This window comes from Pseudoduganella plicata (genome assembly GCF_004421005.1).
Classification (GTDB): domain Bacteria; phylum Pseudomonadota; class Gammaproteobacteria; order Burkholderiales; family Burkholderiaceae_D; genus Rugamonas; species Rugamonas plicata.
The window spans coordinates 1,609,793-1,665,587 of the sequence record NZ_CP038026.1; the positions used below are offsets into that span (position 1 = coordinate 1,609,793).

The window sequence follows — 55,795 nt, forward strand, 5'->3', positions numbered from 1 at the left end:
ACAAGGTCAGGTCGTAGCCGGCGGCGTCGAGGGCCAGAGCCAGCGCGGCACAGGGCAGCAGCGCGGCGATCTGCGCCAGCAGCGCGCGCACGGCGGGCGGGCGCAACGCGGCGTGCAAACAATGCAAAAGCCGGGACGGCATCATCGACCGGCCCGGCTTGAGAGGGAAACCAAGGGAGGGATGCGGCGCAACGTCAGCCTGCCGCCGCCTTGGGGCCCGTCCCGGCGTCCGCGTTGGCGCTCGCCTCGTCTCTGGCCTTGCGCGTCTTGCCTGCGCGCGACGGCATATGGCACAGGCCGCACTGATAGTCGCCGTTCAGGTCCATGCCATTGACGATGAACTTGCCCTGGCATTTGCTGCAGGTTTTCAGTTCCAGCATCTTGCTGGAAAAGAAGCGCACGAGGGTCCAGGCGCGCGTCAAGGACAGCAGCGGCTCTTCACCTGGCGCGGGCGGCATTTGCTCCAGGTACAGCTTATAGGCCTTCATGACGGCCTGGATGCCGGAAGCGCCCGCGTGCTCGACGAGGAAGTTGTGAATATTGATGAACAGCGACGAATGGATATTCGGCTGCCAGGTGAGGAACCAGTCGGTGGAAAACGGCAGCATGCCTTTCGGCGGCGACACACCCTTCAGCTCCTTGTAGAGCTTCAGCAGGCGCTCGCGCGACAGCGACACCTCCGATTCCAGCAATTGCAGGCGGGCGCCCAGATTGATCAGCTCGATGGCCAGCCCGATTTCCTGCGCTTCGCTCACGACACTTTTCTTGTTCATCATCCGTCCCCTGCACAACCGTTTTTTCTACTATACCGCTTACGCGATTTCTTCGACGCCTTGACCAGCCATCAGGATCGCGGCGTGCGACTGCGCCAGGGAGCGCTCTTTCGTGTGGTTCGTCAGCATGCCCAGGATGGCGCTGTCGTCGAAGCGGAAGCGGGCCAGCATCATGTTGCCACCGGCGAGCTTCAGGATCTGCGCATTGCTCATGCCTTCGATCAGTTCGGCGATATCGGCCGAGATACCCAGGCGGAAGATTGCCGTCACCTTGTCGGCACGGATCATCTGTTGCGCCAGCATCAGGTAGCTCAGGTTTGCGTCGCGGATCTCAGCCATCATGTCGTTTGCGGTCATCATCTTCAAATCTCCTTGTTGTGCAGCAATTGCGTTTCCGTTGAGATACATAGTGCCGTACGGCACCACACGCGGCAAGTTGCGTACGTCTGTATTTGGAGTAGGGATGACGACTGCTCGCCCTGTCGGCGTTTGTCTGACAAACGCAGGGCGATCATAGTGGCGCGCCAGTACTGGCGCGGGTCGGCGGATGATGGTTCCGGACGGAAATGATGCTCGTCGGAACGAAAAAAACTTTGTAAACCGGTGCTCTGATGCAGCAAATTTGCGACATCTGAACAGGGTAACGACACTGCTGAGCAAAACTTTAGGGTGTTCAGCAAAAAATTTTACGTTTTTTTCGCCTCAACCAAAGCACCGAACAGAGGCGGCTTTCTCGACCCTTCCTGCCGCTTCTGAAAACGGTAACGGCAGCGCCGCACGGAACTTTAGGCCTTTTCGCAAAAATGGATGAATTTTCTCCAAAAAGTGCAAAAGGCAGCACGCATGCGGGTTTGCGCCGGGACGCCGATGCCGGCCACATTGCCTTGCTGGCATCTTTCACATGCTACACTGCGGTTTTTCCTTGAAGCCTTAACTACCCGCATAAGGTTTTCCATGACCCTTAGCATCAAGACAACAAGGCAGGACTGCCTGGAACGCGACGCGCGCGACCCGCTGGCGCCGCTGCGCGACCAGTTCGACCTGCCGGCGGGCGTGATTTATCTGGATGGCAACTCTCTGGGTGCCCGGCCCAGGGCGGCACTGGCGCGTGCCACCGATGTGATCGCCCGGGAATGGGGCGCGGACCTGATCCGCAGCTGGAATACGGCAGGCTGGTTCGAGCTGCCGAAACGCCTGGGCGACCGGCTCGCGCCGATCGTGGGTGCCCTGCCCGGCGAAATCGTCGTCACGGACACGACGTCCGTCAACCTGTTCAAGGCGCTGGCGGCGGCGCTGGACCTGCAGCGCCCGCATGCCGAGCGCAAGGTCATCGTCACGGAGCGCAGCAACTTCCCCACGGATATATACATGGCCGAGGGCCTGGCCCGCTGGCTGGACCGGGGCTACCAGGTGCGCCTGATCGAGGATGTGACGGAGCTCGACGCTGCCGTCGGTGCCGACACGGCCGTGCTGATGCTGACGCACGTAAACTACCGCACGGGCCGCCAGCTGGACATGGCGGCGGTATCGGCCATGGCACGCGCCCGCGGTGCCGTCACGGTCTGGGACCTGGCGCATTCGGCTGGCGCCGTCCCGGTCGAACTGAACCGCGACGGTGCCGACTTTGCCGTCGGCTGCACCTATAAATACCTGAACGGCGGTCCCGGCGCGCCTGCCTTCATCTGGGTGCCGCGGCGGCACCAGGAAGCATTCGCCCAGCCCCTGTCCGGCTGGTGGGGCCACGCCGAGCCGTTTGCCATGGCGCCCTCGTTCGCACCGGCGCAGGGCATTGCACGCGCGTTGTGCGGCACGCAGCCGATCGCGTCGCTGGCTCTGGTCGAATGCGGCCTGGACGTGTTCGCGCAAACGAGCATGCCGGCGATTCGCGCCAAATCGCTGGCGCTGACGGACCTGTTCATCGAGCTGGTGGAGACGCAATGCGCCGGCCACCCGCTGGGGCTGGTAACGCCGCGCGAGCAGGCACAGCGCGGCAGCCACGTCAGTTTTACCCATCCGCACGGCTACGCCGTCATGCAGGCGCTGATCGCACGGGGCGTCATCGGCGACTACCGCGAGCCGGCCATCATGCGCTTCGGCTTCACGCCGCTGTACACGAGTTTTACGGACGTGTGGGACGCCGTGGCAATCCTGCGCGCCATCCTGGATGGCCAGGCCTACGATACCCAGGCCGCGCGCAGCGCCGTCACCTGAACGGAATTGGCGATGAACGAAGAAAACAAGCCGCCGCAATGGCATGGCGCCCAGCTCGATTTTTCGACATCCATGAGCTACGGCGACTACCTGGGGCTGGAACAGATCCTCAATGCGCAGCATCCGCTGTCGCCGAACCACAACGAGATGCTGTTCATCGTCCAGCACCAGACCAGCGAGCTGTGGATGAAGCTGATGTTGCACGAGATGCATGCCGTGCGCGCCCACCTGCGCAGCGACGACCTGGCGCCGGCCTTCAAGATGCTGGCCCGGGTGGCCCGTATCATGGACCAGCTGGTGCATGCCTGGGACGTGCTGGCAACCCTGACGCCGCCCGAGTACAGCGCCATTCGCCCATACCTGGGCGCGTCGTCCGGCTTCCAGTCGCACCAGTACCGCGAGATCGAATTCATCCTCGGCAACAAGAACGCCAACCTGCTGACGGTGCACGAGACCCGCCCGGAAACGCATGCGATTCTGCACCGGGCACTGACGGAGCCGTCCGTCTACGACGAAGCCATCCGCGTGCTGGCCCGCAACGGCCTGCCCGTCTCGCCCGAGCGGCTGGCCGTCGACCCCACTTTGGCGACGGTGGCCGACGACTCCGTCAAGGCGGCCTGGCTGGAGGTGTACCGCGATCCGGCGCGGCACTGGGCGCTGTACGAACTGGCCGAAAAGCTGGTGGACCTGGAAACGGCGTTCCGCTTCTGGCGCTTCCGCCACGTGACGACGGTCGAGCGCGTGATCGGCTTCAAGACGGGAACGGGCGGCACGGCCGGCGTGAGCTACCTGAAGAAAATGCTGGACGTGGTGCTGTTCCCCGAGCTGTTCGCGCTGCGCACCGCGCTGTAACGGGGAAACCGGGTCGGCGCCATTGCACTGTCATATTGGGTGACTATAATGGCATCACTTTTATGATAGCACCCACCACATGAAATCGACTCCGACGACCAGAACACTGGTCATGCTGCCGGTCCTGGCAGCCGCGCTGCTGTGCGGCACGGCCGAGGCGCGCAAGAAAACGATCAAAAGCGAGCCGGGCCAGTTCGACTACTACGCCCTCGCGCTGAGCTGGTCACCCCAATACTGCGCCGGCAGCGGCAACCGCGACCCCGACCAGTGCGCCGTGGGACGCCAGCTGGGCTTCGTGCTGCACGGCCTGTGGCCGCAGTTCGAGAAAGGCTATCCGCAGGACTGCTCGAACGAGCCGCTGCCGCATGCCGTGCGTGTCAAATACCAGGGCATCTTTGCCTCGCCGAAGCTGATCGGCCATGAATGGTCGAAACACGGCACCTGCTCCGGCCTGCCGGCGCAAGATTATATGGCCCTGTCGGCGCGCCTGAAGGACGGCCTGGCGATCCCCGCGCCCTACCGCAAGCCGGCCCAGCCGGTACGCGTGACGGCGGCCCAGTTCAAGGAAGAGTTCCGCAAAGCCAACCCGGCGCTGGCCGACAACGGCGTGGTTCCCTTCTGCACAGGCGCCGGGCGCTTCCTGCGCGAAGTCCATGCCTGCTACGACAAGGATGGTCATTCGCGCTCGTGCGCGGTGGAGCAGACGAAGCGGGCCGAAAAGAGCTGCGGCCAGGGATCGTTCCTGGTGCAAAGCGTCAGGTAACGGTGAACTGGCGAAGCCGGGAACGGGCACCCGTCGCCAGCGGTTCCTGAGTTAACGCTAGAATCCTGTCCATGACAAATGCGAGCACAACGTTAGACCTCGGCAGCTGCGACCGAGAACCCATCCGGACGCCGGGCAGCATCCAGCCGCACGGTTTCTTGCTGGCCCTGGACGCTGGCGGCACCGTTGTGCAGGCCAGCGAGAACGTAGAGAGTTATCTCGGCAAGCCTCCCGAGGCAGTGCTGGGATGTACTCTCGCGGACGCCGTCGGCGCCGACGCGGCGGTACAACTGCTGCCTGAACTGGGCCGCGGCCAGGTGCGCGAGCGGCCGGGCTTCGTGGCGACGATACGCCTCGCCACCGGCGGCACGGGCGGCTTCGATGTGCTGGCGCACTACTACGATGAACTCACCATGCTGGAGTTCGAGGCCGTGACGCGCTCCGGTGCGGCCGACTTTCGCCACGTCTTCCCGCTCGTCGGCGATTTTCTGCAGCAGCTCGACGACAACGACACGGTGGAGGACATGAGCCGCACCGCCGCCAGGGAAATCCGCGCGGTCACCGGGTTCGGCCGCGTGCTCGTCTACAAATTCGACAACGACGACCACGGCCACGTGCTGGCCGAAAGCAACGACGGTTCGCTGCCCTCCTATCTCGGCCAGCGTTTCCCCGCCACGGACATTCCGAAGCAGGCCCGCGAGCTGTACGCGTCCAACCGCATCCGCCTGATCAGTGACGCCAATTATCGGCCGGCCCGCCTCGTGCCTGCCGATAACCCCGTGACGAACGCGCCGAACGACCTGTCGTTTGCCGCACTGCGCAGCGTCTCGCCCGTGCATCTGCAGTACATGCGCAATATGGGCACGCTGGCGTCGATGTCGGTGTCGCTGATGGTCAAGGGCCGGCTGTGGGGTCTGATTTCCTGCCACAACGCCGCACCGTGCCACGTCCCGTTCGACAAACGCACGGCCTGCGAACAGCTGGGCCAGATCCTGGCGCTGCGCATCACCAGCCGCGAGGATGCGGACGAGCTGCAGTTCCGCCTGGAAGTGCGGCGCACGATGGTGTCGGTGCTGGCCGGCCTGACGCAGGGTGCCGACTTCGTCGAGAACATGGGCAGCGTGTTCCCGCAACTGCTGCATTTCGCCCGCGCGGGCGGTGCCGCCGTCGTGGTGGACGACAGGGTTGTGACGTTCGGCGACACCCCGGACGAGCCGCAGATTCGCGCGCTGATCGGCTGGCTCGACCAGCACACGCACGGCGACTTGTACCACACGGACCGCCTGGCCGAACAATTCCCGGCCGCACGCGCGTTCCAGGACCGCGCCAGCGGCCTGCTGGCGATGCCGATCTCGCGCATCCACAAACACTATCTGCTGTGGTTTCGCGCGGAATTCGTGCACACGGTCGACTGGGCCGGCAATCCGCACGACAAGGAGACGGTACCGGGGGCACCGCAACAGCTTTCGCCGCGCACCAGCTTCGCCAGTTGGCGCGAAACGATCCACGGCCGCAGCGCGCCATGGCATCCGGGCGAAATCGAAATGGCGCTGGAATTTCGCACGGCGCTGCTGGGCATTGCGCTGGAGCGTGCCGAGCAGATGGCCGAGCTGGCCGAGGAACTGGGCCGCGCCAACAAGGAGCTGGAGGCGTTTTCTTATTCCGTCTCGCACGACCTGCGCGCGCCGCTGCGCCATATCGTCGGTTTCTCCGACCTGCTGCTCGAAGCGGCGGGCAGCGACACGCCGGAAAAGCGTGGCCGCTTCCTCAAGAACATCAAGGAATCGGCCCGGCTGGCCGGCAAGCTGGTCGACGACCTGCTCAGCTTCTCGCAGATGGGTCGTGCGTCGCTGCGGCCCGTGCGGGTAAATATGAACGATCTGGTTCGTTCCTGCGTCGACAAGCTGATGCTCGACACGCAGGGCCGCAATGTGCAGTGGCACGTGGGCTCGTTGCCGGAAATCGTTGCCGACCCGACTTTCATCCAGCTAGCCTTGTATAATCTGCTGTCGAACGCCGTAAAATTCACCGGCCAGAAGGATCCTGCGATCATCCGCGTGGACGGCCGCACGAGTGCTGCCGAGACCGTATTCGAGATCAGCGATAACGGCGTGGGTTTCAATATGGACTACGTCCACAAGCTGTTCGGGGTGTTCCAGCGCTTGCACCGCATGGAGGATTTTCAGGGTACCGGCATTGGCCTGGCCAATGTGCGCCGCATCGTGGAGCGCCATGGCGGCCGCGTCGAAGCCCAGTCCGGTCCCCGCGGCGGCGCCACATTCACGTTTACCATTCCGAACACCTTACCGTCCGTATAGCATGCTGAAACCGATTCTCCTCGTGGAAGACAATCCCCACGACCTCGAACTGACCCTGATCGCGCTGGAAAAGAGCCAGCTTGCCAATGAAGTCATCGTCGTTCGTGACGGCGCCGAGGCGCTCGATTACCTGTACGCCCGCGGCGATTACGCGGCACGCCAGCGGGGCAACCCCGCCGTCGTGCTGCTGGACCTGAAACTGCCGAAAGTGGACGGTCTCGAAGTGCTGCGCGAGATCCGCACGACGCCGGACCTGCGCGCCATGCCGGTGGTGATGCTGACGTCCTCCCGCGAGGAGCAGGACCTGATCCGCAGCTATGAACTGAACGTCAACGCCTACGTGGTCAAGCCCGTCGACTTCAAGGAGTTCGTGCGCGCCATCTCCGACCTGGGCATCTTCTGGGCCGTGCTGAACGAACCGCCACCGGGCTCGCACCGTTACGTGCGCCCGCAGAACTGAGGCGGTCCACCGAGATTTTGTCCCGGCGCCGGTGATGTTCGCAATTGCAACGCCCACGCGCATGGATCGAGCTGGGTGCGCCGAAGACGCTGGACGCGGCGCAGATGGCCAGATTGCAGGCGCTGACCGCGGACCGGCCCAGGCACCGCGCGCTGCGGGTGCCGGCGTCCGGCAAGGCCAGCGTGGCGGTAGCGATGCGCATCAACGACGTGGTGCTGGTGAATGTCCGGCGCGTGCCGTAACGCGCGGTAACTAAGCGGCCTTGCGTCGCCGCAGCAGGTGGCGGATGCGGGCGCTCAGCACGTCCGCGTTGTACGGCTTCTGCAGCAGGCTGACGGTGGGATCGAGCTTGCCTTCGTGGGCCAGCACCCCTTCCGCATAGCCGGAGGTAAACAGGATCTGCGCGTCCGGCCGCTTCTTGCGCACCAGCTCGGCCAGTTCCAGGCTGCTCATCCGGCCCGGCATGATCACGTCGGTAAACAGCAGGTCGACGTGTGCGCCCCCCGCCACCATGCGCGCGGCATGGTCGGCATCGGGCGCCTGCAGCACCTGGTAACCCAGCGCGGACAACAGTTCGGTGGTGGCGTGGCGCACGGCCTCCTCGTCTTCCACCACGAGGATGGTCTCGACGCCGCCGGACAGCGCCGGTGCCGGCACATCGTCCTCCTGCGCCGGCGCGTGGGCGCTGCGGCGCAGGTAGATCCGCACGCTGGTGCCTTCGCCCTGCGCGCTGTTGAGGACGATTTCGCCGCCCGACTGCTTCACGAAGCCATAAGCCATCGACAATCCCAGCCCTGTGCCCTGCCCCGTCGGCTTGGTCGTGAAGAACGGTTCGAACGCGCGCTGCAGGATTTCCGGCGGCATGCCGTTGCCCGTATCGGCCACCTCGATCATCAGGTAGTCGCCGTTGCTCAGTTCGGCCTCGCGCGCCGCGGCACTGTCGATATTGCGGGCGCGGATCGTCAGCGTGCCGCCATCCGGCATCGCGTCGCGCGCGTTGATGGCCAGGTTGAGGATGACGTTGTGCAGCTGGCTGGGGTCGACTGCCGTGCTCCACAGGTTTTCGCCCAGGTCGCTTACGATCGTCGCCTGCGGTCCCAGCACGCGGCGCAGCATCTCCTCCATATCCATGAGCACGACGGCCGGATCGATGACGACGGCCTGCAGCGGCTGGCGCCGCGCAAAGGCCAGCAGGTGCGCCGCCAGCCGCGCGCCCCGTTCGACGCCGGCCAGCGCCGTGTCGATGCGGGTGCGGGCGCTGTCATTGACACCGCCGATCAGTTTCAGCAGCTGCAGGTTGCCGCCGATGATCTGCAACACGTTGTTGAAGTCATGCGCCACGCCACCCGTCAGCTGGCCGATGGCTTCCATTTTCTGCGCCTGGTGCAGTGCCGCCTGGCTCAGGCGCAGTTGTTCCTCGCTGCGCGCCAGCGACGCAAAGGCTTCGTCGCGCTGACGCCGTGCCACGCAGGCGCCGCTGTGATAGCGCAGCCGTGCCACCAGTTCGCGCGGGTCCGGCCATTTGACGAGGTAGTCATTGGCGCCATGGGCAAAGGCCTGCACCTTGATGTCCGGGTCCGGTTCGGAAGACAGCAGCACGATGGGAATGTGCTCTGTGCGCGGATCGGCACGCAGGCTGCGGATGACCGCAAAGCCGTCCGTGCCGGGCATGCGCAGGTCGACGAGAACGACACTGACGGCATGTGCGACGGCCAGATCGACGGCGCGCTCGGCGCAGTGCTCGTAGCACAGCGTGATATCGGCGTGTTGTTCAAGGCTGTGTAACAGGTAGTCCCGCGCCAGCGCTTCGTCGTCAATAAGGAGCACGGAGCAGGTACTGTGTTGCATGATGAGGGTGATCCGGGTTATGTGTGAACAAAAGGCAAGATTACATTCTACTTCATACTTTTCAACGGCGCGTCAAGCGGTTTCAACCGTGCGCAGGCCCGGCATGCTGTAATACGGTTGTCATCCCGCGAGGATATCGTGGCGCTCACGCTTTCCACCTTGCCAACATACATGAAGCCCGACACTGCCAGTGCCTCGCCCCGCTTCGCGCCGCTGCTGACCCGGCATGGGCGGGAGGAAACGCTGCCCTACGCGCCGCCGCCGTGGCAGCTCAAGCGCTGCCTGGAGACGGACATTGTATTTCTTGCCAACCCGCCCGCCTATGGCCAGTACAGCGAACAGTTCGCCTACGAAGTGACGTTTGCCGGCGAATCGGCCGCACGCCGCCGGGCCGAACCCATGCGCTATGCGATCAGCACGGGGTTGAAGCGGTTTCGCGCCAATGTCCTGAAGCGCAACAAGACGCTGCGCATCGTGCGCGCGCTGCTGGCCGGGAGCGCGAGAGGCCAGGTGAACGTGCTTGACGTCGGCTGCGGCTGGGGCTCGTTGCTAGACGAGCTGGGCCGCACGCTGGCGCCGGCCGACCGGGCCCGCTATGTTCCCCATGGAATCGAGATCTCGCGCGAACTGGCGCGCATTTCGGACGCGAAACTGCGGCCGCTGGGCGGCCGTTGCGTGCACGCGCCCGCGCTGGACGGCCTGGCGCAGTTCGGCGGCGGCTGCTTCGACATCGTCGTCATGGCGTCCTACCTGGAACACGAGCTCAACCCCGTGCCCGTGTTGCGCCAGGCCCGCGCCCAACTGAGCGAGGCGGGGTCCATTGTTGTCAAGGTGCCCAATTTCGACTGCTGGAACCGCACGCTGCGGGGTGCGCGCTGGTGCGGCTTCCGCTGGCCCGACCACGTCAATTACTTCACCCCGGCCACGCTGCGCCGCACCGTCGCGGCGGCCGGCCTGCACGTCGTCCGCTTCGACGCGAATCCGCTGAGCGACAATATGTATGCGGTATTGGCAGCCGATCCTGTCGGCCCGCTTTACAGTTCCACGCGGAAAAATAGCCAAGCTGTTGATTTGTAGGGTCGCGCCAGCTCTGGCGTGGCACTTGCTTGCAAGACGGGTCCTACTACGCCATGGAGACCGCAATGACAACTGCCCTGCCTAAATTCCTGACCGCGCTGGCTTTCGCGCTGTGCTCGCTGTCCGCCAGCGCGACCGTCATGATCGCCAGCAGCAATACGTACACCACCGCGCTGAGCGGGACGGCCGAGGCGCCGCCCAACGAATCGCCCGGCACGGGCACCGCGACTGTCGGGTTCGACATCGACACGCATACGCTCGTCATCGACGTCACCTTCTCCGGCCTGATCGGCATGACAACGGCAGCCCACATCCACTGCTGCACGGCCATTCCAGGCGAAGGGACCGCCGGCGTGGCGACACAGGTACCGAATTTCGTCGATTTCCCGCTCGGTGTGACGGCAGGCGTCTACAGCCACGTGTTCGATACGTCACTGGCCGGCACGTGGAACCAGGCCTTCATCAACGCGCACGGCGGTACGACTGCGGGGGCCGAGGCGGCCCTGCTGGCCGGGCTCGACAGCGGCTCGGCCTACTTCAACATCCACAGCACGGCCGCGCCGGGCGGCGAGATCCGCGGCTTCCTGCAGCCGGTGCCGGAACCGGCGACAGTGGCGATGCTGGCGCTGGGCGCGCCACTGATGCTGGCACTAGCGCGGCGGCGCAAACGGCACTGCTGACGTCTTTAGCGCCGAGCACGCGCACCGGCTGCCAACTGCGGACAGAGATGTGACGGTCGGCGACCTGCCGGCGTTCGCCGCCCCCTGAACGCGCTCGATCAGCGGCGGCGCAAGTCGCCGCCGACCGCTTCGTCGACCCGTCGTTCGCAGCGTTCGCCCCAGCCCGGCTCCTCCCGCGCGATGTCGTCCATGCGCATCACGCGCCCCATATGCGCTTCCAGTGCCGCGCGGCGCTCCGGCGTGTCGTCGATCAGGCGGCGCAGGCGCCACAGCGCATCGCCATATGGCGCCAGTATCGGCCCGATCGCCCCCATGCAGTCGCCCACGTGCAGCAGCATCGTCTGCGCTGCCCGCGAGTCGTCGTCGTCCGTCGCCAGGATGCCTTGCTGCGTCGCGATGACGGCGTTGGCGACGGCGCGCCGTACGCGTGGGTCGTCACCGAAGTGCTGCGCGATATGCCGCTCCAGGTCATCGCGCACGCCGTTGTCGTTGACGTCGACGCCGGCCAGCGTGGCGCACCCGGCATCGCCCGGACCGGACGGGAGTTCGGCCGCCAGGTTCGGCCATGCCGGCACCGCGGCGGCCCGCGCGGTGCCGGCCAGCAGGCCGAACGACAGGACGATGGCGGCAACGTAGTGCAGGCGGACGGCGGCGGTGGTCATGTCATTCCCCGGTTGAACAGTGGACGTACAGAATACCGTCAGGAAATTTCCGCCGATTGTAGAAAATCAGTCTGGTTGCACATTCACAAATCGGAGACAGGCTCCCTTCCCAGGCGGGCAGCGCACGGCTGCGAGCCGGCGTGCGAACCTCTTCCAGCGAGGAGAAGCGTACTGCCCTGAAAGTGCGCGCGCATAAAAAACGGCCCGGTCACCCGGGCCGTTCTTGACGAGAACCGCCGCGAATTACTTCAGCAGCATCTCATTGACACGCTTGACGAAAGCGGCCGGATCCGTCAGGGTGCCGCCCTCGGCCAGCAGGGCCTGGTCGAACAGGATATGCGTCCAGTCGGCGAACTTGCCGTCTTCCGCATTCTCGTACTTCAGGCGCGTGACCAGCGGATGGTTCGGGTTGATTTCCAGGATCGGCTTCGACTCGGGCGCGTTCTGGCCGGCGGCCTTCAGCATGCGCAGCAGGTTGCCGGACAGTTCGTGCTCGTCCGCCACCAGGCAGGCCGGCGAGTCGGTCAGGCGGAACGTGACGCGCACGTCCTTGGCCTTCTCGCCCAGCGTTTCCTTCATCTTCGCGACAAGCTCCTTGTATTGGTTCTCGGTTTCCTCATGTTCCTTCTTCTCGGCCTCGTCCTCCAGCTTGCCCAGGTCCAGGCCACCCTTGGCGACCGACACCAGTTCCTTGCCTTCGAACTCGGTCAGGAACGACAGCATCCATTCGTCGACACGGTCCGTCAGCAGCAGCACTTCGACGCCCTTCTTGCGGAAGATCTCCAGGTGCGGGCTGTTCTTCGCGGCCGTGAAGCTGTCGGCCGTGACGTAGTAGATCTTGTCCTGGCCTTCCTTCATGCGGCCCACGTAGTCGGCCAGCGCTACCACCTGGTCGGCCGAATCGGCGTTGGTCGACGCGAAGCGCAGCAGCTTGGCAATGCGGTCCTTGTTCGCCATGTCCTCGCCGATGCCTTCCTTGAGCACCTGGCCGAACTCCGTCCAGAACGTGGCGTACTTGTCCTTCTTCTCCTGCTCCTCGGCGTTCGCCAGTTCCTCCAGCATGCCGATGACGCGCTTGGTCGAGCCTTCGCGGATCGCCTTGACGTCGCGCGACTCCTGCAGGATCTCGCGCGACACGTTCAGCGGCAGGTCGGCCGAATCGATCACGCCCTTGACGAAGCGCAGGTAGGTCGGCATCAGCTGCTCGGCATCGTCCATGATGAAGACGCGCTTGACGTACAGCTTCAGGCCACCGCGCTTGTTGCGGTCCCACAGGTCGAACGGCGCCTTGGCCGGGATGTACAGCAGCTGCGTGTATTCGCTGCGGCCCTCCACGCGGTTGTGCGTATAGGTCAGCGGCGCGGCGAAGTCGTGCGAGACGTGCTTGTAGAACTCCTCGTACTGCTCGGGCGTGATGTCGCTCTTGGAACGGGCCCACAGGGCGCTGGCCTGGTTGATGGTCTCCGGCTCGTCTTTCGTCACCATCTCCTTCTTCTCTTCGTCCCACTCTTCTTTCGCCATCTGGATCGGCAGCGAGATGTGGTCGGAGTATTTGGTGATGATGGATTTGAGCTTCCAGGTGGACAGCAGCTCGTCCTCGCCTTCGCGCAGGTGCAGGATGATGTCGGTGCCGCGGCTGGTCTTCTCGATGGCTTCGACGCTGTAGTCGCCTTCGCCGGCCGATTCCCAGCGCACGGCTTCCGTCGGCTGCAGGCCGGCCCGGCGCGTTTCGACGGTGATCCTGTCGGCCACGATGAAGCCGGAGTAGAAGCCCACGCCGAACTGGCCGATCAGGGCTGCATCCTTCTGCTGATCGCCGGACAGCTTGCCGAAGAATTCCTTGGTGCCGGATTTGGCGATCGTGCCGAGGTGCGAGATGACCTCGTCGCGGCTCATGCCGATGCCGTTGTCCGAAATGGTGATGGTGCGGGCGGCCTTGTCGAAGCTGACCTTGATCTTCAGTTCGTGGTCGCTGCCGTACAGCGCGTCGTTGTTGATCGCTTCGAAGCGCAGTTTGTCGGCCGCGTCGGAAGCGTTCGAGATCAGCTCGCGGAGAAAGATCTCCTTGTTCGAGTAGAGCGAATGGATCATCAGCTGCAGCAGCTGCTTCACTTCCGCCTGGAAGCCCAGAGTTTCTTTGTTATCAGCCATTTCTACCTCAATATATGTTGAGCAGGGTTTCAGGGATTGCCGGAATATCGGGTTGTCATTCTATCTTTCAAGACCTGATCGGCAAAGTTTTCGCCCACCGCCGCGGGGCAAAAACCGGCGAAAACCGGTGACAGGCTCCGTTTTTCGCAGAAAACGGAGCCTGTCACCGGTTTTGGCGCCTGCCACCGCTCTTTCTTCCTACCGCTCCAGCTCACGCTGCAGGAAACGCCAGATGGCCGGGTCCTGCATGGCCGCGACGTTCAGCCGCATGAACGACGACGGCAGCTGGCTGGGCGAGAACAGGCTGCCGGGTGCCAGCAGCAGCCCGGCCGACATGGCCCGCTCGGCCAGCACGTTGGTGTCGCGCCCCGCGTCGGTCCAGACGAACAGCCCGGCCGGGGGCGCCACGTCCACCTTCAGGCCGACCCGTTCCATCTGGCGCACCGTGCGCGCCCGGATGCCGTCCAGGCGCGCGCGCATGCGCTCGGCGTGCTTGCGGTACGAGCCTTCGCACAGGATCCGATGCACGACCCGCTCGCCGATATCGGACGTCGTCAACGTTTGCAGCATCTTGCGGTCGGCCAGCCGCCGCGCAAGTTCGGGCGACGTGGCGATGAAGCCGACGCGCAGGTTGGCGGCCATCGTCTTGGAAAAACCCGACAGGTAGATGACGTTGCGCAGCTGGTCCAGCGCGGCCAGACGCGTGGCGGGCTGCACGGCCACGCCGGGATGCAGGTCGCAATAAATATCGTCCTCGACGACGACGATGCCATGCTGCTCGGCGATGCGCAGCACCTGGAACGCCTTGGCCGCTGACAGCGACGCGGACGTGGGGTTGTGCAGCACCGAGTTGATGACGTACAGCTTCGGCTTGTGCAGCGCCGCCAGCTCGGCCAGGCGCGCCAGGTCCGGGCCGTCCGCCAGCCGCGGCACGCCGATCACGCGGGCGCCGAGCGCGGCAAACGACGCGAACATCAGGAACCAGGCGGGATCGTCGACCAGGATGGTGTCGCCGGGTCGCGTGAACTCGCGCGCCACCATGTCCAGCGCCTGCGTCACGCCGGCCGTCGTCACGATCTGCTCCGGCGTGGCGGCGATCTCGATTTCCGCCAGCTTGTGCTGCAGTTGCTGGCGCAGCGGCAGGAAGCCCTGCGGCACGCCATAGTTCAACAGAATGTCCTGCTGCCGGCGCGCGACACGGCGCAGCGCGCCCGCCACCGCGGCGCCATCGAGCCATTCGGCCGGCAGCACGCCGGTTCCCGGCATCTGCTGGTGCGGCAGCTGGCGGAACATGTTCCGCACCAGCCAGACGACATCGAGCCCCTGCTGCGCCGGTTCGACAGGCGTATCGGTCGAGGTACTGGCCGCCGCCGCGTCGGCGCGCGCGCGGATGAAGAAACCGGCGCCGCGGCGCGACTCGAGGTAGCCGCGCGCTACCAGCTTGTCGTACGCGGCCACCACGGTGAACGGCGAGACGCCTTGGCTGGCGGCGAACGCACGGATCGACGGCATGCGGCTGCCGGCGCGCAGCAGGCGCTCGTCGATGCGGGCGGCGACGCCGCGCACGATCTGGTCGGTCAGCGGCTCGGTGCCGTCGCGGCTGAGCAGCCCGAGCGCCATGGATGTATTGGTCATTTGTCCATTACAGTTATTGATGTGCGTAGGGGAAGTGTACCGGCACTGTACCGGCATAACGGGATACGATACCCTCAATCCAGCCACCTCGCCACCATCATGCCCATCCAGACCATCCGCACGCAGTCGCGCTTTGCCCTTGCCGACGAAACCGTCGGCATGCTGCTCGGCCTGACGGGCGTGGCCATCTTCAGCCTGACGTTGCCATTCACGCGCCTCGCCGTGGCCGGCCTGGATCCGACGTTCGCGGCGATGGCACGCGCCGTCGGCGCGGCGCTGCTGGCCGCTCTGTGGCTGGGCATACGGCGCGCGCCATTGCCGCCCCGCGCGGCGTTGCCGGCGCTGGCTGCGGTCGCCGGCGGCTGCGTGATCGGCTTTCCGCTGCTGACGTCTCTTGCCATGCGCTCGCTGCCGGCGTCGCACGGCGCCGTTCTGGTCGGCATCCTGCCTCTTGCCACCGCGCTGTGCGCCGCGCTGCGCGGCCATGAACGGCCCTCGGCCGCGTTCTGGGCCAGCGCGCTGCTGGGTTCCGGTCTCGTGGCCGGGTTCGCGCTGTATCAGGGCGGCGGCGCGCTGCATGCGGCCGATCTGGCGATCTTCGCGGCCGTACTGGCCGCGGCCTGGGGGTACGCGGAAGGCGGCAGGCTGGCGCGCACGCTGGGCGGCCAGCAGGTCATCAGCTGGGCCCTGCTGCTGTCGCTCCCCGTGGCGCTGCCCATGACGCTCGTGCAGCTGTGGCGTCACGGCGCGGCCATTGGTGCCGCCGGCCTGCCGGCGTGGCTGGGCTTTGCGTACACGTGCGTGTTCTCGATGTTCCTTGGCTTCTTCTTCTGGTATCGCGGCATGGCGCTGGGCGGCGTGGCCCGCGTGGGCCAGGTACAGCTGGTGCAGCCGTTCCTGACGCTGCTGGGCGCCGCGCTGGTACTGGGCGAGCCGCTGCAGGCCGGCCACGTGGCATTCGCGCTGGCGGTGATTGCGGTCGTTGCCGTGGGCCGGCGCACGGCCGTGCAACGGCGCGCGGGATAGCCGGCCGCGCTGCCTGCCGTGCTGCCCGCCTCACTGCCCGCCGTGCTGCCATATTTTGCCAAGGAGCCCGGCAAATGCCGGAGTTAATTCGGCGGCAGGATGTGGGCACCGGCGCCGCCAAGTCGTACAATACCGATCTTTGCAGCCCCTGGCTGCTTCCACAATGGATGCGACATGTCTGAACTGAAGCCGATTTACCAGAAACTGCAATCGCTCGATATCACGCTGGCGCCGCCGGCAGCCCCGGTCGCCGCCTATGTCATGTGGGTCCGCACGGGTAACCTGGTCTTCATCTCCGGCCACATCGCCAAGAAGCCGGACGGCTCCGTGTGGGCCGGCCAGCTGGGCAAGGACATCGACACGCTTGAGGGCCAGCAGGCCGCGCGGGCGATTGCCATCGACCTGATGGGCACCCTGCAGGAAGCGTGCGGCGGCGACCTGAGTACCGTCAAGCGCATCGTCAAGGTGATGAGCCTCGTGAACTCCACGCCCGACTACACCGACCAGCACCTCGTCACCAACGGCTGCTCCGAGCTGCTGGGCGAGGTGTTCGGCGAGGCGGGCGTGCATGCCCGTTCCGCGTTCGGCGTGGCGCAGATTCCCCGCGGCGCCTGCGTCGAGATCGAACTGATTGCCGAAGTAGCGTAAACAGTATGACGGACGGCGCCTACCCGGCGCCGCGCCGCACCGAGGCTGTTTCGCCATGCAGCTCACCAGCCTCATGGCGAAGCGGCCTCCCCCGCAGCCGCCACAAGCGCGCTTGTTCGCCGGGTCAGTCCCGCACATTTATCCGAGAGAGTCGTATGAAAATCGAAAACCCCAACCCGATCCAGTGGCGCTTTTCCGAGCGCGCCAGCCAGCTGCAAAGCTCCTTCATCCGCGAGATCCTGAAGATCACGCAGCAGCCTGAAATCATCTCGTTTGCGGGCGGCCTGCCGTCGCCGCTGACCTTCCCGGTCGACGCGATGAAGAACGCGTTCGACAAGGTACTGTCCACCACCGGCAAGACCGCGCTGCAGTACGGCCCCACCGACGGCTACATGCCGCTGCGCCAGTGGATCGCCGACTCGCTGTCGACGAACGGCGCGAAGATCGTGCCGGAACAGGTGCTGATGGTCTCGGGCTCGCAGCAGGCGCTGGACCTGCTGGGCAAGGTGCTGATCGACGAAGGCAGCCGCGTGCTGGTGGAAACGCCAAGCTACCTGGGTGCCCTGCAGGCGTTTTCCGTCTACCGTCCAGAATTCAAGTCCGTGCTGACCGACGAAGATGGCCTGGTGCCGTCGTCGCTGGACGCCGTCGCGGAAGGCGCGCGCCTGCTGTACGCACTGCCGAACTTCCAGAACCCGACCGGCCGCACGCTGACGACCGCGCGCCGCCTGGAGCTGGTGGAAACCTGCGCCCGCCTCGGCCTGCCGCTGATCGAGGACGATCCGTACGGCGCGCTGTCGTACAAGGGCGACCCGCTGCCGAAGATGGTGGCGATGAACCCCGAAGGCGTCATCTATATGGGCTCCTTCTCGAAAGTGCTGACGCCGGGCATCCGCCTCGGTTACGTCGTCGCCCCGCTGCCGCTGGTGCGCCGCCTCGAACTGGCCAAGCAGGCCGCCGACCTGCACACGGCGCAGCTGACGCAGATGGTCGTGCATGAAGTGATCAAGGACGGCTTCCTCGACCAGCACATCCCGACGATCCGCGCGCTGTACGGCAACCAGTGCCAGGTGATGCTGGACGCGATGGCCGAACACTTCCCGGCCAGCGCCACGTGGACGAAGCCCGAAGGCGGCATGTTCATCTGGGTCACGCTGCCGAAGCACATCAACGCGATGGCGCTGCTGGACGAAGCCATCAAGGAAAAGGTTGCCTTCGTGCCGGGCTCCCCGTTCTACGCGAACGAACCGGAAACGAACACGCTGCGCCTGTCGTTCGTGACGGTGCCGCCGGAACGCATCCAGCATGGCATTGCCATCCTGGGCAAGCTGATCAAAGCAAGGCTCTGACGATCGCGGACAGGCATCCGTTTCAGGGTCGGAGACACTGAACGGATGTCTGTCCTCGACATTCCTTCCTCTCGGGACAGCTGCGATTGTGGACGTTCATACGCCCCCGCGGCAGCGCTTCTCGGCCAGCGACACGCTTTCGCAGCCGCCATCGCAAACCGTCTTATTTCGTCCAAAACCCCTTATTTTCCTCCAATTATTTATTGCCTGAAGGTATTATCTAGACAAACAGATTACTTGGATGTCAGCCAGATGAGCCCAGGCAGCACCGGTTTCTCCCCGCCCCGCGACGCCGCGGTCCTGATCGTCGACGACGCGCCGGACAGCTTGTCGGCATTGCGTTCGCTGATGGTCGACCAGGGTTACCAGACGTTCGTCGCCAACACGGGCGAGCGCGCGCTGCAGCTGGCGCGCCGCGTGCATCCCGATCTGATCCTGCTCGATATCGTCATGCCGGGCATGGACGGGTTCGAGACGTGCCGACAGTTGAAAGCCCATCCCGTCACCCAGCGCATCCCCGTCATCTTCATGAGCGCGCGCACGGAAACGGACGACGTGGTCGCCGGCTTCGACCTGGGCGCCGTCGATTACCTGCGCAAGCCATTGCGCATGCCGGAGGTGTGCGCCCGCGTGCGCACGCAGCTGTCGATCCGCGCCAGCAGCGAAACCCAGCACGAACAGGCCGAACGCCTGCGCGCCATCGTCAACAGCATGGCCGAGGGCCTCCTGATCATCGAAGCGAACGGGCGCATCCAGTTCACCAACCCCGCCTGCGACGGCTACCTCGGCTACGCGCCCGACGAACTGGCGGGCCGGCATATCGACGACCTGCTCAACCCTCTCGTGGCGCAGGAATACCTGGAGTATTTCTCCCGCTACGCGGCGCACCCGGAGACCGCGCACAGCCATGGCACGCGCGAAGTCATCATCCGCCACAAACAGGGCAAGTCGGTCTGCATGGACCTGACGCTGACACCGATGTTCCTGCGCCAGCCGCTGTTCATCGGCCTGCTGCACGACATCACGCACCACAAGCTTTCGGAGGATGCGCTGCAGCGCGCCGCGATGGTCGATCCGCTGACGAAGATCGCCAACCGGCGCCACTTCGACAGCTTCCTGGAAAAGGAATGGCAGCGCGCCACCCGCACGGGCGCGCCGCTGTCGCTGGTCGTGCTCGACGTCGACCACTTCAAGCTGTACAACGACTCGCTGGGCCACGTGGCCGGCGACATCGGCCTGCAGCAGGTGGCGCAAGCCATCGCCTCGCACGCGCTGCGCGGCACCGACCTCGCCGCCCGCTATGGCGGCGAGGAATTCGTCCTGCTGTTCGCGGAGACCGACGCCGGCGCGGCCGCTGCGCTGGCCGAATCGGTGCGCGCCCATATCGAAGCGCTGCAGCTGCCGCACCCGAAATCCCCCACGTCGCCATGGATCACCGTCAGCATCGGCGTAGCGACGATGCGCCCGCGCCAGCAGGACAAGATCGAGACGCTGTTCGTGGGGGCGGACCGGGCGATGTATGCAGCCAAGGAGGATGGGCGCAACCTTGTGCGGGTAATGCAGCCTGGGCTTGTGGCGATCAGCGCCTGCGCGGGTAGTCCGTAATCTCCGCAATCTCTTCGTACAACGGCCGCAGCCGCCGGTACATCTTCAGATAAACCTTCCGGTACAGCCGGTCGTAGACGCGCCGGTGCGCCTCGATCGGTTGAAACGTCTGCCCGGGCCGCGTCATCGCGGCAATGGCTGTGGCAAAGTCCGCATGCAGCCCGACACCGGCGGCGCCGCAGATCGCCGCCCCCAGTCCCGACGTTTCGTAGACGTGCGCCCGCGCGGCCGGCAGGCCGAAGATGTCGGCCGTCAGCTGCATGGCCGCGTCGCTTTGCGAGCCGCCGCCGGCAACGCGCAGGGCCGCGATGCGCGTGCCGCTTTTCGCTTCGATGCGTTCGCGCCCTTCCCGCAGCGCATACGCCAGCCCTTCCAGGATGGCGCGGTAGATGTGCGCGCGCGTGTGCACGTCGCCGAAGCCGATCATCGCGCCCTTCGCCTCCGGGCCGGGCACGCGCACGCCGGGACTCCAGTAGGGTTGCAGCATCAATCCCATCGAGCCGGGCGGCACTGCGTCCACCAGCGCGTCGAACAGCGCTTCGGCGCTCAATCCCTGCCCTGCCGCCAGCGCCTGTTCGCGGTCGCCAAACTGCTCCTTGAACCAGTTGACCATCCAGTAGCCGCGGAAGATCTGCACTTCCGTGCTGTAGGCGCCCGGCAGCGCGGCGGGATAGGGCGGGATAAACCGCGTCACTTGCACATACTTCGTGCCTGTCGTGTTGATGGTGGCCGTCGTGCCGTAGCTGAGGCAGCCGATATCCGGCGTCACGCAGCCCGCGCCGATCACCTCGCATGCCTTGTCGGCCGCCGCCGCGATGACGGGCACTCCCGCCGGGATGCCCGTCGCTTGTGCGGCGCCCCTGGTCACTGCGCCGATGGGCGTGCCCGGTGCAGCCAGTTCGGGCAGCATGTCCGGCCGCACGGCCAGCGCCTGCCACTTCCAGTCGCGCGCCGCTGCCCAGCGGTGGCGCCGGTAGTCGAACGGCACGTAGGCCACCTGCGAGCCGGTCGAATCGGCATACCGGTCCGTCAGACGAAAGTTCAGGAAGCCGGACAGCAGCAGGAATTTGTGCGTGCGTTGCAAGACGTCGGGCTGGTGCGCCGCGATCCAGTTGATTTCCGCCTCGCGCTGGAAATACGTCAGCGTGTCACGCACGCCCACAACGCGAAACGCGGCGCGCCACCACGGCCCCACGCGCGGCACGTCGTCGGTGCGGCGCTGGTCGAGCCACGTGATCGCGGGCCGCAGCGGCCTGCCGTCGGCGTCGACGTTGACGACGGTCCCCCGCTGCGTCGTCACCGCCACTGCCGCCACCCGGGTGCGCACGTCGTGACTGCGCCAGAGTTCCCGGCACGCGCGGCAGACCGCTTCCCAGTATCCGTCCGCACTGTGCTCGGCCCAGCCGGGGTAGTCCGAGTAGCAAGGCTGCAGATGCACCTGGCTTTTCGCCGCCAGCACACCGCGCGCATCGAACAGCAGTGCGCGCACGCTTTGCGTACCGTTGTCGATGGCGAGGATCAGCTTATCGTCCATGGCACGGCAGGCTGTAATGACGTTCGCATAGCGCCAGGTAGGCCGCCGTCTCCGCCTCCCAGCGGGCGTCGCTCCAGCGCAACTCGTGCTGGCAGATGGCGCGTACCGGCCCCAGCAGGTGGCGCCCGTTCCCGCGCGTCAGGATGCCGATGCGGGTGCGCCGCAGCAGCAGGTCGTCCAGATGGCACACCGCTTCGTGACGCGCCGCCCAGCGCAACTGCGCCCACAGTGTCTGGGTTCCTGGGATGACGGTCAGCTCGCCCTGTCCCGCCGCGGCAATCAATGCGGCCGCCTGTTCGCCGTAGCGGCCGGCCAGCCGCTGCGCCTGCCCCGGCGGCAGGCGGCGGTCGTACGGCGGCGTTGGCGTGTCGAACACGGGCAGCGGCGCCAGGCTGTCGTGCCAGCCCGGCAGCAGCGGTCGCGCCGCCATCAAAGCATCCAGCGCGATGACGCGAAACGTCGTCAGCTTGCCCCCGGTGACGGTCAACAGCCCGTTCTCCAGCCACAGCGCATGGTCGCGCGCTTCCTTCGACGGGTCGGCCTTGCCGGTGTCGATGACGGGCCGCATGCCGGCAAACGTGGCGATGACGTCGTCCGCGCACAGTTTCGCCGACGGAAACTGGTAATGCAGTGCCGCCAGCAGGTAGTCCAGCTCCCCCTGCGTGATGGCTGCCTCGCCGTTCATCTTGTCGGCATGGTCGATATCGGTCGTGCCCACCAGGGTGGCGCCCTCCCACGGGAAGGCGAACACGGGCCGGCCGTCGTGCGGATGCATCAGGCTGACGGCCTGCGCCAGCGGTAGGCGCCACGCCGGCAGCACGAGGTGGCTGCCGCGCAGGGGCCGCAGCCGGGGGCGCGCGCCGGCCGGCGTGCGCAGCGCGTCCGCCCAGGCGCCCGTGGCACTAATGGTCGCGCGCGCCGCTACCGGGTACGTCTGGCCATCCAGCTCATCGCACAGCAGCGCACCGGTCACGCGGCCGCCTTCCCGCTGCAGGGTGCGGGTACCCAGGTAGTTGACGGCCACGCCGCCATGCGCATGCGCTTCCTGCAGCACGCGCAGCACCAGGCGGGCATCGTCCGTCTTCGCATCCTGGTAGCAGATGCCGCCTTCCAGCCCCTCGTCCGCCGCATTCGGCACCAGCGCGCGGAACTCGTCGCGGCTGAAATAATGGCGCGAACGCTGGCCCGCCAGGCGGTCGTAGATGGCAAGCCCCAGCAGGAACGTGCGCCGGCCCGGCTTCCTGCCGCGATAGTCGCCGAACGCGAAGCTTTGCGGTTCCACCAGCCCGGGCGCCGCGCGCAGCAGGCTTTCGCGTTCGCGCACCGCCTCCCGCGTCAACGCGAAGCGGCCTTCCTTCAGGTAGCGCAAGCCGCCGTGCACGAGCTTCGACGACCGGCTCGACGTGCCCCAGGCGAAATCGTACTGCTCGACCAGCAGCGCCTTCAGCCCGCGTCGCGCCGCCTCCAGCAGGATGCCTGCGCCCGTGATGCCGCCGCCGACGATCAGCACGTCCCACGGCTGCGCCAGCAATGCCGGCAGACCCGCCCGCGGGGGGCCGAACGCGGTCATGGCGCGTCTCCCACCATCTTGCCGGGATTGAGCAGGCCGTCCGGGTCGAAGTGGCGCAGCACGGCGCGGATCGCGGCGATGCCCTGCTCGCCCTTTTCCGCAGCCAGGTAGGGCGCATGGTCGATACCGACGCCGTGCTGGTGGCTGATGGTGCCGCCGTGCGCCACGATGGCCGCGCTGACGGCGCCTTTCAGCGCGCGCCAGCGCGCCATGTCCGTATCGAAGTCGGCCGCCAGGCGCCAGACAAACGTGCTGTAGACGCTGGCGCCTTGCGGGTACAGATGCGACAAGTGCGTGTATGCATGCACCGCCTCGGCATGCGCGCCAAGGGCCGCTGCTGCCGCCGTCTCCAGGGCTGCCATCGCCGCGGTCACGCGCGGCCAGTCGAGCGCCGTCTCCACCGTGTCGATCGCGTAGCCATGCTGCCAGGCCGCGTTGCGCAGGTAGACGTTGCGAAAGCGTCCCTGGCGCCATTTCTCGCCCAGCTTGCGGCCGACGTGGACACCCCGATGCTGGCGGCAGACCATCAATGCCGTCCGCAACGCGGCCCGTGCCGGGCCGTCGGCGCCACTGGCGCCCAGCAGCAGCATGCAGCGGCCCTCGCCGCAGCCGCGCAGGCGCAGCCACCGGTCCAGCAGGCCGACGAGGCGGCGATGGCCGGCCAGCGCCAGCATCGTCACCGTCTCCGCCGCATTGGAGAGCCGCAGCAGCGAGAGGCCTGCGCGCGTCTGTGCCAGGGCACGCGCAGCCGCGATGCCGCTGTCCCAGTCGGGGAAGAACACCGCGTGAAATGCTTCGTAGGCGGGCGTCGGCGCGATGCGCACTGTTGCCTGCGTAACAATCCCCAGCCGTCCCTCGGAACCCAGCACGAGTTCGCGCAGATCGAGGCCGGCACTTGACGCCGGGAAAGCGGGGATGTCCAGCGTGCCGCGTGGTGTCTCCACGACGCCGCCGGCAAACAGCGCCTCGATGCGGCCATAGCGCAGCGACTGCTGCCCGGAAGAACGGGTGGCGATCCAGCCGCCCAGGGTGGAGTATTCGAACGACTGCGGATAGTGCCCCAGCACGTGGCCATGCGCGCGCAGCTGCGCCTCCAGGTCGGGGCCGGACACGCCCGCTTCGAACGTCGCGAGCTGTGCCACGGCGTCGAGGTTCAGCAAACGGCACAGGCGCGCCGTTGATACCGTCAGCACGGGCTGCGGCCCGGCCTGCGCGGTAATGTGTCCCGCCACGCTGGTGCCGCCGCCGTAAGGGATGACGCTCACGCCATGACGGCTGGCCCAATCGAGCAGCGTCCGCACGTCCTCGCCGCTTTCTGGGAACGCGACGCCGTCGGGTGCCGGGCCGATGCAGCCATGGCGCAGCCGCAGCCAGTCCGGCAGGCTCTGGCCGAGCGCGTGGCGCAGGCGCGTCGGCGCGTCGGTGGCGACGTGCACGCCGCCGGGCAGCGCGGCCGATGACAGCCGGGATGGCACCAATGTCGCGCAGGCCGCGTCGAACGATGCATCCGCGAACGGCGTGCCGGCGCCGATGCGCGCCGCAAGGAACGCCAGCGCGCTCTCGTGCAGCGGATACGCCACGCTTTCGTCACCCCAGCCATTCCACCTGCGCATGCGCCATCTCCTTGTCACGGCCGGACGCTATACTGGATCGCGCCGCTGCCGTGTCGTTACCGATAGCGCAGCTTACGTCGACAGCCCTTTCCGGTCTTGCGCATTCATGACAACTGCCTTGCTCCAATCCGCCACCGTCGATGCCATCCGTCCCGCCCTCGCCGGCCGGGTCGCCGGCTCCTACCTGCAACCGCTGCTGGAAGCGGCAACCGCGCGCGACGTCGGTCCCGCGGCGCTGGCCCGCGCGGCGGGGCTCGCCGCCGATGCCCTCGATACAGTGCCCGCGCAGCTGCCCGCGACCGACTATCTGCGGCTGCTCGATGCCGGCGCCGAGCTGGGACGCGACCCGCATTTCGGCCTGCACGTGGGCGAACGGGTCAAGGTGGGCACGTTCAGCGCATATGGTCTCATCCTGCTCAGTTGCCGCGACTTCGGCCAGGCGTTCGACCAGACCATCCGTTACGAAGCGCTGGCCCATGACCTGGGCCGTTCCAGCCTGGTCGTGGATGGGGACGAGGCGGCCTACAGCTGGCGCAGCCACTTCCCGGGTGCGCACCGGCACCTGGCGGACAGCGTGTTCGCCGGCGTGCGCGTCTTCGGCAACTGGCTGGCCGGCGCGAGGCTGCCCGCCCCCACGCTGGAGCTGATGCACGATGGCGGCGACCCGGCCGGCCACGACGAGTACCGCCGCGTGTTCGGCACCGTGCCCCGCTTCGGCGCCGCGACCAATACGGCGCGCTTCGATGCGGCGCTGCTGGCGCGCCCGGTGCCGAACGCGGATGTAGCGCTGTATCCCGTGCTGCAGCGCCATATCGAAGGGCTGCTGCGCCAGCGCACGAACGCGCCCGGCATCGTGGAACAGGTGTGCGACGCCATCATCGTCCGCCTCCCGCATGGCCAGGCGCGGCTGCCGGCGGTGGCGCTCCAACTAGGGCTCACACCACGCACGCTGCAGCGCAAGCTGGCCGATGCCGGCACGAGCTACCAAAGGGTGCTGGACGAGACCCGCTTTGCGCTGGCGCGCGATTACCTGGGGCGTCCCGGACTTTCGCTGCTGGAGATCACTTCCCTGCTGGGTTATCAGGAGCAGAGTGCGTTCAATCATGCTTTTCGGGAGTGGGCTGGAGTGAATCCGGGGGCCTGGCGCTCCGGGCGCCACGTGGAGTGAACAGGGGCTGGCGGCCGCAGCTCCGTTTTTTTCAGATCCAGTCGCCCTTGACCCGCACCAGGGGGCCGATACAACTGCGCGTGTCGGCACGCTGGCACATCAGAAACTGGTCGCCGGACGGGTGGAACAGGATGAATGTGGAAATCGACTGGCCAGGCTTGGTGATTTGGCCGGAGCAATCGGGCTTGCCGTTGTCCTTGACGATGCGGTTGACGGAGCGGTAGAAGCCCTGCCCGTCCGGCTGGTCGGCGATCTCGAAGGCCGTTTCCGCTACCTCTTCCGCGCTGGTGACGAGCGCCGTGCCATCGGCGCGGATGCGGTAGGTTTCGGTACAGCGCTCCTCAGGCAGCTGCAGGCGCCAGATCCCGACGATCGGGTGATCCGCCCGCAGCGGCGCGGCGGCGGCACCGGCTGTCACGGCTGCCATGGTGGCAAGGCCAAGGGCCGCAATGCACCGTATAGGGTTCATCATGACCCTTCGGCCGCGGCCTTCAGCCGGCGCAGCCCCTCGTCGACATCGTCGCCGATCATGTCGTCCATGCTGGCGAACAGGCCGACGAGTTTGGAGATGAACGGCGTCGGCCCGGACATCGTCCACGTCACCACGGTGCCGCTACCTTGCGGCGTGAGTTCGAAGACGGTCTGCGCCTGCGAGGCGAACGGCTTGACGAAATCGACCTTGATGACGATGCGCGTCGGCGCGCCGTCGTCGACGATTTCCATGCGGCCCTCGCCCACCTTGTCGTTCCCGCTCCATGCGTACACCGCGCCCTGCCCCCGTGGCGGCCCGGAGTACGTGCGGCGCATGGCCGGATCGAGGCGCTCCCAGGGCGACCAGACCGTCCACTGGTGGAAATCGTTCAGGTAGCCGGCGATCTTTGCCGCCGGCGCGTTGACGGCGATCGAGCGCCGTACTTCGAACGTATCGGGCCGCGTCAGCGCCAGCGCCACAAGCACTGTTGCGATGACGACGAGGCCCAGCAAAATTTTCTTCAGCATGGGACTCCTCTGTTATCAAAGACGCCGCTGCACGCTGCACTGGGACGGCTGCCTCAGCGCGGCCGCAGCAGCACCGGCAGCACACTCGGCGTCATGGTAAACGTGAAGCGTTCCTCCACCGGCGGCGCTGCCGGGTCCAGCAGCGGCGTGAAACCGTGCGCCAGCATCGACATCGCCATCTTCATTTCCGCCATCGCCAGGTAGCGCCCCGGGCAGAAGCGCGGGCCGCCGCCGAACGGGAACAGCTTGCGCGCCGGATCGTCCGCGCCCGCCGTGCCCTGCGCCAGCCACCGTTCGGGCTGGAACAGCTCCGGGTTGGTCAGTGTATTCTCCCGCTCGAAACTGTGGCGCAGCAATGTGAAGATCGGCATGCCCGCCGGGATCAGCGTGTCGTCCATGACGATGTCAGCCACCGGCTCCAGGATCATGAACGGCGCCACGGGCTTGAGGCGCATCGCTTCGCGGATGGCCGCGTCCAGGTACGGCATGTTGTCCAGCAGGCGATGGTCCTGCACCACGTTGCCCGTGCCCAGTATCCCGTCGGCCTCGCGGGTCACTCCTGCCAGCTGTTCCGGGTGGCGTACAAGGAAGTCCAGCAGCCAGCCGATCGTGTTGGAGGTGGTGTCCTCGCCGGCAAAGACCATCGTGATGGCATTGCCGATCACCGCCTGGTCCGTGAAGCCGGAGCCCGGCTCGTCGCGGGCCGCCACCAGCGCTTCGAGCATGTTCGACGGCCTGGCCCGCAGGGCAGGATTGGCCTCCATCTTCCTGCGGGCGATGGCGATGAAGCCGGCGACGGCATCGCTGATGCGCTGCGCGGCCGCGTCGGACTCGCGGTCCACCGCCAGGCGGAACACGCGCCAGTACGGTACCGGCGTCGTCAGGCGAGACGCGATGCGGGCAAACACCAGTTCGATATCGCGCTGCAGCGGGTTGTCTTCCTGCTGCAGCGTGTCGCTGTCGTGGCCCATCGCCAGGCCGATCGTCACGTCCAGCGTCCATGCCTTTAGGTCGCGCAGCACGTCGATCCGCCGCCCTTCCGCCGCGGCCCTGGCCCAGCGCAGCCGCAACCTCTCGGTCAGCGCCGCCAGTGTCGGAAAGAAGTTGTGCACCACCTCCGGCGTCAGCGCGCGCATTACCAGCTTGCGCTGCTGGCGCCAGTCGTCGCCCTCGGCGCTGAACACGCCCGGCGTGATGGCTTCCTCCATCATGGCCGACGTACGGGCTCCGCGCCGGATCAGGTCGGGCCGCTCGCGCATCAGCGCCGTCAACGCCGTGCGATCGGACGACACGACCATCGAGCGGTTCAGGACCGTGAAGCGGAACAGCGGTCCCAGCTCGCGCGCCCAGTTCTCCAGAGTACGGTGGAAGTACGCGCCATCGAGCTGGCGCATGTTGCCGATGATGGGCGATCCTTGCGGCGCGGGCAGGTCACGCACGCGGCGCGTGGGTGGCGGTCCGTCCGCGGCAAGGCGCACCGCCGGCTGCAGCAGCGCAGGCGGCATGACGGGAGGCACCGATGGGGACAGGTTCGCGCGGTCCATTATTTCGCCTCCGGGTTCATCACGACCTGGACGTAGTTGCCGAAGTCGAAGTAGCGCTGCGCGGCCGCCTGCACGTCGGCGGCGCCCAGCGCCGCCATCCGCTTCTCGAATTCCAGGATCGATGCCGGGTCGTCGCCGTTGACGACCGCCATCTGCATCTGTGCCAGCCACCAGCCGTTTTCCGTCAGCGCGCGGCGGTGCACGTTGGTCCAGTTCTGGCGCACCTTGGCCAGGTCGGCAGCTTCCGGCCCGTTTTGCTGCAGCTTGCGGATTTCGGCAAACGTGGCATCGATCACCTTCGTCACGTTCTCCGGGCCGCACGGCAGATTCAGGGTCACGGTATAGCTGCCGTACGGGAGCTTGGCGAGCGAGCCGCTGGCCCCGCCGCCGTAGATCAGGCCCAGCTTCTCGCGCAGCACCTCGGTCAGCTTCAGGTTCAGCACTTCGACGGCGGCCGCAAGGCGCATGCCTTCCATCTGCGAGAACGCGGCGTTGCCCGTGAAGACCACCGTCACCGCACTCTTCGATTCCTTGCCGCGCCTGACTTCCTTCGTGACGACGCCGCGCACGGGCCGCAGGTTCCGGTCGCGCATCTCGATGGGGATGTCCGGCGTCGGCAGGCTGGCCAGCCATGTCGCCAGCAAGGGCTTGAGCTTGACGGGATCGAAGCTGCCGACAAAGAAGAACGTCCAGCCCTTCGCGCTGCCGAAGCGTTCGCGATAGATCTGCAGCGAGCGGTCCAGGTCGACCTTGTCGAAGTCCTGCGGCCGCGGCATGCCGGGCACGCGCGGGTTGTCGCCGTACAGGGCCACGCGGATCGCATTGCCGTATTCCGCCTCGGGACGGGCCCAGTTGCTGCGCGCCATGTCGCGCTGGCGGCCGATGAAGGACTTGAACAACGCCTCGTCGCGGCGCGGCGCCGTCAGGCGCGCATACGTCATCTGCAGCAATGTCTCCAGGTCGCTGTTGCCGGCCGTGCCGCTGACATTCTCCGTCAGGTCGCCCATCGCCACGGACACCGTCAGGCTGCGTCCCGCCAGCATCTTCTGCAGGTCCGACGGCGGGTAATCGAGCACGCCCATCTGCGCCGCCAGCGCGCTGGCATAGCGGGCATTCGGGATGTCCGCGTCGCCGTACAGGAACTGGCCGCCGAAGCGCGTGGCGCTCATCAGGATCTGGTCGTTGCGGAAGTCGGTGGGCTTCAACATCACCTTGATACCGTTCGACAGCGTCAGCTCCGTCACGCCCAGCGCCGGCAGCTGCCGTTCTGCGACGATGCTGCCGGCCACCGGCGGCTTGTCGATCAGGTTGGCGGCATACTTCTTCTCCACGCGCGCGCTGACGGCCGTCTTGCGCGCCGTCTCCACGGCGGCCAGCAGCTCGGCCGGCGTCGGTGGCGGCGTCTCCTTCTCGGTCCCCATCAGGATGACCAGCTTCTTGTCGTCGGCCGGCAGCGCCTTGCGCACGGCCGCGTTGACCTCCTCCAGCGTGATGCCCGGGATCATCCGGTTGGCATAGGCGTACTCGTTTTCGATGCCGGGCATCGCCTCGCCTTCGAGGAAGTTGCGCACGTACTCGGCGACGAATACGGCGGAATCGGATTTATCGCGCTCGCTGTACATGCGTTCGTAGTTGCGCAACATGCCTTTCTTGGCGCGCTCCAGTTCCGCGGCGGAGAAGCCGAACTGGCGCGCCCGCTCGCTTTCCTGCACCAGCGCGTTGATGGCGGGGATCGGACCGCCCTTGCCCAGCAGCGCGGTGGCGCTGAACGAGCGGTGCCCGCGCACCACCTTGCCGCGGCCGCTGCCGCCCTGGATGAATGGCGGGTCGGCCTGCTGCGTCAGTTCCATCATGCGCTGGCTCAGCATCATCCCGTACAGCTTCTCGACCAGGTCGGCGCGGTAGCCCGCCAGCGTGGTCGCCTCGGCATGCGCTTCGATGGGATAGCGGATGTACAGCACGTCCGCCGGCGCTTCCCTGTCCGTCACGACGACGCCTTCGTCGTCCTTGCGTTCCGGGATGACGGGATACTCGCGCGGACGCGCGTTCTCCGGGTTTTTCAGCTTGCCGAAATGGGCCTTGATCAACCGCTCCGCTTCCTGCGGATCGATGTCGCCCACGGCGATCACCGCCATCAGGTCGGGCCGGTACCAGTCCTGGTAAAAGCGGCGAATCGCTTCTGGCTTGAAAGTGCGCAGCACGTCGGCTTTGCCGATGGGCAGACGCTCGGCGTAGCGCGAGCCGTTGAACAGCTTCGGATACAGCAGCTTGTTCATGCGGTCGTTCGCCCCCTTGCCCAGGCGAAGCTCCTCCAGCACGATGCCACGCTCGCTGTCGATATCGGCTTCATTGAATTTCAGGCCATGGGCCCAGTCCTCCAGCACGAGGAAGCCCTGTTCGACCACTTGCTTCTTGTCGGTGGGGATCGGCAGGATGTAGACCGTTTCGTCGAAACTCGTGTAGGCGTTCAGGTCGCGCCCGAACTTGACGCCGTTCGTCTGCAGATAGTCGATCAGTTCATGGCGCTTGAAATGCGTGCTGCCGTTGAACGCCATGTGTTCCGTGAAGTGCGCGAGTCCCTGCTGGTCGTCGTCTTCCAGGATCGATCCCGCCTTGACGACGAGGCGCAGTTCCAGTTTCTTGGCCGGCCGTGCGTTCTTCTGGATGTAGTAGGTCAGGCCATTGGGCAGCTTGCCGACCTTGACAAGCGGCGACACCGGCAGCTTGTCGTCAGGGGCGGGCAGGTCGGCGCCACGCGCCAGCAGCGCGCAACTGAATAGCGCAAACACGGCGGTCAGGCGCAGGGGAACTGATTTCATGAATCGGCAGGGATTGGTGAACAATGCATGACGATACACCAGAAATTATCGGCTTTGCTACAATTGCCCTGTCCGCCATCCGGCGGACGTCAATACGTCTTCGGGGCGGGGTGCGATTCCCCACCGGCGGTAGGGTCCCAGGACCGAGCCCGCGAGCGAGGACGGGGCGCCTGCGCCCCGTGCGAGCAGATATGGTCAGATGCCATAGCCGACGGTATAGTCCGGATGAAAGAAGATGTGCGCTATACGTGCTTCCCGGAGCGGCCTTGCCGCGCCGGGTGCGCGCCCATACGCTTGCCCTGAAGCGTTTTTCGCCAATCTGCGAGGAGCGTTTCACAATGTTTGTCAATGAAGTCAATGCAGTAACAGCGACAGCCAATCCCCCTATTCCCTCCACAGCACCGACCTGCCGGGGCGCATTGCCGCGGCGCTCGACGCCATGCGCGCCGGCGTACCGGTCATCCTGCTGGACGATTTCGACCGCGAGAACGAGGCGGACCTGATCGTCGCCGCCGAAAAACTCACCAATGAGACGATGGCCCTCCTGATCCGCGAATGCAGCGGCATCGTCTGCCTGTGCCTGACGGCCGACCGCGTGCGCGAACTGGAACTGCCGCCGATGGCGCCGGAGAACGGCAGCCGCTACGGCACGCCGTTCACGGTGTCGATCGAGGCGCGCGAGGGCGTCACCACCGGCGTCTCGGCGCAAGACCGGGTGACGACGATCCGCGCCGCCACGGCACCGGGCGCGCAGCCGGCCGACGTGGTGCGGCCCGGCCACGTGTTCCCGCTGCGTGCCACGCCGGGCGGCGTGCTGGCGCGGGCCGGCCATACGGAAGGTTCCGTCGACCTGGCGATCCTGGCCGGCCTGCAGCCGGCCGCCGTGCTGTGCGAGCTGATGAACCCCGACGGGACGATGATGCGCGGCGCCGCCATCGAGGCGTTTGCCGCCCTCCATCGCATGCCGATCCTGACGATCGCGGAGCTGATCGCCTGGCGCCGCGGGCAATCGTAACGTCATTGTGTCACAGGGCGCGGCGCGACAACCGTGGCGCCGCGCCCCACGTGATAAAACACCAGCAGCCACGCCAGCGCGAAGCCGGCCGCGGTCAATCCGAACATCAGCGCCATCCGCGCATGCCAGTCCGGCGCCACGTGCAGCACCGTGCCGGCGACGGCGACACCGACCAGCGCACCCACCTGGCGGTTGGCGTTCAGTGCCGCCGCCGCGCTGTTGGCGTGCGCACTGCCACCCGCCTGCATGACGGTCGCCGTCATCGCCGGAATCGCAAAGCCGATCGACAGGAACACCAGCGTGCCGCCCGCGACGACCAGCCATGCGGGCGTCCCGTCACCCGCGCCGGTCAGCAGCAAAGCCGCGACGACGCCCCCGCCCAGGCCGGTCAGCAGCGGCAGGCGCACGCCGTGCCGCGCGATGACACGTCCCGACAGCAGGTTCGACACGCCCGTTACCGCCATCATCGGCAGCAGCCGCAAGCCCGTTTCCAGTGCGCCCGCGCCATGCGCCTTCTGCAGGAACAGGCTGATGACGAACAGCTGGGAAAACACGGCGAAATTGATCAGGAATCCCATCGCCACGGCCGCCCCGAACGCGGCGCTGCCGTACAGCGCGCGCGGCAACATGGACGTGGCGCCATGCCGTTCGCGGTGCACGGCCCAGCCGCCCAGCAGCACCGCGCCGGACAGCGCGCTCCCGACCGGCAGCGACGTCCACCCCAGCACCGGCCCCTCGATCAGGCCGAACGCCAGCGCCGCCAGCGCGAGCGCGGACAACGCGTGGCTGAACAGCGCCAGCGGCCGCGGCGCGGCCGGCGCCGGCGCGCGCACGACGCGCCGCGTCAGCGCCACGCCCAGCAGGCCAAGGGGCAGGTTGAGCCAGAAGATGCTGCGCCAGCCGAAACCGTGCACCAGCAAGCCACCCGCCAGCGGGCCTACCGTGGCCGCCGCGCTGACGATGGCGGACCAGATGCCGAACATGCGTGCCCGCGCGGCGTTGGTGGGCGCGGATTGCGTCAGGAGGCTGAGCGAAGCGGGCATGAACAGCGCCGCGCCGACGCCCTGCACCAGCCGCGCCGCCACCAGCGTCGTGCCAGTGGGCGCCAGTGCGCACAGGGCCGACCCGGCGATGAACACCAGCAGGCCGCCGCCATAGGCACGCTTCGCGCCGACGCGGTCGGCCAGCGCGCCGCCGGACAGCAGCAGCGCGGCAAACGTCAGCGTATAGCCATCGACAACCCAGACCAGGCCTGCCAGCGGCACGTGCAGGTCGGTCGAAATATCGGACAGCGCCGTGTTCACGGCCGTCACGTCGATCATCGCCATGACAAAGCCCAGCGCCAGCGTAAGCAGCAGCATCGTTACCTCCATCGAAAAGACCAAGATTAGTGGTCTTGCAAGATGCGGTAAAGCCGCATACCATCAACGCTCCGATGCATTTTTGCATCAATTCACACGCGATCATGGACTGGGACGACGCCCGCATATACCTCGGCATCTACCGCGCAGGCACGCTGCGCGGGGCCGCCGCGCAGCTGGGCATCGACCAGGCCACGGCGGGCCGGCGCCTCGCCGCGCTGGAGGCCGCGCTCAATGCAAAGCTGTTCCTGCGCACGCCGTCCGGCTACCTGCCGACACCGGCGGGCGAAGCGGCCGCGCGTTCGGCGCTGGCGATGGAGGAAGCGGCGCTGGCGCTGCAGCGCGAGATGCAGGGAATCGACAACCGCCTCGCCGGCGTCGTGCGCGTGGCCACGACGGACACGCTGGCGGTTCATTTCGTCATGGCCGCGATGGCCGCGCTGCATGCGCAGCACCCGGAAATTCGCATCGAGCTGACGGTCGACACGGCCATCACCAGCCTGACCCGGCGCGAGGCCGACCTGGCCGTGCGCACCTTGCGGCCAGTGGAACCGGATTTGGTGTCGCGCCACCTGACGCGGCGCGCCGGCGGCCTGTTCGCCAGCCGGGCCTATATCGAGCGCCACGGCGTGCCGGACGTCGCGGCAGGCCTGGCGGGACACGATCTCGTCATCTTCCACCCGTCCGTGGCACCGCGCCAGTCGCGCGAACTGGGCGGCGCGCCGGTGGCGGGCGCCCGCATCGTCATGCAGGTCAACACGGGAATGATGTTGCAGGAGGCTGTGCGCGCGGGCCTCGGGATTGCCGAACTGCCGATCCATATGGCCGGCGCGGACCCGCGCCTGGTGCGCATCTGGCCCGAACGGGAACACCGGTACGACCTGTATCTCGTAATGCACAACGACCTGAGTCGCAGCGCGCGTGTGCGGGCGGTGGCCGATGCGATCGTGACGGGCGTACCGCCCTAGCCCTGGCCGCCCCGCAGGGCGAACGGCACGGCCCGTGCCCAGCGGTTCGACGACAGCGAGAAGGTCAGCGAGCGCACCTGGTGATACCAGCCGGCCGGCACGTACAGCATGTCGCCCGGGTTGACGATGACTTCGACCGTGGCCGCATGGCGCGCCAGCGGGAAGCGTTCGTAATCGGGCGCCTCGGGGTCGAACGGTGAGCCGAACAGGATGGCGTTGGCCTCGCGTGGATACAGGAATTCGTCGTGGTGCGGCGGCGCCAGGAAGATGCGCTTGGTGCCCCAGATCTGCGCGAACACGTTGTCGTCGTAGTCGCAGTGCAGCGGCGTGACCGTGCCGGCCGGGCCCAGCCAGAACCGGGGCGGTCCCATCTTGTCGAAATACGTGGGCCAGTGGCACAGCCGGTTCAGTTCCCGCAGTTCTAGGTTTCCCAGGTATGGTGGCAACCCGGGTGGCAGGCTGTCCGTCCCGGCCGCGACCAGATCGAGATACGCCAGCAGCGACATGTCCCGCATCGGCCGGTCCGGCGCGAACGCCGTGCCGATGTAGTCGCCCACGCGCGCCCGCACCGGCAGGTGGCTGTAATGCTCGCGCAGTGTCTCGACCGTCAGCATCGACAGCGGCCAGCGCCCGACAATCCCCGTCATCAGGAAAGGCAAGCCCTGCGTGGCACGCGCGCGGAACGCGGCGGTGCTCAACGGCTCGATGCGCGCAACTTCGGTCAGCACCGGCAAGGCGCGTGCGGCCTGCCTGATTGCCAGGCGCATCGCTTCGATCGATGGGACACCGCGCACTTGCGCATCGCGCCGTTCACGTTCCTGCCTGTGCGCCGCCCTGTCCGCGCCTGCCGCTTCCGATTGCTGCCGCGTGGGTGGCAGCCGCGCTGCCTGCCCGTGATTCTCCGCCTTGTCCTGTGCCGCCATAAACCCTGCTGTTCGTGCCCTTGCTTTTATGCTAACCTGCGCCGCATTTCAAATCCGGCACGCATCCCATGGACCCAACGATCGATCCAGACAGCCATTGTAGCGCCACCGCCGATGGCGACGCGCCGTTGCAGCTGCGCGCGACCATCGACGCGGCGCGCATGGCGCGGCTGGAGGTGGCGCTGGAAGCGCGGCTGTATCAGCGGCTGATGCTGCACCGGGCGCGCTTCGCCCTCCCGGGAACGGAGCTGATGGCGCGCTTGCGGAAGATCGTCAAATGGACCAGTGCCATCGGCCTGGTGACGACGCTGGGCCTGTGTACCGTCGGCGGGCTGCCGTTCGGCGGCTGGCTGCTGGACGTTCTCGTCATTGCCGTCTATGCGGCCCTGCTGTCGCTGTCGATGTACACGCCTTACTGGGAGCCACGCATGCGCAAGCCGGGGCGGTTCTGGCAACGGCAGGCGCGCTGGTGGACCGATCACCTGCTGAAAAACGCGCGCACGCAGGTACCGTTCGACGCGCAGTACGACTTCGCCGACGATATGGCGACGTACTTCCGTATCAGGGACGATACGCCGCATATGCAGTGGACGCGCCGCCTGGAGGGTTTCAGTCTTTCCGGCGAAGGTTTCACGGTGCTGTACCGGAGCCGCAAATCGTTGTCGCCGCATGCGTTCTTCCTGCACGAGCCTTCGGCGCCGTTCGAAGCGCTGCTGGCGCACCACGGCGTGCAGCCGCTGCCAGGTTGCTGAACGTCGTATGGCACCGTGCGGATGTTAAGATCGCAAGATGATCACTCATGCATCGCTATTTCCTTCGCTGCTGCGGCTGCAACGGACCACCGTGGTCTGGCTGACCAGCTGGTGGCGGCTGCTGCAGTTCGCCGTACTGATTCTCTCGCGCGCCTTCACGCCATCGAGCTACCGCAAGGACAACCGCCAGGTGCTGGCCTGCCAGATCGTCCTCAGCACGGCGCCGAACCTGCTGTGGTTCTCGATCCTGTCGGCGCTGATCAGCCTTGTCATCATCCGCATCGTGGTGGTGACGGCGTTCAGCTATGGCCTGTCCGGCTACGCGCTGGAGATGGTCGTGCGGGTGCTGGTGCTGGAACTGATCCCGCTGACGGTGGCGCTGTTCGTGGCGTTGCGCACCACCTTGCCGGCCGGCGTGGAATTCGCGCAGAAGCGGCTGACGGCCGCCGCTTCTGCGCCTGCCGGGTCTTCCGGGGCCGTGACCGATCCGCAGCAGGTGCTGCGCACCGAATTCTTTCCCCGCGCCGCAGCCGGCATGTTTGCCGTCTGGCTGCTGGGCGCCGTCAGCTGCATCCTTACGCTGGTGCTGACCTACCTCGTCATCTACGGCTTCACGCCGTACGGTCTGCCCGGCTACACGCGCGTGGTCGGACAGATCTTCAATCCGTCCGTCGCGCTGATCCTCGTGCTGAAGATCGCGTTCTTCAGCTTTGCCGTCGGCCTGATTCCGCTGGCGTCGTCGTACTTCGATGCCGCGACCAATCCTTCCGTGCTGCGTTTTCGCGCCACGCACGGCCTGGCCGACATGGTGCGGATGTTTTCCGTGATCCTGCTGATCGAAGTCGCCTCGCTGATGGGCAATTACTACTGAACGAACGATGAACGACAATTCGCCACCCTCTCCTTCTCCCAGCTCCGCGCCGGAACCGGCGCCGGTGCGTAACGCCGAATTCAAGGCCGCCCTGCTGCTCTTCCTGATGGTCGCGCTGATCGCCGGCGCCGCCGTCTACCTGATGTACGCCCGTGGCGCTTTCGAGCCTACGCAGCGCCTCGTGCTGACGGCGGACGACTCCGAAGGCGTCGCCGTCGGCATGGACGTCACGTTTGCCGGCTTCCCGATCGGGCGCGTGCAGCGCATCGAACTATCCGCCGAAGGCAAGGCGCGCGTGCTGGTGGACGTGCCGAAGAAGGACGCCCACTGGCTGCGCACCACCAGCATCTTCACGCTGGAAAAAGGCATTGTGGGCGGCGCCAGGCTGCGCGCGTTTACCGGTATCCCGACCGACCCGCCGCTGCCCGACGGTGCCGAACGGGGCCTGCTGGTCGGCGACGCCGCGGCCGAGATTCCGCGCCTGCTGGCCGCCGCGCGCGACGTGCTGGCCAACGTCAGCGCGCTGACGGCCGAGGAATCCGCGCTGGGCTCGAGCCTGCGCAACGTGCAGGGCGTGACGGAAAAGCTGAACGGTCCGGGCGGCGCGATGGGCCTGATCGCCGGCGAGGACGCCAAGGCGCGCGAACTGCTGGCCAACGCCAATTCACTGATCGTCAAGGCCGACCGGCTGGTGGGCAACGCCGACAGCCGGGTGTTCGGCAAGGACGGCGTGGCCACGGATGCGCAGGCGGCTATCGTGCAGCTGAACGGCCTGTTGTCGGACGCGCGCGCCAGCCTGAAAAAAATGGATGCCGTGCTGGTGGAAGCGCAGGCCGTCGGCAAGAACGCCCGCGTGGCAACAGAAGACCTGGGGGCGCTGCGCGCCGATATCGACGGCAACCTGCGCCGCATCGAGCAGCTGGTCAATGAGATCAACCGCAAGTGGCCGTTCAAGCGCGAAACGGAGATCAAGCTGCCATGAAGATTTACGCAATTACCTGCGCCGCCATAGTGCTGACGGCCTGCGGCGGCACGCCGCCCGCACCGGACTGGAAGATGAACGCGCAAAGCTCGCTGGAGCGCGCCACCAGTGCCTGGATGGCCGGCAAGGAAGGGATCGAGAAAAACGAATTCGCGCGCGCGCGCGACCAGATCGCGTCGACCGGCAAGATCGACCTCGTCATCCGGGCTGAATTGATCCGCTGCGCGGCACGCACGGCGGCGCTGGCGTTCGAGGACTGCGCCGGCTTCGAGGCGCTGCGTACCGACGCGTCGCCGGCCGATATCGCCTACGCCGACTATCTGGCCGGCCGGGCGAAGCCGGCGGATGCGGCACTGCTGCCCGAGCCGCAGCGCGCCGTGCTGGCGGCCGGCTCGGACGTGGCCGCCGCCGCCGCCGTCAAGGCGATGACGGACCCGCTGTCGCAGCTCGTCGCGGCCGGGGCGCTGTTCAAGGCCAACCGCGCCACGCCGGAACTGCTGGCACAGGCCGTCGAGACGGCATCGAACCAGGGCTGGCGCCGCCCGCTGCTGGCGTGGCTGAACGTGCAGGCCCTGCGCGCCGAGCAGGCGGGCGATATGGCAGCCGCCGCAAAGGTGCGGCGCCGCATTGCGCTGGCCGGCGGCTCCTGAAGTGATGTGAAGAAGCATTGGGGCAGGGATCTCTCAGGGCTGCAGGCGCCCTGTCCCCGACGTTTTGCCCAGCCGCTTACTCCGAAGCCGCCGCCTCCCGCAACTTGTCCTTCTTGCTCTTGCGCTTGCCCTTGATCCCGCCGTTGACGGTATCGGTCGCCGCACTGGCCGGCGCCGGGGCGGCAATCACCGGCTCGAATCCCGCCACCCGCTCGCGCGCCACCTTCTTTCCCTGGCGTTTCTCGATCAGCCGGAAGTGCTGCTCCATGTCCGCACCGATAAAGCTGACGGCCGTGCCGCTGGCGCCCGCGCGGCCCGTGCGGCCGATGCGGTGGGTGTAGTCGGCGGGAGAGCGCGGCAAATCGAAATTGACGACCACGGGCAGCTGCGCGATGTCGATGCCGCGCGCGGCGACGTCGGTGGCGACCAGTACGTGCAGCCGGCCGGCGCGAAAGTCCGCCAGCACTTCCGTCCGTGCGCCCTGGCTGAAGTCGCCGTGGAACGCTTCGGCAGCGATGCCGTTACGACGCAATTTGTCGGCCACGTGCTCGGACGCGTATTTCGTCGCGACGAACACCAGTACCTGGCGCCACTTGTGCGCCTTGATCAGGTGCTTGAGTAGCTGCAGGCGCCGCAGCGGGTCGACTTCGATGGCACGCTGTTCGATGTCCGGGGCATCCGCGCCGTCGGCTTTCACCTCCACCCGGACCGGATCGCGCAGCAGCGCCGTGGCCAGCGCCTGCACGGCAGGCGGGAACGTGGCGGAGAAAAACAGGTTCTGGCGCCTTGCCGGCAACAACGCCAGGATGCGCGCGATCTCGTCCGCGAAGCCCATGTCGAGCAGCTTGTCCGCTTCGTCCAGCACCAGCGTGGCCGTCTGATCGAGCTTGAGCGCGTTGTGTTCGACGAGGTCCAGCAGGCGGCCCGGCGTGGCGACGACAATGTCGGTGCCGCCGCGCAGCGCCATCATCTGCGGGTTGATCGACACGCCGCCGAACGCGATCGTGACCTTGATGGTGGACGGCAGGTGCTGCACCAGCGCGCGGATCGCCTCGCCCACCTGCGCCGCCAGCTCGCGCGTGGGCACGAGTACGAGGCCATGCAGGCCGCGCCGCGTGCCCTGGCGCGCCAGCAGCGCCTGCAGCATGGGCAGCGTGAACGCGGCCGTCTTGCCGGAGCCGGTCTGCGCCGCGCCCAGCACGTCCCTGCCCGCCAGCGCGGCGGGTACGGCGGCGGCCTGGATCGGCGTCGGGGTCTGATAGCCGATGGCCGCAACGGCATCGAGAATGGCGGGCGCGAGGCCCAGCGTGGTAAATGGCATGGCAGTCGATTCGAGGTTGAAGCCCGCAGTATAAATCACCCGGCGCATTGGCCAGCTGGGAGCCCGCAGGGGCGCCGAGCGCACACGCGGGAATTCGATCCCAATTGGTGGGAAACCATCCAGTGGCCGATGTTCCAGACGGGCGGCGTGGGACCGATGGTCGGCCAGCTGGGTTTCTTCCACCGCATCGCCGGCAAGGAGTACGAAGACAAGCGCCCCTTGAACCGCTACGTGAACGAGACGAAGCGCCTGCCGGGCGTGCCGGAAAGCCGGCTGGCGGGCCGCGAATGGATCATGGGCGACGAGTGCACGGTTGCCGATATCGCGACAATGCCGCGGGTGCGCAACCTCGTCGGCTTCTACGAGGCCGCGGACCTGGCCGGCTTCGATGCCTGCCCGAACGTGGCGCACGTGCTGGCGTCCTTCGTCGAGCGCCCCGCCGTCATCAAGGGCCTGGCGACGCCGTCGTAACTACATGCCCACGTCGCCGTACGGGCCGGCGATGACGACGACATAGCCCTCCGGATCGCGCAGCCAGATCTCCCGGTGCTGCGCGTTGCGGTTCTCGTGCGGCTCTTCCAGCACGGTGGCTTTCGCGCTGGCGATGCGGTCCACGGCATCGTCGAAATCGTCGGTCCAGAACCACAGCAGCGCGCCGTTGCCGATGGCGACGTCGGGCTTGCCGATATGGGGATGGTGATGGGCGTCCCAGCGGTGCAGCTGCAGGATCATGTGACCCTCGAACATCAGCTGGTCGTAATCGGGACCGCCATGGCCGCTCTTGCAGCCAAGGACGTTCTGGTACCAGCGGCTCGATGCTTCGACGTCGCTGACGGCGATCAGGGGTTGCGCTTGCATGATGCACTTCTCCGGTGTCTGTCATGGTTCTCCAGCATAGCACCGGAGCGCTCAGCCGCGGCGCAGCGGAAGCCACTGCGCGATGGCCCACAACGTTTCCGGCACGATGGACATCCATAGGATCGGGATCTTGGACATGGACAGCGTCCACGCCATCCACACCGGGAACAGGATGCGCCCGGCGCCATCGAAGCGGCCGAAACGAATCTGCGGATCGGCGATGCGCAGCACCGACCATATCGCCCAGCGGCTGGGCAGCGCGCAGACTGACGGACCTGCTCACCGAGTGCCCGCTGGCGCCGGCGTAGCGGTCCGGGTCAGCGTGCCCAGATGAGTCGCAGTCCCAGCCCGATAAAAACGACACCGGCGACCCGGTCCAGCACCAGTCCCGCGCCCGGATGGCGGCCCAGCCACTGCCCGACGGCACCGGAAAAATAGCCGAGCAGTCCAAACAGCACGGCCGCCTGCAAGGTGAACAGTACACCCAGCTGCGCCAGCTGCAGTGCCGCATGACCGTTGGCCGCGACGACGAACTGCGGCAGGAACGACAGGAAGAACAGGATGACTTTCGGGTTGACCGCGTTGGCGAAGCAGCCTTTCACGAACAGCCGTACCAGCGATTCGTCGGCTTCGCCCGCATCGCCGGCATCGTCCACACGCACGGCGCCGGCACTGCGCAGGGCATTGAAGCCGAGCCAGACGAGATACAGGCCGCCTCCAACCTTCAGCACCGTCAGCGCGACGGGCGACGCGGCCACCAGCGCGCCGACGCCGGCGACGGCCAGCAGCGTGTGACTGAGGCAGCCGAACGCGCAGCCCAGGCCGAACGCGATGCCCTGGCGGCGTCCGCGCGACATCCCCATGCCGAGCACCATCAGGTTGTCCGGCCCTGGCGAGGCGGTGATCAGCAGGGCGGCCAGCAGGAAGCCGGTAAACTGGGCGAGTGTGAGCATGGGGCGCGGCAGGTAGAAAGGAACCGGAGTATAGCCGCATCGCTGTCTGTCCCGTGCGATGGCATACTGCGGCCATGGTCACCGCCACCTTCCTTTTCGACGAGGCACTCAACCCTTTCCTGCCGCGCGAGCACCGCGGCCTGGCGTTCGCCGTGCCCTGTGCCCGCGCCGCCACCGTCAAGCACATGGTCGAGGCGCTGGGCGTGCCGCACACGGAGGTTGGCGACATCGCCGTCAATGGCGCACCGGCATCGCTGGAGCTGTTGCTGGAGGATGGGGACAGCGTGGTCGTGCCGGCAGTGGCGCCGGTCGTGCTGCCGCGCGCCGAAGCCCGCTTCATCGCCGACGCCCACCTGGGCGGCCTGGCACGGCTGCTGCGCATGGCCGGTTTCGATACGCTGTACGACAACGAGATCGACGACGCCGAAGTCGAGGCAAATGCCCGGGAGGCGGGGCGCATCGCCCTGACGCGCGACCGCGAACTGCTGAAACGGCGCGGCGTGCTGCGCGGCGCCTATGTCCACGCGCTGAAACCGGCACAGCAACTGCGCGAAGTGTTTGCCCGCTACGGCCTTGCCGCCGCCATGCGGCCGTTTTCGCTGTGCCTGGCCTGCAACGTGCCGTTGCGGAAGGTGCCGAAGGCGCAGGTCGAGGAGGAGTTGCCGCCGTCGGTGCGCGCCACGCAGACCGACTTCCTCACGTGCGACCGCTGCGGCGGCGTGTTCTGGCAGGGATCGCACTGGCGGCGCATGCGCGCATTGCTGGACGAGCTGGACGGTCGTCAGTCCTAGCGCTGACTTCCCCGCACGCCTACGCCGCAGGGTGACGTTTTTACCCATCGGATGCCCAGGAAAATCGCCCCGGTTTGACGCATGATGCGTTAATGCAAGAAAATTCACGATAAAATTGCCAGATTGCATTGCTTTTTTGTGAGGATTTCCTGTGCTGGTGATAGCGGGTTTTATCGTGGTACTGGCTTCCGTGCTGGGCGGCTTCGCGCTGCAGGGCGGCCATCTGGCGGCCCTGTTCCAGCCGACGGAACTCCTGATCATCGTCGGCGCGGCGCTGGGTGCGTTCTTCGTGGCGAACGATGCCCGCGCGATCCGCGCCACGGTCGCCGCGCTGCCGACGCTGTTCCAGTCCTCGCGCTACACCAAGGCGATGTACCTGGACCTGATGTCGCTGCTGTTCGAATTGCTGACGAAAGTGCGCAAGGAAGGCATGATGGCGGCGGAAGCCGACGTCGACGCACCCCATGACAGCCCGCTGTTCACGCGCTACCCCGCCATCGTCGCCGAAGGCCGGATCCTGGAGTTCATCACGGACTATCTGCGCCTGATGATCTCGGGGAACATGGATGCGTTCCAGATCGAGAACCTGATGGACAACGAAATCGAGACGTACCACGAGGACGGCGAGGCGCCCGTCCACTCGATCCAGCAGCTGGCCGAAGCGATGCCCGCCTTCGGCATCGTGGCCGCCGTCATCGGCGTCGTGCATACCATGGCATCGGTCGGCCTGCCGCCTTCCGAGCTGGGTATCCTGATCGCCGGCGCGCTGGTCGGCACGTTCGTCGGCATCCTGCTGTCGTACGGCTTTGTCGGTCCCGTGGCGGCCCTGCTGCGCCGCAGGCACGCGGAAAGCGCGAAGATGGTCCAGTGCGTCAAGGTGACGCTGCTGGCCAGCCTGAACGGTTACGCGCCCGCGCTGGCCGTCGAATTCGGCCGCAAGGTCATCTCGCACATGGAGCGGCCGACGTTCCTGGAGCTGGACCGGCAGGTGCGCACGGTGCGGGTCAAGTAAAACACGGGCTCGTAAAATGCGGCTTCGGGCATCATGCGAGCCGCCCATCCCCTGCCCTGAGCCACGCTATAATTGACGGCCCGACAACCGTGCCACCGCCGAACGACCGTGAATCCACTTCTCGACAAGCTGCAACCGTACCCGTTTGAAAAACTGCGCCAGCTCTTCGCCGGCGTGACGCCCAATCCTGCCCTGCGCCCCATCAGCCTGGGCATCGGCGAGCCGAAACACCCGACGCCGCCGTTCATCCGCCAGGCGCTGGCCGACAATCTGGGCGGTCTTGCCAGCTATCCGAGCACGACGGGTTCCGAAGCGCTGCGCGGCACGATCGCGGCATGGCTGGAACGCCGCTATGGCCTGCCCGCGCTGGATCCGGCCACGCAGGTGCTGCCCGTGAACGGCTCGCGCGAGGCGCTGTTCGCGTTTGCCCAGGCGGTGATCGATCCGGGCGTGGCGCACACGCCGCTGGTAATGTGCCCTAACCCGTTCTACCAGATCTACGAAGGCGCGGCCTACCTGGCCGGCGCCGAGCCCTACTTCGTCAATTCCGATCCGGCCCGCAATTTCGCGCCCGACTACGACACCGTGCCGGACGAGGTGTGGCAACGCGTGCAGCTGCTCTACATCTGCACGCCAGGCAACCCGACCGGCGCCGTACTGTCGCTGACGGACTGGGAGCACCTGTTCGCACTGTCCGAGCGCTACGACTTCATCATCGCCTCAGACGAGTGCTACTCCGAGATCTACCACGGCGACGAGGCGCCGCTGGGCGCCCTGCAGGCGGCGCACACGCTGGGCCTGTCGACGGTCGAGCGGCCGTATGCGCGCCTGGTGGTGTTTTCCAGCCTGTCCAAGCGCTCCAACGTGCCGGGCATGCGCTCCGGCTTCGTCGCCGGCGACGCTGAAGTGCTGAAGAAATTCCTGTTGTACCGGACCTACCACGGCGGCGCCATGAGCCCTGCCGTGCAGGCGGCATCGATCGCCGCGTGGAACGACGAGTCCCACGTGTTCGAGAACCGCACGCAGTACCGCGCCAAGTTCACCGTCATTACGCCGCTGCTGCAGACGGTGCTCGACGTGGCGCTGCCGGACGCCGGCTTCTACCTGTGGGCCGACGTGAGCCGCACCGGGCTGACGGACGAGGAATTCGCCCGCCGCCTGTACGCCGAATATAATGTCACGGTCCTGCCGGGCAGCTACCTGGCGCGCGACGCCCACGGCAGCAACCCTGGCCGCAACCGCATCCGCATGGCGCTCGTGGCCGAAACGGCCGAAGGCCTGGAAGCCGCGCAGCGCATTGTCCAATTCTGCAACACCCTGACCTAAGCAAAGCACAATCATGACTCAACAACTGCAGCAAATCATCGAACAGGCATGGGACAACCGCGCCGAGATCAATCCATCGAACGGCAGCGCCGAACTGCGCGACGCCGTCTCGCACGTGCTGGCTGGCCTGGACAACGGCAGCCTGCGCGTGGCGCAGAAGGACACCGGCACGTGGGTCGTCAACCAGTGGATCAAGAAGGCCGTGCTGCTGTCGTTCCGCCTGGAGAACAACGTCGTGCTGCCGTCCGACGGCACCATGCAGTTCTACGACAAGGTGCCGACCAAGTTCGCCGACTACACCCCCGAAGATTTCGCCAAGGGCGGCTTCCGCGTGGTGCCGCCGGCGGTCGCCCGCCGCGGCTCGTTCATCGGCAAGAACGTCGTGCTGATGCCGTCGTACGTCAACATCGGCGCCTACGTCGATGAAGGCGCGATGGTCGACACGTGGGCCACGGTCGGTTCGTGCGCGCAGATCGGCAAGAACGTCCACCTGTCCGGCGGCGTGGGCATCGGCGGCGTGCTGGAGCCGATGCAGGCCAACCCGACGATCATCGAGGACAACTGCTTCATCGGTGCCCGCTCCGAGATCGTCGAAGGCGTCATCGTCGAAGAGAACTCCGTCATCTCGATGGGCGTCTACATCGGCCAGTCGACCAAGATCTATGACCGCAGCACCGGCGAAGTGACGTACGGCCGCGTGCCGTCCGGCTCCGTCGTCGTCTCCGGTTCGCTGCCGTCGGACGACGGCAAGTACAGCCTGTATTGCGCCGTCATCGTCAAGCGCGTCGACGCACAGACCCGCGCCAAGACCGGCATCAACGAACTGCTGCGCGGCGTATAACACACCGCCCGAAGCATTGGGGGCAGGCCGCGCGGCCTGTCCCCGGTTTTTACCTTGGACGGAGTCAGCCCCATGATCGACCGCCTGTTCCACCTGATGAAGGAAAAGAACGCGTCGGACATGTTCTTCGCGGCCAATTCCCCCGTCCATATCAAGATCAACGGCAACCTGATCCCCATCAACGGGCAGAAGCTGGAGCCGGAGAACATCGCCGCGCTGCTGGCCGACGTGTGCTCGCCCGGGCAGATGGCGGAACTGGAACGCACGAATGAGCTGAACATGGGCATCTCCGTGCCCAACCTGGGGCGCTTCCGCCTGTCCGCGTTCCGCCAGCGCGGCAGCATCTCGGCCGTGTTCCGCTTTGTGCCCGCCAATATCCCCGTGCTGGGCGACCTGGGTTTGCCGCCGGTGCTGGCGGAACTGATCATGGAAAAGCGCGGCCTGCTGCTGCTGGTGGGTGCCACGGGCTCCGGCAAGTCGACGACCATCGCGTCCATGCTGGATCACCGCAACGAGCTGCGCTCCGGTCATATCCTGACGCTGGAAGACCCGATCGAGTACCTGTTCAGGAACCGCAAATCGATCGTCAACCAGCGCGAGATCGGCAGCGACGCCGTCGATTTTGCTACCGCCCTGCGCAACTCGCTGCGCCAGGCGCCCGACTGCATCTTGATCAGCGAGATCCGCGACCGCGAGACGATGGCCGCCGCGCTGGCCTACGCCCAGTCCGGCCACCTCGTGCTGGCGACCCTGCACGCCAACAACAGCTATAACGCGCTCAATCGCATCATCAGCTTCTACCCCATCGAGAACCGCCCGGCCCTGCTGCAGGACCTGGCCTCCACGGTCAAGGCGATCGTCTCGCAGCGGCTGATCCGCTCCAGCGGCGGCGGCACGCGCACGCCCGCGGTCGAAGTGATGGTCAACACCCGCCACATCTCGGACCTGATCGAAAAAGGCGAGATCGGCCAGATCAGGGAAGCGCTGGAAACCAGCCTGTCGCCCGGCTCGCAATCGTTCGAGCAGGCGCTGTACCGGCTGGTGCAGGAAGGCCGGATCACGCAGGAAGAGGCGTTGGCCAACGCGGATTCCGCCACCAACCTGCTGTGGCTACTGAACAATGGGCCGGACAGCCGGCAAGGCGGCCAGCCATCCACCGAGGCGGAGCAGAAGGCGGCACCGCCCGCGGCGTCGTTTACGCAATTTACGCTGAACGGGTAAGGGTGCCCGCTTTGCTGCGGCGCCGCGCCAGGGCCATGATGCCCAGGCCTGCGCCGAGCATGGCGTAGGTGGCCGGTTCGGGCACCGGATTGAGCAACACCGTACCGCAGGAGTATTCCGCATTGCAGCCATATCCAACAAGCTGACCCGCATCGTTGACACCGGACACTTCGTAAAAATGCCAATCGCCATCGTCGATCTCTTCGAGGCCCCACAAACCCTCGGGGTGCCGAGCGTCGGCTGCGTGTTATGCTCCCTCATACCAACGATGTAGCCGTTCGCCATGTCGTAGGGTATACCCATCCCGATTGGCGGCCGCCAGCTGGAATTGAGTATCTCCAGCCATTGAGTCCCCCTATCGGGCCAGTGATAGGCGCCATATATTTCGTCATTCGGGCCTAAACCTTCCCAGGTGGTGGCACCCCATCTGCCGTAGTCCTTCATGACGCCATCCCGGTACAGGAAGGTACGCCATTCCCCCGAAGCCGTCTGCGCCTCGCCAAGCACGGTACCGGATTCGCTGACATCGATCACGCGGCTTTGCGCGCCGCCGAGCGTGCCGATGTCGCGGATGCCCCCGGCGGCGGTATAGAGGAAGCCCCGCGACCCGCCGCCCGCGATCTCGGAGTTACCACCTACCAGGCCGGCATTGTTGACTGCGACGGCCTCGCTGTTGTTGCCTCCCATCGTACCGATGTCCTGCATGACGCCGCTGGTGTATACGAATGCGTGCGCGGTCGTGCCCCCGCCAGCGTGGAACGCCCCACAGCCATGCCAAGATCGTTGAGTTCGTTTCCGAAGACCTGCTTGCCGCCCAGCGTGCCAAGATCCACACGGCTGCCTGGGGTCAGGAATACCGCCCCATACTCCCAACTGCCGCCCACGTACCGATATTCGTTAGTCAGGACGACGCCGCTGTTGTTAATGTCGGCGCCTTGCATTGACGACGTCATCAATAGCTGGGCTACGTAGCGCGGCGCCTGCGCCATTGCGGCGACCGGCGTGGCCGCGAGAAGTATTACGAACAAGGTGATTCTCATGATGTGTCCCCTTTGCGATGATATATGCGTCAAGCGCGCATGCGGCGCCGCGCAAGCACGATCCATCCCCAGCAGAGACATTGGTGCGATAACCAGGAGCGGCAGGTACGGCAATGTCGCGGCCTTCCGGGATACCGCGAGGATCCCGGAACTGACCGGCCGCGGCATGGCGCGCCGACACTGCCGTTCCCGTTATTCGAATGGTTATCGTATCGTCTTTGCGGTGCCTTTTCACTTACTATTTTTAACAAAAAAGGACGTGGTGAAGCCGCCACACAGCGCTCGCCGTGCGAGGTACGTTCCCGCCAACGCGCACGCCCGCGGTCGAAGTGATGGTCAACACCCGCCATATCTCCGACCTGATCGAGAAAGGCGAGATCGGCCAGATCCGCGAAGCGCTGGAAAACAGCCTCTCGCCCGGCTCGCAGTCGTTCGAGCAGGCGCTGTACCGGCTGGTGCAGGAGGGCCGCGTGACGCAGGAAGAGGCGCTCGCGAACGCCGACTCGGCCACCAACCTGCTCTGGCTCCTCAACAACGGCCCGGATTCGCGCCAGGCGCGGCAGACCCCCACGGAACCGGCACCGGCAGCCGCCGACACGACGCCGGGCGCTTCGTTTACCGAATTTACCCTCGACTCCTAAGACTGCCACACCATCTCGGTGCGCACCGCGTCCTCCGCCACCACAGCGAAGCCGCAGGCAAGGTACAGCTGGCGCGCACGTGGATTGGTGCGCAACACGGACAACGCCAGCGGCACATTGCGCAGCGCGGCCGCCGCCTGCAGCCGGCGCAGCAGCGTAGCGCCGAGGCCCTGCCCCCGCACTTCGGGCAGCAGCGAGATATCGACAAGACGGGTCGCGCCAGGGGCTTCGTCGACGACGAGGCGCCCCACCGGCGCACCGTCCCGCTCCACCACGAGATACTGCGCCTGCGGATAGACGCCCCGGTAGCCGGCTGCCTGGGCCTGCGCCTGCATGGCGATGAGGGCATCGACGGACGCCGGATCGAGCGCCACCAGCACCCGCAGGTCGTCCCGCGTGGACGCGTACAACCGCTGCAGGAAGGCTTCATCCGCGGGTTGCGCGGGGCGCGTGGTCAGGGTCGCAGGGGTCGTCAGAATCGTCATGGCGGGCGGGCAAACGATGGCGGAACTGCTATCATCGTCCTTCCCCGACTCCCGTGCAAGTCATGAACGATCGCGAGAAGTTGCGCCAGCTCGGTCAGGCGCTGACCGCGCCGGGCCGCGCCACCCTGGAAGTGCTGCCCGAAGCGGCCGCGCTGTGCGAACTGATGGAACGCCGGTCCACGCTGCCATCGCCGGCTGGCACCACGCTGGGTCCGGGCAGCACGCTGCTGGACTCCGGGCTTGCCCTGTCGCCCGCCGAAGCGGCACTGTGCGCGCGCCAGCCCCTGCGTACGATCGTCTTCATTCGCGCCTTGCTGGCCGCTATCGAAACGCAAGCCGCAGCGGCGTCCGGTCCCGTGCAGGTGCTGTACGCCGCTGCGGCCCATACGCGCCGCTGGCGCTGCCGCTGATGGCGATGCTCGGCCCCGAGCGAGCCGCATTCACGCTGCTCGACATCCACGAAGCGTCCATCGGCCACGTGCGTGCGCTGGTCGGGACCTTGGCCTGTCCGCTTGCGTGGCAGACTACGTGCAGGCCGACGCCACCCGCTATCGCATCGATCCGGCCCGGCCGCCTCACGTCATCGTCACGGAGACAATGAACGCGGCACTGCGCACCGAACCGCAGGTGGCGATCGCCCGCCATCTGGTGAAGCAGGCGCCGGGCGCGCTGCTGGTGCCGGAGCGCGTCACCGTGCGCGCCTGCCTGCTCGATCCGGCCGCCGAACTGACGCCGCCGGTGTGGCCAGGGCAGCCGGTACCACCGCTGCGGCGCGATCGCATCGAGCTCGGTACCGTGTTCGAACTGAGTCGCGCCACGATCGTCGCATGGCACGGCATCGATGGCGCCACGCTGCCGGCGGCGGCGATCACGGTGCCGCCGGCGCTGGCGCCGCGTTATGCGGCCCGGCTGATGACGCGCATCGACGCCTTCGGCCCGCACCGGCTGGACGGTTACGAAAGCAGCCTGAATCTGCCGCAACGCCTGCCGGGCCGCCCGGTCCTCGGTGGCGGGGAGCGGCTGGTGTTCGACTACCGGCTGGGCAGCGAGCCGGGTCTGGCGTGCCGGGTCGCACGGCCGTCCGCATGAATGCACCGCCGCGGCTGGCAAGACGATAGCGGCCGGCCCGGATGGCCCTCCGTGCGCGATATAATGTCGCACCCTATTTCACCAGCAGGCCGCCAGCGCGGCCTGTGCACGACTCACTTCGACATTCCATGATCACTCTTTACGGCATCCCCAACTGCGACACGGTCAAGAAAGCCCGCGTCTGGCTGGCGGACCAGCAGCGCGACTTCACCTTCCACGACTTCAAGAAACAGGGCCTGGACGCCGGCACGGTCGCGCACTGGCTGCGCCACCTGGACTGGGAAGTCCTCGTCAACAAGAAAGGCACGACCTGGCGCGGCCTGCCGGACGAGCGCAAGGCCGCCGTGCTGGATGCTGCCAGCGCCACCGCGCTGATGCTGGAATTCCCGTCCGTGATCAAGCGCCCCGTGCTGCAAACGCCGGACACCTGCCATGTCGGCTTCAAGCCGGAACAGTACGACCAAATTTTCAACTCCTGACACCATGACCGCTTCCCGTACCCTGCTGCTCACCGAAAAACTGATCGGCCGCTCTTCCGTCACCCCCGAGGATAAAGGCTGCCAGCAGCAGCTGATCCATGCCCTCGAGCCGCTGGGGTTCAGATGCGAAACCATCCAGTCCGGCGACGTGACCAACCTGTGGGCACGCCGAGGCACCGCACAGCCGGTGCTGGTGTTTGCCGGCCATACGGACGTGGTGCCGACCGGGCCGGTCGAGAAATGGGCCTCCGAGCCGTTTCTGCCGACGATCCGCGACGGCAAGCTGTATGGCCGCGGCGCTGCCGACATGAAGACGTCCATCGCCGCTTTCGTGGTCGCGTGCGAGGAGTTCGTCGCCGCCCATCCCGATCACAAGGGCTCCATCGCCTTCCTGATCACGAGCGACGAGGAAGGCCCGGCCACCGACGGCACCGTCGTCGTCTGCAATAAACTCAGGGAGCGCGGCGAGGCGATCGACTACTGCATCGTGGGCGAACCGACGTCCGACCGGACGCTGGGAGACGTCATCAAGAACGGCCGCCGCGGTTCGCTGTCCGGCTGCCTGACGATCAAGGGCGTGCAGGGGCATATCGCCTACCCGCAGCTGGCACAGAATCCGATTCACCTGGCCGCGCCCGCGCTGGCCGATCTGGTGGCGGAGGTCTGGGACGAAGGCAACGAATACTACCTCCCCACGTCGTGGCAGATGTCGAACGTAAAGGCGGGCACGGGCGCCAACAACGTCATTCCGGGCGAGATGGTCATCGACTTCAACTTCCGCTTTTCGACCGCCAGCACCGCCGACAGCCTGAAGGAGCGCGTGCACGCGATCCTGGACCGGCATGGCCTGAGCTACGACCTGAAATGGACGCTGTCCGGCCTGCCCTTCCTGACGCCGCGCGGCACGCTCTCCACCGCCCTGTGCGATGCGATCAGGGCGGAGACGGGCGTGGAGACGGAACTGTCGACGACGGGCGGGACTTCCGACGGCCGCTTTATCGCGCAGATCTGCCCCAGGTGATAGAATTCGGCCCTCCGAACGCCAGCATCCACAAGATCGACGAGCACATCGAAGTGCGCCATATCGATCCGCTGAAGAACATCTACCGCCGCACGCTGGAAAACCTGCTGCTGCCTTGACGGCATAATCGAGAACACCATGGATACCACCCTTTTCACGACCCCGCGCGACCTGCTGCGCTATGCGACGACCCGCTTCAACACGGAGGGGCTGTTCTTCGGCCACGGCAGCGCCGAGGCGTTCGACGAGGCGGCCTACCTGCTGCTGCACACCCTGAAGCTCCCGCTGGACAAGCTGGAACCGTTCCTGGACGCGCGCCTGCTGCCCGAGGAAGTGCAGCGCGTGCTGGCCGTGATCGAGCGCCGCGCGACCGACCGCATCCCGGCCGCCTACATCACCAACGAGGCATGGCTGGGCACCTACAGCTTCTACGTGGACGAGCGCACCATCGTGCCCCGTTCGTACATCGCCGAACTGATTCCAGAGTACTTCGCACCGTGGGTCAACAACCCGGAAGGCATCGAGAACGTGCTTGAACTGTGCACGGGTTCCGGCTGCCTGGCCATCATGATGGCCGACGCGTTTCCGGATGCGCAGGTGGACGCGGCCGACATCTCGCCCGACGCGCTGGCCGTTGCGCAGCGCAACGTGGACACGTACAAGCTGGCCGGCCGCGTGAACCTGATCGCGTCGGATCTTTACGCGAACGTGCCGGCCAGGAAATACGACCTGATCGTCACCAATCCGCCGTACGTGAATTCCGGCTCGATGGCGCAGCTGCCGAAAGAGTATCTGCACGAACCGCAGATCGCCCTGGACGGCGGCAGCGACGGCATGGACCTGGTGCGCAAGATTGTTGCCGGTGCCGCCGAGCGCCTGACGGACGACGGCCTCCTGATCGTCGAAATCGGCAACGAGAAGGCATTCGCCGAAGCAGCCTTCGGCCACCTCGGTCTGACGTGGCTGACCACGAGCCAGGGCGACGACATGGTCTTCCTTCTGACGGCCGACCAGCTCAAGCTCTGACCGAAAGACCTGCACTGGCCAGGGCAGGTCAGGGCAATTAGATCGGCTTTGTCCTGCTCCCCGCCGGCCAGCCAAGCTGTAACGAACACTGAAAATTCAAGATGATACGTTTTAACCAAGTCAGCCTGATGCGCGGCGTGAAGCCGCTGCTGGAAAATGTCGACCTGACGCTGAACCCGGGCGACAAGATCGGCCTGATCGGCGCCAATGGCGCCGGCAAATCCAGCCTGTTCGGCATGCTGCGCAACGAGCTGCACCCGGACCAGGGCGATATCGACTTCCCCGCCAAGTGGCGCATGGCCTACGTGGCGCAGGAAACGCCGCCGCTGGAGCGCGCCGCGCTGGATTACGCCATCGACGGCGACGTCAACCTGCGCAAGCTGCAGGCGGAACTGGCGCGCCTGGAAGCGCTGCCGGAGTCCGATCAGAACTCGATGGACAACGGCATCGCCATCGGCGAGGTGTACAGCGCACTGGCGGACGCGGATGCGTACACGGTGCAGTCGCGCGGCGAACAGCTGCTGCTGGGCCTGGGCTTCTCGCTCGACCAGATGCAGCAGCCCGTTGCCAGCTTCTCGGGCGGCTGGCGCATGCGCCTGAACCTGGCGCAGGCGCTGATGTGCCCTTCGGACCTGCTGCTGCTCGATGAACCGACCAACCACCTCGACCTGGACGCCATCATCTGGCTGGAAGACTGGCTGAAGCGCTATGCCGGCACCCTGATCATCATTTCGCACGATCGCGACTTCCTCGACGAGATCGTCAACGTCATCGTGCATATCGACGATCGCAAGCTGAAACGCTACTCGGGCAATTATTCCAGCTTCGAGCGCCAGCGCGCGGCGCAGATGATCCTGGCCGCCGGCACGGCGGAAAAGCAGGCGCGCAAGAAGGCGCACCTGGAATCGTTTATCGAGCGCTTCAAGGCCAAGGCCTCGAAAGCGAAGCAGGCGCAGAGCCGCATGAAGGCGCTGGCAAAGATGGAAGAGCTGGCGCCGCTGCGCGCGGCCGCCGAATTCTCGTTCGAGTTCCGCGAGCCGGTCAGCGCGCCCAATCCGCTCCTGGTGATGGAGGACGTCGACTGCGGCTACCGCAGCGAGGATCCCGTCACGTACGAGACCAGCGTCAAGACCATCGTCAACGGCGTCAATTTCAGCCTGCAGACAGGCCAGCGTATCGGCCTCCTGGGCGTGAACGGCGCCGGCAAATCGACGCTGATCAAGACGATCGCCGGCGATCTGACCCCGCTGGCGGGCACCGCCACCACGGGCAAGGGCCTGATCATCGGCTACTTCGCCCAGCACCAGGTTGAAATGCTGCGGCACGACGAGTCGCCGCTGTGGCACCTTGCGAAGATCGCGCCGACGGTGCGCGAGCAGGAGCTGCGCAACTTCCTGGGCGGCTTCAATTTCCCCGGCACGATGGTGACGAGCCCCATCGCCCCGTTCTCCGGCGGCGAGAAGGCTCGCCTGGCGCTGGCACTGATCGTCTGGCAGCGCCCGAACCTGCTGCTGCTCGACGAACCGACCAACCACCTGGACCTGGAAACGCGCGAAGCGCTGACGGAAGCGCTGGCGCAGTTCGAAGGCACGCTGGTCGTCGTCTCGCACGATCGCCACCTGCTGCGCGCCACGACCGACCAGTTCATCATCGTGGCCGACGGCAAGCTGCAGCCGTTCGACGGCGACCTGGACGACTACAAGGACTGGCTGTTCAAGACGAAGCTGGGCAAGGGCACGGACGTGCTGCCGGCCGCCGGCAAGGAACACAAGACGGCGTATCCGACCGCCTCGCCGATCGCCCCGCCGGCCGCGCCGAACGTGGAGAAACGCGACAAGCGGCTGGAAGCGGAGCAGCGCCAGCGCCTGTCGGCCCAGAGAAAACCAATCGAGAACAAGATCAAGAAGCTGGAAGAGCAGATCGCCAAGCGCAATGCGCAGAAGGCGGAAGTCGATGCGCAACTGCTGGAGCCGACGATCTACGATGCGGCCAACAAGGCCAGGCTGAAAACGCTGCTGGCCGACCAGGCGTTCTATACGAAGGACCTGGAGCAGCTGGAGGGCGAGTGGCTGGGGCTGCAGGAGCAGCTCGAAGCGCTGGCCGTATGATGCACCGGGGACTGGCACGCGTCTCAGGGCCGTCCGCCCTGTGACAAGTGCCAGTCCCCAGGTTGATTCTCCCGGCGCCGATTGGATGGTGCCTTCTGCCGGGGACCGGCGGCTCACGCTGCATGGCGCGCCGCGAGATTCACCTTGCGGATCGCCATCAGCTTGTCGATATCGACGACGATCATCCGGCGCTCGCCCGCTTCCCCAACCCCAACAGGTAATCAGCTTCCGGCGCTCCGTCGGCCTCCAGGCTGGGGAACGGCCGGATGTCGCTGTCGGCCAGCATGACGATATCCGTCACCCCATCCGTCACCATCCCCATCACACAGGTCGACAGGCGCAGGATGATCACGTCCGTGCCGGTATCGTGCTGCGGCGCGCGCGGGCCGAAGGCGATGCGCATGTCGACGATGGGCATGATGACGCCGCGCGACACGGCCACCCCGCTGAGGATTTCGCCGTCGGCGGCGAAGCGCTCCAGCGCCTTGAGCGGCCGCAGTTCCTGCACGTTGCGGTAATCCAGTGCGTATTCCAGGCCGCCCAGGCGGAAGGTGCGATACTGCCTTGCCGGTCGTGCGGCGCTCTCGTTTCTGCGCAGGGCGGCGTGGGCCAGAACTGGTTCGGTATCGGGCATGGTGTTCCTTTCTTCCGGGAGAAGCCGCGGTCGCAAAGCAGCAGGGTCAGGCATGGGTCATCCTAGCTGTCGGCGCCGCTTACACGTTGACACAGCTCAAGTCGACCTCAGTCCGGGTCGCC

At 66.5% G+C, this 55,795-nt stretch carries 55 protein-coding genes, 3 pseudogenes and 1 riboswitch (2 of these 59 cut by a window edge); of the genes and pseudogenes, 32 read left to right on the forward strand and 26 right to left on the reverse strand.

What is annotated here, in order from left to right; translation table 11 throughout:
• The 3 genes in view from E1742_RS07005 to flhD are tightly spaced (at most 49 nt apart) and all read right to left on the reverse strand, a layout consistent with a single transcriptional unit that may run on beyond the window.
• Positions 1-145, reverse strand: the 5' end (the start) of a protein-coding gene (locus E1742_RS07005; protein ID WP_229466594.1) for an SAM-dependent methyltransferase. It extends 641 nt beyond the left edge of the window; 145 of the gene's 786 nt are visible here — the first part of the coding sequence; its start codon is at positions 143-145; its stop codon lies beyond the left edge, outside the window.
• A gap of 49 nt (positions 146-194) precedes the next feature.
• Positions 195-773, reverse strand: a complete 579-nt coding sequence (gene flhC / locus E1742_RS07010) for a flagellar transcriptional regulator FlhC (protein WP_134384160.1) — start codon at positions 771-773, stop codon at positions 195-197.
• A 39-nt stretch (positions 774-812) separates the two neighbouring features.
• Positions 813-1,130, reverse strand: a complete 318-nt coding sequence (gene flhD, locus E1742_RS07015) for a flagellar transcriptional regulator FlhD (RefSeq protein ID WP_134388075.1) — start codon at positions 1,128-1,130, stop codon at positions 813-815.
• 597 nt (positions 1,131-1,727) lie between these two features.
• On the opposite strand from flhD, the gene kynU reads away from it, so the two are divergent.
• The 6 genes from kynU to E1742_RS07045 all read left to right on the forward strand — a co-directional run bounded on the left by kynU (position 1,728) and on the right by E1742_RS07045 (position 7,619).
• Positions 1,728-2,984 carry a kynureninase gene (gene kynU / locus E1742_RS07020; protein ID WP_134384161.1) on the forward strand — a complete coding sequence of 419 codons (1,257 nt, stop codon included), beginning with the start codon at positions 1,728-1,730 and terminating at the stop codon, positions 2,982-2,984.
• 12 nt (positions 2,985-2,996) lie between these two features.
• On the forward strand, positions 2,997-3,836 hold the full coding sequence (kynA, locus tag E1742_RS07025) for a tryptophan 2,3-dioxygenase (protein ID WP_134384162.1): 840 nt from the start codon (positions 2,997-2,999) through the stop codon (positions 3,834-3,836).
• Between the two features lie 79 nt (positions 3,837-3,915).
• On the forward strand, positions 3,916-4,599 hold the full coding sequence (locus tag E1742_RS07030) for a ribonuclease T2 family protein (RefSeq protein ID WP_134384163.1): 684 nt from the start codon (positions 3,916-3,918) through the stop codon (positions 4,597-4,599).
• A gap of 71 nt (positions 4,600-4,670) precedes the next feature.
• Complete coding sequence (locus tag E1742_RS07035) at positions 4,671-6,917, forward strand: ATP-binding protein (RefSeq protein WP_134384164.1); 2,247 nt, start codon at positions 4,671-4,673, stop codon at positions 6,915-6,917.
• Between the two features lies 1 nt (position 6,918).
• The gene (locus E1742_RS07040; protein ID WP_134384165.1) at positions 6,919-7,377 is read left to right on the forward strand and encodes a response regulator; all 459 of its coding nucleotides are present in this window, start codon (positions 6,919-6,921) and stop codon (positions 7,375-7,377) included.
• A gap of 44 nt (positions 7,378-7,421) precedes the next feature.
• On the forward strand, positions 7,422-7,619 hold the full coding sequence (locus E1742_RS07045; protein WP_134384166.1) for a hypothetical protein: 198 nt from the start codon (positions 7,422-7,424) through the stop codon (positions 7,617-7,619).
• A 10-nt stretch (positions 7,620-7,629) separates the two neighbouring features.
• On the opposite strand, the gene E1742_RS07050 is transcribed toward E1742_RS07045, so the two are convergent.
• The gene (locus E1742_RS07050) at positions 7,630-9,225 is read right to left on the reverse strand and encodes a response regulator (protein WP_134384167.1); all 1,596 of its coding nucleotides are present in this window, start codon (positions 9,223-9,225) and stop codon (positions 7,630-7,632) included.
• Positions 9,226-9,396: 171 nt separating this feature from the next.
• Between E1742_RS07050 and E1742_RS07055 the strand changes: the two genes are divergently transcribed.
• Both E1742_RS07055 and E1742_RS07060 read left to right on the forward strand, forming a co-directional pair.
• Positions 9,397-10,302, forward strand: a complete 906-nt coding sequence (locus E1742_RS07055) for a class I SAM-dependent methyltransferase (protein WP_134384168.1) — start codon at positions 9,397-9,399, stop codon at positions 10,300-10,302.
• A 65-nt stretch (positions 10,303-10,367) separates the two neighbouring features.
• Positions 10,368-10,982, forward strand: coding sequence for a CHRD domain-containing protein (locus E1742_RS07060; RefSeq protein ID WP_229466598.1), 615 nt, complete (start codon positions 10,368-10,370; stop codon positions 10,980-10,982).
• Positions 10,983-11,080: 98 nt separating this feature from the next.
• On the opposite strand, the gene E1742_RS07065 is transcribed toward E1742_RS07060, so the two are convergent.
• From E1742_RS07065 to E1742_RS07075, 3 genes are all read right to left on the reverse strand, one after another.
• Complete coding sequence (locus E1742_RS07065) at positions 11,081-11,644, reverse strand: hypothetical protein (protein ID WP_134384169.1); 564 nt, start codon at positions 11,642-11,644, stop codon at positions 11,081-11,083.
• 243 nt (positions 11,645-11,887) lie between these two features.
• Positions 11,888-13,795: a molecular chaperone HtpG gene (htpG, locus tag E1742_RS07070; RefSeq protein WP_134384170.1), complete on the reverse strand. Its 1,908-nt coding sequence runs from the start codon at positions 13,793-13,795 to the stop codon at positions 11,888-11,890.
• A 198-nt stretch (positions 13,796-13,993) separates the two neighbouring features.
• Positions 13,994-15,430, reverse strand: a complete 1,437-nt coding sequence (locus E1742_RS07075; RefSeq protein WP_134384171.1) for an aminotransferase-like domain-containing protein — start codon at positions 15,428-15,430, stop codon at positions 13,994-13,996.
• 99 nt (positions 15,431-15,529) lie between these two features.
• On the opposite strand from E1742_RS07075, the gene E1742_RS07080 reads away from it, so the two are divergent.
• From E1742_RS07080 to E1742_RS07095, 4 genes are all read left to right on the forward strand, one after another.
• A complete protein-coding gene (locus E1742_RS07080; RefSeq protein ID WP_229466600.1) occupies positions 15,530-16,456 on the forward strand; it encodes a DMT family transporter in 927 nt (308 codons plus the stop codon).
• A gap of 174 nt (positions 16,457-16,630) precedes the next feature.
• On the forward strand, positions 16,631-17,104 hold the full coding sequence (locus E1742_RS07085) for a RidA family protein (RefSeq protein WP_134384172.1): 474 nt from the start codon (positions 16,631-16,633) through the stop codon (positions 17,102-17,104).
• Positions 17,105-17,259: 155 nt separating this feature from the next.
• Complete coding sequence (locus E1742_RS07090) at positions 17,260-18,453, forward strand: aminotransferase-like domain-containing protein (RefSeq protein ID WP_134384173.1); 1,194 nt, start codon at positions 17,260-17,262, stop codon at positions 18,451-18,453.
• Between the two features lie 252 nt (positions 18,454-18,705).
• Positions 18,706-20,058, forward strand: a complete 1,353-nt coding sequence (locus E1742_RS07095) for a diguanylate cyclase (protein WP_134384174.1) — start codon at positions 18,706-18,708, stop codon at positions 20,056-20,058.
• Here the strand turns inward: E1742_RS07095 and E1742_RS07100 are convergent.
• From E1742_RS07100 to E1742_RS07110, 3 genes are read right to left on the reverse strand one after another with little or no spacing between them, the layout of a single operon-like run.
• On the reverse strand, positions 20,033-21,592 hold the full coding sequence (locus E1742_RS07100; RefSeq protein WP_134384175.1) for an FGGY-family carbohydrate kinase: 1,560 nt from the start codon (positions 21,590-21,592) through the stop codon (positions 20,033-20,035). The genes E1742_RS07095 and E1742_RS07100 overlap by 26 nt on opposite strands.
• Positions 21,582-23,162: a glycerol-3-phosphate dehydrogenase/oxidase gene (locus E1742_RS07105; protein ID WP_134384176.1), complete on the reverse strand. Its 1,581-nt coding sequence runs from the start codon at positions 23,160-23,162 to the stop codon at positions 21,582-21,584. The genes E1742_RS07100 and E1742_RS07105 overlap by 11 nt, the downstream gene beginning before the upstream one ends.
• Positions 23,159-24,775: an FAD-binding oxidoreductase gene (locus E1742_RS07110; protein WP_134384177.1), complete on the reverse strand. Its 1,617-nt coding sequence runs from the start codon at positions 24,773-24,775 to the stop codon at positions 23,159-23,161. The genes E1742_RS07105 and E1742_RS07110 overlap by 4 nt, the downstream gene beginning before the upstream one ends.
• Before the next feature lie 106 nt (positions 24,776-24,881).
• Between E1742_RS07110 and E1742_RS07115 the strand changes: the two genes are divergently transcribed.
• Positions 24,882-25,943, forward strand: a complete 1,062-nt coding sequence (locus E1742_RS07115; protein ID WP_134384178.1) for an AraC family transcriptional regulator — start codon at positions 24,882-24,884, stop codon at positions 25,941-25,943.
• Positions 25,944-25,974: 31 nt separating this feature from the next.
• On the opposite strand, the gene E1742_RS07120 is transcribed toward E1742_RS07115, so the two are convergent.
• From E1742_RS07120 to E1742_RS07135, 4 genes are read right to left on the reverse strand one after another with little or no spacing between them, the layout of a single operon-like run.
• Positions 25,975-26,370 carry a hypothetical protein gene (locus E1742_RS07120; protein ID WP_134384179.1) on the reverse strand — a complete coding sequence of 132 codons (396 nt, stop codon included), beginning with the start codon at positions 26,368-26,370 and terminating at the stop codon, positions 25,975-25,977.
• 41 nt (positions 26,371-26,411) lie between these two features.
• On the reverse strand, positions 26,412-26,942 hold the full coding sequence (locus tag E1742_RS07125; protein WP_134384180.1) for an SRPBCC family protein: 531 nt from the start codon (positions 26,940-26,942) through the stop codon (positions 26,412-26,414).
• Between the two features lie 53 nt (positions 26,943-26,995).
• Positions 26,996-28,486 carry a cytochrome P450 gene (locus E1742_RS07130; RefSeq protein ID WP_229466602.1) on the reverse strand — a complete coding sequence of 497 codons (1,491 nt, stop codon included), beginning with the start codon at positions 28,484-28,486 and terminating at the stop codon, positions 26,996-26,998.
• Positions 28,486-31,305, reverse strand: coding sequence for a M16 family metallopeptidase (locus E1742_RS07135; protein WP_134384181.1), 2,820 nt, complete (start codon positions 31,303-31,305; stop codon positions 28,486-28,488). Before E1742_RS07135 ends, E1742_RS07130 begins: the two co-directional genes overlap by 1 nt.
• Positions 31,306-31,397: 92 nt before the next feature.
• Positions 31,398-31,546, forward strand: a riboswitch (FMN riboswitch).
• 165 nt (positions 31,547-31,711) lie between these two features.
• Here E1742_RS07135 and ribB point away from each other — a divergent pair.
• Positions 31,712-32,320, forward strand: a complete 609-nt coding sequence (gene ribB, locus E1742_RS07140; protein ID WP_229466791.1) for a 3,4-dihydroxy-2-butanone-4-phosphate synthase — start codon at positions 31,712-31,714, stop codon at positions 32,318-32,320.
• Positions 32,321-32,322: 2 nt separating this feature from the next.
• Here ribB and E1742_RS07145 read toward each other — a convergent pair whose 3' ends face one another.
• Positions 32,323-33,681: an MFS transporter gene (locus E1742_RS07145; RefSeq protein ID WP_229466604.1), complete on the reverse strand. Its 1,359-nt coding sequence runs from the start codon at positions 33,679-33,681 to the stop codon at positions 32,323-32,325.
• A gap of 104 nt (positions 33,682-33,785) precedes the next feature.
• Here E1742_RS07145 and E1742_RS07150 point away from each other — a divergent pair, with 104 nt between their 5' ends.
• Positions 33,786-34,649 (forward strand): LysR substrate-binding domain-containing protein, encoded by an 864-nt coding sequence (locus E1742_RS07150; protein ID WP_134384186.1) that lies wholly within the window; start codon positions 33,786-33,788, stop codon positions 34,647-34,649.
• On the opposite strand, the gene E1742_RS07155 is transcribed toward E1742_RS07150, so the two are convergent.
• Complete coding sequence (locus tag E1742_RS07155; RefSeq protein ID WP_134384188.1) at positions 34,646-35,572, reverse strand: cupin-like domain-containing protein; 927 nt, start codon at positions 35,570-35,572, stop codon at positions 34,646-34,648. The two genes, E1742_RS07150 and E1742_RS07155, sit on opposite strands and share 4 nt — an antisense overlap.
• 68 nt (positions 35,573-35,640) lie before the next feature.
• Between E1742_RS07155 and E1742_RS07160 the strand changes: the two genes are divergently transcribed.
• From E1742_RS07160 to E1742_RS07175, 4 genes are read left to right on the forward strand one after another with little or no spacing between them, the layout of a single operon-like run.
• Positions 35,641-36,324 (forward strand): hypothetical protein, encoded by a 684-nt coding sequence (locus E1742_RS07160; protein ID WP_134384190.1) that lies wholly within the window; start codon positions 35,641-35,643, stop codon positions 36,322-36,324.
• 37 nt (positions 36,325-36,361) lie between these two features.
• Positions 36,362-37,195, forward strand: a complete 834-nt coding sequence (locus E1742_RS07165; RefSeq protein ID WP_134384192.1) for an MlaE family ABC transporter permease — start codon at positions 36,362-36,364, stop codon at positions 37,193-37,195.
• A 7-nt stretch (positions 37,196-37,202) separates the two neighbouring features.
• On the forward strand, positions 37,203-38,177 hold the full coding sequence (locus E1742_RS07170; protein ID WP_134384194.1) for an MlaD family protein: 975 nt from the start codon (positions 37,203-37,205) through the stop codon (positions 38,175-38,177).
• Positions 38,174-38,827 carry a hypothetical protein gene (locus tag E1742_RS07175; protein WP_134384196.1) on the forward strand — a complete coding sequence of 218 codons (654 nt, stop codon included), beginning with the start codon at positions 38,174-38,176 and terminating at the stop codon, positions 38,825-38,827. Before E1742_RS07170 ends, E1742_RS07175 begins: the two co-directional genes overlap by 4 nt.
• 76 nt (positions 38,828-38,903) lie before the next feature.
• Here the strand turns inward: E1742_RS07175 and E1742_RS07180 are convergent, their stop codons facing one another.
• Positions 38,904-40,148, reverse strand: a complete 1,245-nt coding sequence (locus E1742_RS07180) for a DEAD/DEAH box helicase (RefSeq protein ID WP_134384198.1) — start codon at positions 40,146-40,148, stop codon at positions 38,904-38,906.
• Between the two features lie 108 nt (positions 40,149-40,256).
• On the opposite strand from E1742_RS07180, the pseudogene E1742_RS07185 reads away from it, so the two are divergent.
• A pseudogene (locus E1742_RS07185) lies at positions 40,257-40,619 on the forward strand (glutathione S-transferase family protein); the annotation flags it as partial.
• On the opposite strand, the gene E1742_RS07190 reads toward E1742_RS07185, so the two are convergent.
• The 3 genes from E1742_RS07190 to E1742_RS07200 all read right to left on the reverse strand — a co-directional run bounded on the left by E1742_RS07190 (position 40,620) and on the right by E1742_RS07200 (position 41,959).
• Positions 40,620-41,006 (reverse strand): VOC family protein, encoded by a 387-nt coding sequence (locus E1742_RS07190; protein WP_134384200.1) that lies wholly within the window; start codon positions 41,004-41,006, stop codon positions 40,620-40,622.
• Positions 41,007-41,057: 51 nt separating this feature from the next.
• Positions 41,058-41,237, reverse strand: a complete 180-nt coding sequence (locus E1742_RS07195) for a hypothetical protein (protein ID WP_134384202.1) — start codon at positions 41,235-41,237, stop codon at positions 41,058-41,060.
• An 86-nt stretch (positions 41,238-41,323) separates the two neighbouring features.
• Positions 41,324-41,959, reverse strand: coding sequence for a LysE family translocator (locus E1742_RS07200; protein ID WP_134384204.1), 636 nt, complete (start codon positions 41,957-41,959; stop codon positions 41,324-41,326).
• 74 nt (positions 41,960-42,033) lie between these two features.
• On the opposite strand from E1742_RS07200, the gene E1742_RS07205 reads away from it, so the two are divergent.
• From E1742_RS07205 to E1742_RS07225, 5 genes are all read left to right on the forward strand, one after another.
• Positions 42,034-42,750, forward strand: coding sequence for a Mut7-C RNAse domain-containing protein (locus E1742_RS07205; RefSeq protein ID WP_134384206.1), 717 nt, complete (start codon positions 42,034-42,036; stop codon positions 42,748-42,750).
• Between the two features lie 151 nt (positions 42,751-42,901).
• Positions 42,902-43,762, forward strand: a complete 861-nt coding sequence (motA, locus tag E1742_RS07210) for a flagellar motor stator protein MotA (RefSeq protein ID WP_134384207.1) — start codon at positions 42,902-42,904, stop codon at positions 43,760-43,762.
• Positions 43,763-43,870: 108 nt separating this feature from the next.
• A complete protein-coding gene (gene dapC, locus E1742_RS07215) occupies positions 43,871-45,088 on the forward strand; it encodes a succinyldiaminopimelate transaminase (RefSeq protein WP_134384209.1) in 1,218 nt (405 codons plus the stop codon).
• A 13-nt stretch (positions 45,089-45,101) separates the two neighbouring features.
• Positions 45,102-45,929 carry a 2,3,4,5-tetrahydropyridine-2,6-dicarboxylate N-succinyltransferase gene (gene dapD, locus E1742_RS07220; RefSeq protein WP_134384211.1) on the forward strand — a complete coding sequence of 276 codons (828 nt, stop codon included), beginning with the start codon at positions 45,102-45,104 and terminating at the stop codon, positions 45,927-45,929.
• Positions 45,930-46,001: 72 nt separating this feature from the next.
• Positions 46,002-47,150 (forward strand): PilT/PilU family type 4a pilus ATPase, encoded by a 1,149-nt coding sequence (locus E1742_RS07225; RefSeq protein WP_134384213.1) that lies wholly within the window; start codon positions 46,002-46,004, stop codon positions 47,148-47,150.
• Here E1742_RS07225 and E1742_RS07230 read toward each other — a convergent pair.
• The 3 genes and pseudogenes from E1742_RS07230 to E1742_RS07240 form a co-directional block, all read right to left on the reverse strand.
• On the reverse strand, positions 47,134-47,367 hold the full coding sequence (locus E1742_RS07230; protein WP_134384215.1) for a PEP-CTERM sorting domain-containing protein: 234 nt from the start codon (positions 47,365-47,367) through the stop codon (positions 47,134-47,136). The genes E1742_RS07225 and E1742_RS07230 overlap by 17 nt on opposite strands.
• Before the next feature lie 215 nt (positions 47,368-47,582).
• Positions 47,583-47,855: pseudogene (locus E1742_RS27360) on the reverse strand (HAF repeat-containing protein); the annotation flags it as partial.
• On the reverse strand, positions 47,786-48,190 hold the full coding sequence (locus E1742_RS07240) for a hypothetical protein (RefSeq protein WP_134384217.1): 405 nt from the start codon (positions 48,188-48,190) through the stop codon (positions 47,786-47,788). The gene E1742_RS07240 and the pseudogene E1742_RS27360, both read right to left, overlap by 70 nt.
• Before the next feature lie 287 nt (positions 48,191-48,477).
• Here E1742_RS07240 and E1742_RS07245 point away from each other — a divergent pair, with 287 nt between their 5' ends.
• On the forward strand, positions 48,478-48,831 hold the full coding sequence (locus E1742_RS07245; RefSeq protein WP_371860212.1) for a P-loop NTPase family protein: 354 nt from the start codon (positions 48,478-48,480) through the stop codon (positions 48,829-48,831).
• Here the strand turns inward: E1742_RS07245 and E1742_RS07250 are convergent.
• Positions 48,828-49,316 (reverse strand): GNAT family N-acetyltransferase, encoded by a 489-nt coding sequence (locus E1742_RS07250; RefSeq protein WP_134384218.1) that lies wholly within the window; start codon positions 49,314-49,316, stop codon positions 48,828-48,830. The genes E1742_RS07245 and E1742_RS07250 overlap by 4 nt on opposite strands.
• Before the next feature lie 62 nt (positions 49,317-49,378).
• Here E1742_RS07250 and E1742_RS07255 point away from each other — a divergent pair, with 62 nt between their 5' ends.
• From E1742_RS07255 to E1742_RS07280, 6 genes and pseudogenes are all read left to right on the forward strand, one after another.
• Positions 49,379-49,726 carry a hypothetical protein gene (locus tag E1742_RS07255; protein WP_134384220.1) on the forward strand — a complete coding sequence of 116 codons (348 nt, stop codon included), beginning with the start codon at positions 49,379-49,381 and terminating at the stop codon, positions 49,724-49,726.
• Between the two features lie 106 nt (positions 49,727-49,832).
• Positions 49,833-50,405 (forward strand): SAM-dependent methyltransferase, encoded by a 573-nt coding sequence (locus tag E1742_RS07260; protein WP_206076736.1) that lies wholly within the window; start codon positions 49,833-49,835, stop codon positions 50,403-50,405.
• 128 nt (positions 50,406-50,533) lie between these two features.
• Positions 50,534-50,884 carry an ArsC family reductase gene (locus tag E1742_RS07265; RefSeq protein ID WP_134384224.1) on the forward strand — a complete coding sequence of 117 codons (351 nt, stop codon included), beginning with the start codon at positions 50,534-50,536 and terminating at the stop codon, positions 50,882-50,884.
• Positions 50,885-50,888: 4 nt separating this feature from the next.
• Positions 50,889-52,024: pseudogene (gene dapE, locus E1742_RS07270) on the forward strand (succinyl-diaminopimelate desuccinylase).
• A gap of 19 nt (positions 52,025-52,043) precedes the next feature.
• A complete protein-coding gene (prmB, locus tag E1742_RS07275) occupies positions 52,044-52,931 on the forward strand; it encodes a 50S ribosomal protein L3 N(5)-glutamine methyltransferase (protein WP_134384226.1) in 888 nt (295 codons plus the stop codon).
• A gap of 101 nt (positions 52,932-53,032) precedes the next feature.
• Complete coding sequence (locus E1742_RS07280; RefSeq protein ID WP_134384227.1) at positions 53,033-55,039, forward strand: ATP-binding cassette domain-containing protein; 2,007 nt, start codon at positions 53,033-53,035, stop codon at positions 55,037-55,039.
• Between the two features lie 181 nt (positions 55,040-55,220).
• On the opposite strand, the gene E1742_RS07285 is transcribed toward E1742_RS07280, so the two are convergent.
• Both E1742_RS07285 and E1742_RS07290 read right to left on the reverse strand, forming a co-directional pair.
• Entirely contained in the window at positions 55,221-55,673 is a 453-nt protein-coding gene (locus E1742_RS07285) for a chemotaxis protein CheW (protein WP_307721912.1), read from the reverse strand.
• 107 nt (positions 55,674-55,780) lie between these two features.
• Positions 55,781-55,795, reverse strand: partial view of a flagellar assembly protein A gene (locus tag E1742_RS07290; protein WP_229466607.1) — the 3' end only. 1,878 nt of this gene lie beyond the right edge of the window; the window shows 15 of its 1,893 coding nt (coding positions 1,879-1,893); its start codon lies beyond the right edge, outside the window; its stop codon occupies positions 55,781-55,783.

Bases quoted from the DNA above. Each gene is read 5' to 3' on its own strand.
- flhC (WP_134384160.1), bottom strand. From the start codon at position 773: ATGAACAAGAAAAGTGTCGTGAGCGAAGCGCAGGAAATCGGGCTGGCC.
- flhD (WP_134388075.1), bottom strand. From the start codon at position 1,130: ATGACCGCAAACGACATGATGGCTGAGATCCGCGACGCAAACCTGAGC.
- kynU (WP_134384161.1), top strand. From the start codon at position 1,728: ATGACCCTTAGCATCAAGACAACAAGGCAGGACTGCCTGGAACGCGAC.
- kynA (WP_134384162.1), top strand. From the start codon at position 2,997: ATGAACGAAGAAAACAAGCCGCCGCAATGGCATGGCGCCCAGCTCGAT.
- E1742_RS07030 (WP_134384163.1), top strand. From the start codon at position 3,916: ATGAAATCGACTCCGACGACCAGAACACTGGTCATGCTGCCGGTCCTG.
- E1742_RS07035 (WP_134384164.1), top strand. From the start codon at position 4,671: ATGACAAATGCGAGCACAACGTTAGACCTCGGCAGCTGCGACCGAGAA.
- E1742_RS07040 (WP_134384165.1), top strand. From the start codon at position 6,919: ATGCTGAAACCGATTCTCCTCGTGGAAGACAATCCCCACGACCTCGAA.
- E1742_RS07050 (WP_134384167.1), bottom strand. From the start codon at position 9,225: ATGCAACACAGTACCTGCTCCGTGCTCCTTATTGACGACGAAGCGCTG.
- E1742_RS07055 (WP_134384168.1), top strand. From the start codon at position 9,397: ATGAAGCCCGACACTGCCAGTGCCTCGCCCCGCTTCGCGCCGCTGCTG.
- E1742_RS07060 (WP_229466598.1), top strand. From the start codon at position 10,368: ATGACAACTGCCCTGCCTAAATTCCTGACCGCGCTGGCTTTCGCGCTG.
- E1742_RS07065 (WP_134384169.1), bottom strand. From the start codon at position 11,644: ATGACCACCGCCGCCGTCCGCCTGCACTACGTTGCCGCCATCGTCCTG.
- htpG (WP_134384170.1), bottom strand. From the start codon at position 13,795: ATGGCTGATAACAAAGAAACTCTGGGCTTCCAGGCGGAAGTGAAGCAG.
- E1742_RS07075 (WP_134384171.1), bottom strand. From the start codon at position 15,430: ATGACCAATACATCCATGGCGCTCGGGCTGCTCAGCCGCGACGGCACC.
- E1742_RS07080 (WP_229466600.1), top strand. From the start codon at position 15,530: ATGCCCATCCAGACCATCCGCACGCAGTCGCGCTTTGCCCTTGCCGAC.
- E1742_RS07085 (WP_134384172.1), top strand. From the start codon at position 16,631: ATGTCTGAACTGAAGCCGATTTACCAGAAACTGCAATCGCTCGATATC.
- E1742_RS07090 (WP_134384173.1), top strand. From the start codon at position 17,260: ATGAAAATCGAAAACCCCAACCCGATCCAGTGGCGCTTTTCCGAGCGC.
- E1742_RS07095 (WP_134384174.1), top strand. From the start codon at position 18,706: ATGAGCCCAGGCAGCACCGGTTTCTCCCCGCCCCGCGACGCCGCGGTC.
- E1742_RS07100 (WP_134384175.1), bottom strand. From the start codon at position 21,592: ATGGACGATAAGCTGATCCTCGCCATCGACAACGGTACGCAAAGCGTG.
- E1742_RS07105 (WP_134384176.1), bottom strand. From the start codon at position 23,162: ATGACCGCGTTCGGCCCCCCGCGGGCGGGTCTGCCGGCATTGCTGGCG.
- E1742_RS07110 (WP_134384177.1), bottom strand. From the start codon at position 24,775: ATGCGCAGGTGGAATGGCTGGGGTGACGAAAGCGTGGCGTATCCGCTG.
- E1742_RS07115 (WP_134384178.1), top strand. From the start codon at position 24,882: ATGACAACTGCCTTGCTCCAATCCGCCACCGTCGATGCCATCCGTCCC.
- E1742_RS07120 (WP_134384179.1), bottom strand. From the start codon at position 26,370: ATGGCAGCCGTGACAGCCGGTGCCGCCGCCGCGCCGCTGCGGGCGGAT.
- E1742_RS07125 (WP_134384180.1), bottom strand. From the start codon at position 26,942: ATGCTGAAGAAAATTTTGCTGGGCCTCGTCGTCATCGCAACAGTGCTT.
- E1742_RS07130 (WP_229466602.1), bottom strand. From the start codon at position 28,486: ATGGACCGCGCGAACCTGTCCCCATCGGTGCCTCCCGTCATGCCGCCT.
- E1742_RS07135 (WP_134384181.1), bottom strand. From the start codon at position 31,305: ATGAAATCAGTTCCCCTGCGCCTGACCGCCGTGTTTGCGCTATTCAGT.
- E1742_RS07145 (WP_229466604.1), bottom strand. From the start codon at position 33,681: ATGCTGCTGCTTACGCTGGCGCTGGGCTTTGTCATGGCGATGATCGAC.
- E1742_RS07150 (WP_134384186.1), top strand. From the start codon at position 33,786: ATGGACTGGGACGACGCCCGCATATACCTCGGCATCTACCGCGCAGGC.
- E1742_RS07155 (WP_134384188.1), bottom strand. From the start codon at position 35,572: ATGGCGGCACAGGACAAGGCGGAGAATCACGGGCAGGCAGCGCGGCTG.
- E1742_RS07160 (WP_134384190.1), top strand. From the start codon at position 35,641: ATGGACCCAACGATCGATCCAGACAGCCATTGTAGCGCCACCGCCGAT.
- E1742_RS07165 (WP_134384192.1), top strand. From the start codon at position 36,362: ATGATCACTCATGCATCGCTATTTCCTTCGCTGCTGCGGCTGCAACGG.
- E1742_RS07170 (WP_134384194.1), top strand. From the start codon at position 37,203: ATGAACGACAATTCGCCACCCTCTCCTTCTCCCAGCTCCGCGCCGGAA.
- E1742_RS07175 (WP_134384196.1), top strand. From the start codon at position 38,174: ATGAAGATTTACGCAATTACCTGCGCCGCCATAGTGCTGACGGCCTGC.
- E1742_RS07180 (WP_134384198.1), bottom strand. From the start codon at position 40,148: ATGCCATTTACCACGCTGGGCCTCGCGCCCGCCATTCTCGATGCCGTT.
- E1742_RS07190 (WP_134384200.1), bottom strand. From the start codon at position 41,006: ATGCAAGCGCAACCCCTGATCGCCGTCAGCGACGTCGAAGCATCGAGC.
- E1742_RS07200 (WP_134384204.1), bottom strand. From the start codon at position 41,959: ATGCTCACACTCGCCCAGTTTACCGGCTTCCTGCTGGCCGCCCTGCTG.
- E1742_RS07205 (WP_134384206.1), top strand. From the start codon at position 42,034: ATGGTCACCGCCACCTTCCTTTTCGACGAGGCACTCAACCCTTTCCTG.
- dapD (WP_134384211.1), top strand. From the start codon at position 45,102: ATGACTCAACAACTGCAGCAAATCATCGAACAGGCATGGGACAACCGC.
- E1742_RS07225 (WP_134384213.1), top strand. From the start codon at position 46,002: ATGATCGACCGCCTGTTCCACCTGATGAAGGAAAAGAACGCGTCGGAC.
- E1742_RS07240 (WP_134384217.1), bottom strand. From the start codon at position 48,190: ATGAGAATCACCTTGTTCGTAATACTTCTCGCGGCCACGCCGGTCGCC.
- E1742_RS07250 (WP_134384218.1), bottom strand. From the start codon at position 49,316: ATGACGATTCTGACGACCCCTGCGACCCTGACCACGCGCCCCGCGCAA.
- E1742_RS07255 (WP_134384220.1), top strand. From the start codon at position 49,379: ATGAACGATCGCGAGAAGTTGCGCCAGCTCGGTCAGGCGCTGACCGCG.
- E1742_RS07265 (WP_134384224.1), top strand. From the start codon at position 50,534: ATGATCACTCTTTACGGCATCCCCAACTGCGACACGGTCAAGAAAGCC.
- prmB (WP_134384226.1), top strand. From the start codon at position 52,044: ATGGATACCACCCTTTTCACGACCCCGCGCGACCTGCTGCGCTATGCG.
- E1742_RS07280 (WP_134384227.1), top strand. From the start codon at position 53,033: ATGATACGTTTTAACCAAGTCAGCCTGATGCGCGGCGTGAAGCCGCTG.
- E1742_RS07285 (WP_307721912.1), bottom strand. From the start codon at position 55,673: ATGCCCGATACCGAACCAGTTCTGGCCCACGCCGCCCTGCGCAGAAAC.